Annotated in this window: 39 protein-coding genes and 2 riboswitches (1 of these 41 running past the window's edge); of the genes, 27 read left to right on the top strand and 12 right to left on the bottom strand. The window is 46.7% G+C overall.

Annotated features, from left to right (window positions below):
* Positions 1–347 precede the first annotated feature (347 nt).
* Positions 348–593, bottom strand: coding sequence for a hypothetical protein (locus AC58PQ_RS22795; protein WP_497245629.1), 246 nt, complete (start codon positions 591–593; stop codon positions 348–350).
* A 322-nt stretch (positions 594–915) separates the two neighbouring features.
* Between AC58PQ_RS22795 and AC58PQ_RS22790 the strand changes: the two genes are divergently transcribed.
* On the top strand, positions 916–1,317 hold the full coding sequence (locus AC58PQ_RS22790; RefSeq protein WP_497245627.1) for a hypothetical protein: 402 nt from the start codon (positions 916–918) through the stop codon (positions 1,315–1,317).
* A 543-nt stretch (positions 1,318–1,860) separates the two neighbouring features.
* Here the strand turns inward: AC58PQ_RS22790 and AC58PQ_RS22785 are convergent.
* From AC58PQ_RS22785 to AC58PQ_RS22755, 7 genes are all read right to left on the bottom strand, one after another.
* Positions 1,861–2,988 carry an IS110 family RNA-guided transposase gene (locus tag AC58PQ_RS22785; protein WP_497245625.1) on the bottom strand — a complete coding sequence of 376 codons (1,128 nt, stop codon included), beginning with the start codon at positions 2,986–2,988 and terminating at the stop codon, positions 1,861–1,863.
* 245 nt (positions 2,989–3,233) lie between these two features.
* Positions 3,234–3,551 carry a dehydrogenase gene (locus AC58PQ_RS22780; protein WP_477592908.1) on the bottom strand — a complete coding sequence of 106 codons (318 nt, stop codon included), beginning with the start codon at positions 3,549–3,551 and terminating at the stop codon, positions 3,234–3,236.
* A 71-nt stretch (positions 3,552–3,622) separates the two neighbouring features.
* Positions 3,623–5,830, bottom strand: coding sequence for an MMPL family transporter (locus AC58PQ_RS22775; protein ID WP_497245623.1), 2,208 nt, complete (start codon positions 5,828–5,830; stop codon positions 3,623–3,625).
* A gap of 79 nt (positions 5,831–5,909) precedes the next feature.
* Positions 5,910–7,289 (bottom strand): sensor histidine kinase, encoded by a 1,380-nt coding sequence (locus tag AC58PQ_RS22770; protein WP_497245621.1) that lies wholly within the window; start codon positions 7,287–7,289, stop codon positions 5,910–5,912.
* Positions 7,286–7,966, bottom strand: a complete 681-nt coding sequence (locus AC58PQ_RS22765; protein ID WP_497245619.1) for a response regulator transcription factor — start codon at positions 7,964–7,966, stop codon at positions 7,286–7,288. Before AC58PQ_RS22765 ends, AC58PQ_RS22770 begins: the two co-directional genes overlap by 4 nt.
* Positions 7,967–8,116: 150 nt before the next feature.
* Positions 8,117–8,563 (bottom strand): cupredoxin domain-containing protein, encoded by a 447-nt coding sequence (locus AC58PQ_RS22760; protein WP_497245617.1) that lies wholly within the window; start codon positions 8,561–8,563, stop codon positions 8,117–8,119.
* Positions 8,564–8,645: 82 nt separating this feature from the next.
* Positions 8,646–9,125 carry an HPP family protein gene (locus tag AC58PQ_RS22755; protein WP_497245615.1) on the bottom strand — a complete coding sequence of 160 codons (480 nt, stop codon included), beginning with the start codon at positions 9,123–9,125 and terminating at the stop codon, positions 8,646–8,648.
* Positions 9,126–9,242: 117 nt separating this feature from the next.
* Between AC58PQ_RS22755 and AC58PQ_RS22750 the strand changes: the two genes are divergently transcribed.
* The 12 genes from AC58PQ_RS22750 to AC58PQ_RS22695 all read left to right on the top strand — a co-directional run bounded on the left by AC58PQ_RS22750 (position 9,243) and on the right by AC58PQ_RS22695 (position 26,760).
* A complete protein-coding gene (locus tag AC58PQ_RS22750; protein WP_497245613.1) occupies positions 9,243–10,142 on the top strand; it encodes a LysR family transcriptional regulator in 900 nt (299 codons plus the stop codon).
* A 2-nt stretch (positions 10,143–10,144) separates the two neighbouring features.
* On the top strand, positions 10,145–10,957 hold the full coding sequence (locus AC58PQ_RS22745) for an acyltransferase domain-containing protein (RefSeq protein WP_497245611.1): 813 nt from the start codon (positions 10,145–10,147) through the stop codon (positions 10,955–10,957).
* 85 nt (positions 10,958–11,042) lie between these two features.
* On the top strand, positions 11,043–11,654 hold the full coding sequence (uptA, locus tag AC58PQ_RS22740) for an undecaprenyl phosphate transporter UptA (RefSeq protein ID WP_497245609.1): 612 nt from the start codon (positions 11,043–11,045) through the stop codon (positions 11,652–11,654).
* 76 nt (positions 11,655–11,730) lie between these two features.
* Positions 11,731–12,297 carry a thioredoxin family protein gene (locus AC58PQ_RS22735; RefSeq protein ID WP_497245607.1) on the top strand — a complete coding sequence of 189 codons (567 nt, stop codon included), beginning with the start codon at positions 11,731–11,733 and terminating at the stop codon, positions 12,295–12,297.
* Between the two features lie 17 nt (positions 12,298–12,314).
* On the top strand, positions 12,315–12,938 hold the full coding sequence (locus AC58PQ_RS22730) for an MBL fold metallo-hydrolase (RefSeq protein WP_497245605.1): 624 nt from the start codon (positions 12,315–12,317) through the stop codon (positions 12,936–12,938).
* A 238-nt stretch (positions 12,939–13,176) separates the two neighbouring features.
* Entirely contained in the window at positions 13,177–13,458 is a 282-nt protein-coding gene (locus AC58PQ_RS22725) for a hypothetical protein (RefSeq protein WP_497245603.1), read from the top strand.
* Between the two features lie 129 nt (positions 13,459–13,587).
* Positions 13,588–13,788: riboswitch (cobalamin riboswitch) on the top strand.
* Positions 13,789–13,959: 171 nt separating this feature from the next.
* Positions 13,960–21,111 (top strand): DUF4430 domain-containing protein, encoded by a 7,152-nt coding sequence (locus AC58PQ_RS22720; protein ID WP_497245601.1) that lies wholly within the window; start codon positions 13,960–13,962, stop codon positions 21,109–21,111.
* A 62-nt stretch (positions 21,112–21,173) separates the two neighbouring features.
* Positions 21,174–22,043 carry a DUF4430 domain-containing protein gene (locus AC58PQ_RS22715; protein ID WP_497245599.1) on the top strand — a complete coding sequence of 290 codons (870 nt, stop codon included), beginning with the start codon at positions 21,174–21,176 and terminating at the stop codon, positions 22,041–22,043.
* A complete protein-coding gene (locus tag AC58PQ_RS22710; protein ID WP_497245597.1) occupies positions 22,040–22,933 on the top strand; it encodes an energy-coupling factor transporter transmembrane component T in 894 nt (297 codons plus the stop codon). Before AC58PQ_RS22715 ends, AC58PQ_RS22710 begins: the two co-directional genes overlap by 4 nt.
* Positions 22,906–24,603, top strand: a complete 1,698-nt coding sequence (locus AC58PQ_RS22705; RefSeq protein WP_497245595.1) for an ABC transporter ATP-binding protein — start codon at positions 22,906–22,908, stop codon at positions 24,601–24,603. Before AC58PQ_RS22710 ends, AC58PQ_RS22705 begins: the two co-directional genes overlap by 28 nt.
* A complete protein-coding gene (locus AC58PQ_RS22700) occupies positions 24,570–25,304 on the top strand; it encodes an ECF transporter S component (protein ID WP_497245593.1) in 735 nt (244 codons plus the stop codon). The genes AC58PQ_RS22705 and AC58PQ_RS22700 overlap by 34 nt, the downstream gene beginning before the upstream one ends.
* A 301-nt stretch (positions 25,305–25,605) precedes the next feature.
* Positions 25,606–26,760 (top strand): Gfo/Idh/MocA family protein, encoded by a 1,155-nt coding sequence (locus AC58PQ_RS22695; RefSeq protein WP_497245591.1) that lies wholly within the window; start codon positions 25,606–25,608, stop codon positions 26,758–26,760.
* A gap of 131 nt (positions 26,761–26,891) precedes the next feature.
* Here AC58PQ_RS22695 and AC58PQ_RS22690 read toward each other — a convergent pair whose 3' ends face one another.
* A complete protein-coding gene (locus tag AC58PQ_RS22690) occupies positions 26,892–27,791 on the bottom strand; it encodes an AraC family transcriptional regulator (RefSeq protein WP_497245589.1) in 900 nt (299 codons plus the stop codon).
* A 225-nt stretch (positions 27,792–28,016) separates the two neighbouring features.
* Here AC58PQ_RS22690 and AC58PQ_RS22685 point away from each other — a divergent pair, with 225 nt between their 5' ends.
* The 4 genes from AC58PQ_RS22685 to AC58PQ_RS22670 are packed head-to-tail and all read left to right on the top strand — an operon-like array spanning position 28,017 to position 31,713.
* On the top strand, positions 28,017–28,745 hold the full coding sequence (locus tag AC58PQ_RS22685) for a (Fe-S)-binding protein (protein ID WP_497245587.1): 729 nt from the start codon (positions 28,017–28,019) through the stop codon (positions 28,743–28,745).
* Positions 28,742–30,259: a LutB/LldF family L-lactate oxidation iron-sulfur protein gene (locus AC58PQ_RS22680; RefSeq protein ID WP_497245585.1), complete on the top strand. Its 1,518-nt coding sequence runs from the start codon at positions 28,742–28,744 to the stop codon at positions 30,257–30,259. Before AC58PQ_RS22685 ends, AC58PQ_RS22680 begins: the two co-directional genes overlap by 4 nt.
* On the top strand, positions 30,252–30,992 hold the full coding sequence (locus AC58PQ_RS22675) for a LutC/YkgG family protein (protein ID WP_497245583.1): 741 nt from the start codon (positions 30,252–30,254) through the stop codon (positions 30,990–30,992). The genes AC58PQ_RS22680 and AC58PQ_RS22675 overlap by 8 nt, the downstream gene beginning before the upstream one ends.
* 13 nt (positions 30,993–31,005) lie before the next feature.
* Positions 31,006–31,713, top strand: a complete 708-nt coding sequence (locus AC58PQ_RS22670; protein ID WP_497245581.1) for a FadR/GntR family transcriptional regulator — start codon at positions 31,006–31,008, stop codon at positions 31,711–31,713.
* A 233-nt stretch (positions 31,714–31,946) separates the two neighbouring features.
* Here AC58PQ_RS22670 and AC58PQ_RS22665 read toward each other — a convergent pair whose 3' ends face one another.
* The 3 genes from AC58PQ_RS22665 to AC58PQ_RS22655 all read right to left on the bottom strand — a co-directional run bounded on the left by AC58PQ_RS22665 (position 31,947) and on the right by AC58PQ_RS22655 (position 35,673).
* Complete coding sequence (locus AC58PQ_RS22665; RefSeq protein ID WP_497245579.1) at positions 31,947–32,984, bottom strand: diguanylate cyclase domain-containing protein; 1,038 nt, start codon at positions 32,982–32,984, stop codon at positions 31,947–31,949.
* 71 nt (positions 32,985–33,055) lie between these two features.
* Positions 33,056–33,147: riboswitch (cyclic di-GMP riboswitch) on the bottom strand.
* A 481-nt stretch (positions 33,148–33,628) separates the two neighbouring features.
* On the bottom strand, positions 33,629–34,297 hold the full coding sequence (locus AC58PQ_RS22660; RefSeq protein WP_497245577.1) for a YwrJ family protein: 669 nt from the start codon (positions 34,295–34,297) through the stop codon (positions 33,629–33,631).
* A 35-nt stretch (positions 34,298–34,332) separates the two neighbouring features.
* Positions 34,333–35,673: an ArsB/NhaD family transporter gene (locus AC58PQ_RS22655; RefSeq protein WP_497245575.1), complete on the bottom strand. Its 1,341-nt coding sequence runs from the start codon at positions 35,671–35,673 to the stop codon at positions 34,333–34,335.
* Between the two features lie 232 nt (positions 35,674–35,905).
* On the opposite strand from AC58PQ_RS22655, the gene AC58PQ_RS22650 reads away from it, so the two are divergent.
* The 10 genes from AC58PQ_RS22650 to AC58PQ_RS22605 all read left to right on the top strand — a co-directional run.
* The gene (locus tag AC58PQ_RS22650) at positions 35,906–36,223 is read left to right on the top strand and encodes a sensor histidine kinase (RefSeq protein WP_497245639.1); all 318 of its coding nucleotides are present in this window, start codon (positions 35,906–35,908) and stop codon (positions 36,221–36,223) included.
* Between the two features lie 57 nt (positions 36,224–36,280).
* A complete protein-coding gene (locus tag AC58PQ_RS22645) occupies positions 36,281–37,060 on the top strand; it encodes a hypothetical protein (RefSeq protein WP_497245573.1) in 780 nt (259 codons plus the stop codon).
* Between the two features lie 177 nt (positions 37,061–37,237).
* Positions 37,238–38,206 (top strand): lysylphosphatidylglycerol synthase transmembrane domain-containing protein, encoded by a 969-nt coding sequence (locus AC58PQ_RS22640; RefSeq protein ID WP_497245571.1) that lies wholly within the window; start codon positions 37,238–37,240, stop codon positions 38,204–38,206.
* A gap of 1 nt (position 38,207) precedes the next feature.
* Entirely contained in the window at positions 38,208–39,668 is a 1,461-nt protein-coding gene (locus AC58PQ_RS22635; RefSeq protein ID WP_497245569.1) for an alkaline phosphatase family protein, read from the top strand.
* On the top strand, positions 39,661–40,410 hold the full coding sequence (locus tag AC58PQ_RS22630) for a glycosyltransferase family 2 protein (protein WP_497245567.1): 750 nt from the start codon (positions 39,661–39,663) through the stop codon (positions 40,408–40,410). Before AC58PQ_RS22635 ends, AC58PQ_RS22630 begins: the two co-directional genes overlap by 8 nt.
* The gene (locus AC58PQ_RS22625) at positions 40,407–41,936 is read left to right on the top strand and encodes a hypothetical protein (RefSeq protein ID WP_497245565.1); all 1,530 of its coding nucleotides are present in this window, start codon (positions 40,407–40,409) and stop codon (positions 41,934–41,936) included. Before AC58PQ_RS22630 ends, AC58PQ_RS22625 begins: the two co-directional genes overlap by 4 nt.
* Before the next feature lie 145 nt (positions 41,937–42,081).
* Positions 42,082–43,116, top strand: coding sequence for a hypothetical protein (locus AC58PQ_RS22620; protein ID WP_497245563.1), 1,035 nt, complete (start codon positions 42,082–42,084; stop codon positions 43,114–43,116).
* A gap of 47 nt (positions 43,117–43,163) precedes the next feature.
* Complete coding sequence (locus tag AC58PQ_RS22615) at positions 43,164–44,645, top strand: copper amine oxidase N-terminal domain-containing protein (protein ID WP_497245561.1); 1,482 nt, start codon at positions 43,164–43,166, stop codon at positions 44,643–44,645.
* A gap of 91 nt (positions 44,646–44,736) precedes the next feature.
* Positions 44,737–45,660, top strand: coding sequence for an FTR1 family iron permease (locus AC58PQ_RS22610; RefSeq protein ID WP_497245559.1), 924 nt, complete (start codon positions 44,737–44,739; stop codon positions 45,658–45,660).
* A gap of 49 nt (positions 45,661–45,709) precedes the next feature.
* Positions 45,710–46,345: the 5' portion of a Rossmann-fold NAD(P)-binding domain-containing protein gene (locus AC58PQ_RS22605; protein WP_497245557.1), read on the top strand. 132 nt of this gene lie beyond the right edge of the window; only the first 636 of its 768 coding nucleotides appear in the window; it begins with the start codon at positions 45,710–45,712; its stop codon lies off the right edge, out of view.

Below are 46,345 nucleotides of genomic sequence, written 5' to 3'. Positions count from 1 at the left end.
TGATCAAGTACATTTAGTTAGATGGACCGCGGAGTGCTGGGAAACTGGCACGCTCCGTGCGGAGCAGGGGAAAAGCTTGAGATCACTTCAAATGCTTACCTATTGCAAACCTTTAGTTTAAACACACAATACACAGACTGCTCTGCTCGTTACATCACATGACTTTCTCTACAAAATTGACCGTAGTTTCAGATATCTTTTTTGAAAACCAAAAGAGATGACAATTATGCCATCTCTGGAACCAATAAGTTGAGTCAACTTGATGGTCAAAGAAACTGTCAAAAGTGATTTTCCATCAAAGAGTGATTTCGTTACTAATATTTGGCGATGTTTAATATAGGTACCGTTCAGGCATCGCCAAATTTAATTGTATATTTAGTTCCGTTGTAGAGATCAATCTTAAACTCCTCTACAAATCTCCATTTGATGTTATCTAACCACTCCTCTAGCAATTCTTCTCTTTCTTCTTCATTCTCGGCTTCATCAAATGATAATTTTACTTCATCACCATTAAAATACTCCACTTTGATCTTCTCAATATCTTCGATATCAAGTAGAGACAATACATTTTCGACTAAGGAACGCTTTGACAAAATAAACACCTCCTAAAATATGGAATTAAATCTATATATTATATGTAAATTTTTAACATATTCTTATGCGTAGATAATAGTAGATTAGTGGATTTTTTTGATAGTTATTAAGAGATCATCGGAGATGACTTAACGGGTAATGATAGCTCAATTACAAAAAAAGACGGCAGCCGGTACTCGATCGGCTGCCGTTGTCCGTTGAACTAAAGGGCAGGTTAATACAGTAATAATGGCAACCTTTGTACTTACTAATTCGTCAATATATTGTCTGGTGAAGATAACGATAAGGTGGGTGGGTACAATTCAAAGAAGATGGTTCCTTATGGTGATAATAATTTTGGTGCTTGGAATCACGGGTTGTGGAAACAATGTTCTTAACGGAAAAGAGATCGTTAGCATTGAACTTGAATGTGCGGACTTATGCAAAACATTGAAAACACCACCATTTAGAGGGAATGCTTATACCTTTGACAATGTTGATGAACTACGGATATTCCAGCGAGCGATCGGTAAAGCGGTAAAAATGGAAGGTGAACTAAATTATGGTGTAATGTTCTTCATGCACCTTTCGTTCGAAGATGGAACCCAAAAGAAATTCGTGTTAAATGTTGCTGACGAAGATGGACGTACCGCCTTGCTCGTTGATACAGCGAATAGCGGGCAAGGCTACGAAATACCAAAAGATCAGGCAACAGAGCTAAGAAAGATTATTTATAAAGACTAAATGAAGGCACGATTTTGTTAAACTAACGGGACACGATAGTTAAACAAAGCAGCGGCAGTCTAGGACTTTGATATGAACGAAACCTGTCAAGCGACTCTGCTGCTCTCTAGTTTTTGGCGTAATTAAATAAGAGTCTGTCAAGTGGTTTTCTTGACAGATGCCCTATTCTTTCCATACTTTAAGGTTCCCCGGCATGTCATTTGCCGGGCCTGCTTACGGCGAGTAACGGGTGCAGGGAGTGTACTCCCTGCATTTCCCCTTTAGGGGACGGAAGGGGTGGATCATTCATTAGCTCGGAGGCAAAAACAATTCGCTGGTTGGCAATCTGATATTCGTGGATTCTCACACATTCTACATACGACTGAAGAGCATACCGCTAACTATTTACGTGCATTCGCCACTAAGAGTTGCACAAAAGTCCTACGCGGATTTTCTCTTCACCTTACCTGATTTGCCCCCGAGGTAATAAATGATCTCCCCCTATATCATCGCTCCCTTCAGAATGTAGTTCTTGCATGCTGATATCGAATAGTGTTATTTACTTCAAACTGCAACATTTTGTCTGTCCTTATCTATCTCCTTGGTAATTGCCCAAACAAATCCTGCAAGTTCTCTAGCTATGGCGACGGTGATGGCTCCTTTATGTTTTCCCTTCCGCATCAAGCTTTTGAATTTCTTGTGCAGACGATTTTGCGCTTCCCAGGCAATCCTTTGCACTTCTGGCGACAGACCGGTAATACGTTCTCTCATCTTTCTCTGAACGGCGGGGCTGTAACGGTAGCTCCAAGCTGATTCCACCAATACTCTCCGAAGATGAGCATTGCCTGCCTTTGTGATCTTGCCTTGCCAGCGGCTATCTCCTGAAGAACTTTCACTTGGAACAAGCCCACAATAACTCATGAAAGAAGCAACATGCGGGAATCGTGAAATCATGCAAATCTCTGATGCTAATGTCGTTGCGGTAAGGACTGCTACACCTCTTAATGCTTGTAGTGCTTGAATTAGTGGAGCTTTAATATTAATTTCTTCTTGTTTTTCAATCTCCTTTTCGTACCTTTTGATTCTCTCTTTGGTTTCCCAGATACTTTGTCGGTATTCTTGGTATACAACACGTTGACAATCGTCAGTGAACTTTAGGGTGTCGAGCCATGCTTCGTAAGCATGAGTCCAAGGACTAGAACCCTTTGGATCCGTAAGCTGGTTCCTAAGCAGAAACTTTCCTAACCTCTGTTTATGTCGGTTCAAATCTTCCTTGGCATCTTCTCTGGCACGAACTAAATCACGTAGAGCTTCATCTTCAGGTGTAGGGACATAGATGGAAGAAAGTTCTCCAGCTCGAAACAGTTGAGCTAACCGTAATGCATCTCTTTTGTCGGTCTTTACCCGATCCCCTGCACGTTTAGGTATGAGGGTAGGGGCTACGATAGTGCATGAAACGGTCATCTCCAGCAGCCAACGGTACAGTACATACCCAGTAGGTCCAGCTTCATAACACACTTCTAATACAATATCTTCTGTTTTACGCAGTTGTTCGATGAGCTTGCGGATCGCTTCTTTCGAATGTGGAATTACACCCCAATAGCGTGGCTCTTGCCTTCCTTCTTCAGCGATAGCCACGGCAATTTTTGATTTGGACACGTCAAAGCCAACGTATTTTTTGACATTACTCATAGTAGAAACCGACTCCTTCTAATTAATAGCTTTGATTGGGATGGCAATGGAAACTTGCTCTAAATCCATTGTTTCCGAATTAACCTACGTCGAAGCAGAAGAGGATGTCGGTTTCGTTCATTATAACTATTTTCCTTGAACACTAACCGGTGGGCCCGCGCGAAATAGGCTCGGAAAACGAGCCTAAGCTGTAGTCCCGCGCGAGATAGCCTCGGAAAACGAGCCTATCTCGCGCGATGCCCGCCCTACCCGCCAAACGCATCGCGAAACGCTTCTTTTAAGCTCTCTAGCTCCACGTTCCAAATGGGGGCGACCTCGGGCGCTACGTTTTCGCCAAACCAATCGGCGAGCAGTCGGCGGTTGCTGCCATTATCGACGATGAAGGGGAGACTCAGCATTACTTTTTTTACATAAATCGTCTCAGCTGACTTGATTTGCTCGGGGGTGAGCCATATTTTTAACCGCTTAATGGTCCGATATAACTCCTTATCGCAGGCTCTCCGAATGGCACGAGCGTTGGGGTATTGCTGTTTATGTCGTTCACTTTGCTTCTGGTACACCATGCTGGGATCGACGCTCCTCTCTCTGTTATGTGTATGCACAGAGAGGGCGGAGAGCGACTAGGGACAAGAACCTATGGCGCCCAAGTTCGTGGAGAATGCTTCGCCTTCGCCTCACGCGGTCCCAAATTGGTCATCAGCGCGGGAAGCAGCATACCACGAACGAGGAAAGTGTCGATGAGAATACCTGCCGCCATCGCAAACCCAAACAGCAGCAACTCCTGCAGCGGCTGCGTCATTAAGACGCAGAAGGTCGCCGCCAGCACGATGCCAGCGGAAGAGATGACGCCGCCAGTTAACGCCGCGCCGCGTTGAACGGCTACTCGCCAAGGATGGCTCATCGCTTCCTCTTGCACCCTAGAGACCAAAATAATGTTATAGTCCACGCCTAACGAGATGAGAAAAATAAAGGTGTACACAGGCAGACGGTAGCTGAAGGCATCGTGTCCAAATCCGAAATGGAACACACTCCATACAATGCCCATCGTTGCCGCGTAGGACAGGAGCATGGTGGCCATCATGGTGAGCGCCAATCGAAGGGAGCGGGCCTGCCAGACTAGCATAACGGTAATCAATAACGTAATGAGAGAGAAAATAACCAATGTATCACGCTTATTCATGGTTCGGACATCCAGCTGCTCCGCCGTTTGACCTGCGTAATGGATGGTGAACTGGCCAGGCTCGAAGCCACTCTGCTCAAGCATGGCATCGCTCTCCTTGCGTAAGCTGGAGATCACCTCAAGTGCAGCTTGATCATAGGGATTCATCTTCAGAATCAGCTGAAGCTTCAGCGTATGCTTAGGTAAATCGGCATTCTCGGCAGTTAACTGAGCTTGATTGATCCCTGGTGTAAGCGAACTAATTCCTTCATGCCCCCGGATAAGTCCGGTCAATGTGTTCATTTTGCCTATAAACGCCTCATCCCCAACGATTTCCTTCTTCGAGTCCAAAAGAACAGTGACTGGCGCTAATTGCCCCTCCGGGAATCTTGCTTCTAGAATTTCAAAGCCTTGTCTGGAAGAAATATCGCTAGGGAATGATTTCATGAGATTAAACGAATAGCGCATACCAAGCATCGAGAGCGCTGGTGTCATCAGCACAATAATGAGCACAAGGGCGGTTATCCGTGGCTTTATGGTAACGCGAGTACTGACCCAAGCCCAGAAGCCGCGAGGCTCTTCATTCACAAATGCCACGTCATCAGTACGTGGAATGAACGGCCAGAAAGCCCTCCTCCCAATCAAGGCAAATATAGCAGGAATTAACGTCAATCCACCGAGCAAAATGACCAACATCGCGATAGAAAAAACAGGCGCAAAGCTATGATAGGGCTTGAACACAGCTGTGAATAAGGTGAGCATGGCAATTAGTACGGTGCCGCCGCTGAAGAAAATCGGTTCAGCCACGTTGGAGAACGCCTTCGACATCGCATCGTACTTGGAATCCGTTGTCCGCAGGGCGGAACGATAGCGCGCGATGATAAATAAGCAGTAATCCGTCAACACAGCAAAAAGCAAGATCATCATGATGGAGAGGGATTGCTTCTCGACGAAAATCCAGCCCAATTTGCCTGCTAAAGCTAAGACGCGATCGACGACTACATACACCATGCCTGCGATAATCAAGGGTAATAAGGCCAACAGGGGGGATCGATAGATGACGATTAAAATGATGAGAATAATACCAAGTGTGGCGAGCATTAACACAAAATCGGCCTTCTTGAAGAGCATAATGGTATCGGATGAGATGCCCGCGGGACCTGTGATTTCAAGTTTCATCGTCCCCAAGCCTTGCTGCTCCGACGTATGACGAATCTGTTCAAGCGTATCGTAGACAGGCCCAGAGGCCAGATCCTTCTGGAGGGAGAGCGTTAACAAGAGCGTTGTCCGATCTGCGGAAAATAAGAGCTCTTGCTGCGCAGCGGGCATTTGATGGAAGGGTACAGAACGCGTGACGTATGGCGGTTTCTGATCGGAAGCCAACCACGCACTAATGTTAGTTATAGCACCACGTTCAGCATCTGTGATGGGTTGCTCGGAATGGAACACGAGGATGGCGGTTAAGCCGTCTTGGGAAGGGTATGCCTCTTGTAAAAGCTGTTCAGCTTCTTCAGACCGTGTATGGCCACTTCGGCTGCCTTCACCACCGCTTTGGGCAACCTCCTTAGAAGATGGCGCAAAAGCGCTTAATAGAATAATGGCAGCTAGCCAGCTAATGAGTACGATTTTGACACCTTTGGCACTGCTAACGAATTGAGCAAGACGTGTTAAAGCATGTTTCATGGCAGGTTCATTCCCCTCTCCTTAATCTACTTCAAATTGTAGGAGAGGAATATGAACGGACCATGAATGGGGGATTACATTACATTCGCGGCAGTCGAACAGTGAAAGTCGTTCCTTTGCCGAGCACACTCTGCACATGAATGGTGCCACCGTGCAGCTCGATGATTTTCCGCACAATCGATAAACCAAGGCCCGTGCCAGCACTGGCGCGGTTTCGGGACCGATCCGCTTTGTAGAAGCGGGTAAAAATATGAGGCAGCTCTGCTTCAGACATGCCAATCCCTGTATCGCGCACCACGACGGTGACTTCCGTCTCTGACGACTGAATCGCAAGGTGCAACGAGTCACGATTACGAGCATATTTGATGCCATTCGTAATGAGGTTAAGCCAAACCTGATGCATCAATTGGTGGTCGGCCGAGACGTCTGTTTCCGGTAGATCCAGCTCAATCGCCAGGTCTTTATCCGACCATTGCCACTCTGTGTGAATGAGAATTTGGCGGATTTGTTCATCCAACCGGTACACGGTGCGCTTAACTACATGACTCTCTTTATCTAATGAGGCTAGCGTTAGGAGCTGTTTACTGAGAGAGGACAATCGTTTGCTTTCGTCTAAAATGATATGAAGATAACGCGCTTTCTCCTCCTCGGAGGTTGTCTGATCCAGAATGGATTGGGCGAAGCCCTGAATCGAGGTTAACGGAGACTGAATTTCATGGGAGACATTGCCCACGAATTCTTGCCGCATAGCTTCTACTTGTTTGAGCGATTGCGCCATGTAGGTGAAATCTCGCGCAAGCTCCCCGATTTCATCCTGACGGGAAACGTCCATCGTCATTTCGTAGCTGCCGCCAACGATCCGTCGTGTGGCTTCTCGCAATCTTTTAACAGGCTTCACGATGAATTGGGAGAAAATAATGATAAGGACGATGCTGAAAAGGAAGGTCAGTCCGAGTAGAAAAGCCATCAGCACGCGAACGCCGCCGATCTGCTGCTCCAGATTAGGCCGAACAAATAAGGCATACGTTTCCCCCTGCACCTGAACAGGAACACCGATACTGTTGCGCAGGCTATTTTCAAAATAGCCGATCACCTTCAGAACATGACGCTCCTGCAGCATCCCACGGTACGTTTCTCCCGCGAGAACACGATGAATTTGTTCCGGGTCCAATTGCGTATGTTTATACGGTGTTCCATAGTAGGTCCCCGCCGTCTGCTCATTCACGACATAAAGCTGGAACCCCATATTGGCAATATGGGTGAAATACGTGGCAGGCTCTACATCGGGCATTTCCTCATAAAGAGCTCGGATTTCCGTTGTGATTTTCCAGACTTGTTCCTCGTTCTGATCCCTTAATTTCGTAAGATAATACCAATTCGAAAGAAAGAGTGCGAGCACGGAGCTGATCATCGCGATGAGAATAAACGTAACCACGATGCGAAAGTATAATGTTTTCACCCTTCCGTCACCTCAAGCTTGTAACCAAGTCCTCTCACGGTCGTAATCATAAAGTCATTCGTTTTCTCATAAAAACGCTCCCGCAGTCGCTTAATATGAACATCGATGGTTCGGCTGTCACCCTCATAATCCGTGCCCCACAGCATTTGAATCAGTTGCTCACGCGTGAAAATGCGTCCCGGATGACTCGCCAATTGGGCAAGCAGCTGAAATTCTTTGAGCGGCAGCAGCAGTGTTTCACCTGCGATCGTGACTTCATAGCTTTTGCGATTGATGACAGTGTGACCTAGTGTAATCATCTCCGAGGAAACCAACTGGTATCGCCGCAGTAACGCGCGCGTTCGGAAGAGTAGTTCCTTCGGCTCGAACGGCTTGACCACGTAATCATCGGTGCCTGAGGCAAAGCCTCGCTCTTTATCTTCAATTTCACCTTTGGCTGTCACAAGAAGAACAGGAATATCGTAGTGTTCGCGGATTTCCGCGCATAGCTCCAGACCGTCACGCAGCGGCATCATGACATCAACAACGGCGAGATGGATTTGTTCCGTTTCCAGCAGTCTCGAAGCTTGTTCACCATCACTTGCTTCAAAGACGGCATACCCTTCTTTGGAAAAGAGGAAGCGCATCAGTTCGCGAATATGGGCATCGTCATCGGCGACGAGTATATGTGTTTTCACAGGGGAAGCACCTTCTTCATTGGGAATCAATTGAGCTTGGCCTCAGTGTAAACGAAAAAAAACCTTAATGCTACTTCTGATATCGAGCCGCCTAATTATGACGCTTCGAGGTAGCAGAAGGAAGACTTAAGGTTTCGCTTGGACTAGAAACTAATGCACATTAATATAGCCGATCATCGGCCCGCTATGCGCCATATCCGTATGTGTCATGCAGATGAGGCGATAGGTGCCGGCTTGATTCGCTGTAAAATGTAGGATGGTTTCTTTGCCTTTTTTGATCTCACCGCTGATATTGAGTCCCTCTATGAGAAAGGGGTGACTCTCGCCGTTGACGCCATAGATGCTGAGCTTAATATGTTCGCCTTTCCTTACGTCAACGGAGCCGGGGTCCCATCGATAGGCTTCGATGGTTTTGCCATCCGCGGTAGTGGATTTGAACTCCCCAACAACCATATGAATGGTGCGTTCTGCCGTGGGCTCGGCAAAGGTTGGCAAGATGCTTGCTCGATTGACATACAGCCATCCAATGAGAAGGAGTAGAAGTGCGGCTGCTAGCTGAATGACATGCTTGCGTTTGACAATCCATACTCGGGACATAGGGTCCGCCTCCTGTACAAGGGTCTTGTACATCTTATGCGGGGGCTTGTCAGTGCATGAATCAGGATTTGCACAGGCGGGGTCACCACCACTTCGTGGGGTACTGGGCTCGGGTTGCCCGGTGATACCCCCAGGCAACAAGCACGATCAGTGCTGCGCCGAGCAGCACCGGCGTGAGCAGGAAGCTCCAGCTGGCGCCGGTGAGCATCACGAGCAGCGGGTCGGCGCCAGCAGGCGGATGCAGCGTGCGCGTCAGCTGCATGAGCGTGATCGCGGCGCCGACCGCGAGGGCGAGGCTCCACGCGTGCACGCCGAACGCGGTGAGGGCGCAGAGCCCGACGAGCGTGCTCAGCACGTGGCCGCCGATGAGGCTGCGGGGCTGGGCGAGCGGGCTCTGCGGGAGTGCGAAGGCGATGACGCAGGAGGCGCCGAAGGGGGCCATCAGCAGCGAGGTGCGGGCGAGGTCGCCGAGCAAGCTGCACAGCAGGATGGCGATGAAGCCGCCGATGCCGGGGATGAGCTTGATGAACAAAGGGGAGAGCGGTCGAAGACGAGTGAACATGGGGTGTGCCTCTTTTCATTGTGATATCCCTGATGGTATCATGAGTTTATATATTTGAATAACGAATGATTTCGATACTTAATATTTGATATTACGATGGGTTGGGGGCGGGATCGTATGTTGGAACAGCTGGATGGTCGAAGCATGAAAACCTTCGTTACGGTGATGGAGGAAAAGAGCTTCAGCAAAGCTGCGCTTAAGCTTGGCTATGTGCAGTCCACCGTCACGATGCATATTCTTCAGCTGGAGCAAACCTTGGGACAGTCTCTCTTTACACGGCTACCGCGCGGGGTCGAATTGACAGCAGCTGGCAGAGAAGTTGCGCCCTATGCGTATCGCTTCCTGCAGTTGGGCGAATCTTTGCAGGAGAAACTAACGGGCCTGCAAGAGCCCAAAGGCGTGGTGCGCCTGCGTGCGCTGGAATCGTTCTGTGTACCGCATCTACCGAAGATGCTGCCTACGCTGTTTGCGCAATTTCCGCAGATCCAGCTACAGCTGGAAACGGGCTTTCAACGCGACATTATCCAGGAGGTATCGGCGTACCGCGTGGATTTAGGCATTGTGCCGCGGGATCCTAAGGTGCGAAATCTTGCTTTTATCCCGTTGCTAGCGGATGAATTGGTGTGGGTAGGCGCTCCGGCACTGGTGGAGAGGATCGAGGGGGCTGGCTGGGAGGCCATTGCCCAAACGCAGGTTATCGGCTTTGGCAGCCGCTGCATTTATCAGTCAATGGCCTCGCAAGTACTGGCCGACAAAGGGCTCGCTACTTTTACCGAAATGGCCTTCGATAGCACGGAAATGCTCAAACAGACGATGATGTGCGGCATGGGACTTTCCTTGCTGCCTGCCACCTCCGTGGAGAAGGAGCTGGAAACGGGCAAGCTGCTCCGCGTGGCTACGGAAAAATCGATCCCGTTGGAACACGGGTTGATTCACCGCTCTGGCAAAGAGCTCAGCGCACCTGTGGAAGCGTGCAAGGCGCATATTGTGGCGTATTTCAATGATGGGGAGGGTTAGCGTTGAATCTTCAACAATTTTGCGAGGGTATTGGGCTTGCTGCTGAAGCTCAGCAGCTCGTGTATGAGCGAGTTATGGCCCAGCAGGAATATCAGGCGTATAAGGAGCATTTTTATAAAGACAATGCTGCGTTTTTAAGTGACGTGAAGGAACAGGAAGACGATCGGCAGCTGCTTCTCTATCTCTTCATTCGATTTGCTGTTGATGCCCATGAGGCGTATGGTGTCCGAGGGATTGATGATGCGATTTATTTTAACACCTTTTCCGATATTCAGATCTGGTGCTTAGCTTGTAAGCAGAATCACGGTGAATATGGGATCGAACAATTCAATTGGCTGAAAGAGCATGTACAATTGCGCTTATTTCGATTGGGCAGATTGCAATTCCAACCTTATGCGCTAGATCGTGAGGTTATCGTAGAGGGGCACATCATAGAGCAAAATCGTATAGTACTGAATGTCCACATTCCCGCGGGAGAGCCGTTACGTCCTGGGGACGTGGAGGAATCCTTTGGGCGGGCTATAAGCTTTTTTAGAGGCATCGCTCCCGTGTTTATATGTCAATCTTGGCTGCTCTATCCTCCGTTACATGAGATCCTAGAGGAGGGCTCGAATATTCTTCATTTTCAAAAACAATTCGAAATTTACTATGTGGACGATGAATCCAGACAAGCGGAGGAACGGATTTTCACACGGTTAAGTGAAGATCCAAACGAATATGCCGAAGGATCGTCCTTGCAGCGAAGCGCCAAAGCTTATTTGCTTGAGGGTCATAAGCTAGGAAGCGGGTACGGCATCCGAATAGCTTCACAATAGTAGAGCAAGAGAGCTCGTCTATGTTACTATGAGTAGGAATAGAAAAACGTATGGTCTTGAAAGTGAAGCGAAGAGAGGGCTAAGTATGAGTGAGTTAATTCATAGTTTTTTAGCGAATGTTTTAGAGTATTTGGAAGGCTTGGGATACTGGGGGATTTTCCTTGGACTTATGTTAGAGGTCATTCCGAACGAATTGCTTTTAGCCTATGCAGGGTATCTCGTATCCAAAGATCAAATTAACTTCGTAGGGGCCATGCTTTGCGCGGTCGTCGGGGGGACTTTGGCACAAATCGTGTTATATTGGATTGGGCGTTACGGTGGCAGGCCTTTTCTGGAGAAGTATGGCAAATATTTGCTGATCAGCAAGCATCATATCGATGTAGCGGAAAGCTGGTTTAACCGGTATGGCACGGGTATGATTTTCACAGCGAGATTTATTCCGATTGTGCGTCATGCGATCTCATTGCCAGGCGGAATGGCGAAAATGCCTTTGGGCAAATTCACCCTGTACACGGGGCTTGCCTTAGTTCCTTATTCGTTTCTGTATATCTATTTAGGCATGAAATTAAAGGATAAATGGGAGACGATTGGCGAGTACGCAGGGCCTTATATTAAACCATTGATTATCGCTGCGATCGTGCTAACGATTGTGTATGCGGGCTATCAATTTTATCTCAAAAGAAAAACGAAAAAGTAACAAGGTCGATTTGGCGGTTTCGCTCGCTTTTGTTACAATGAATGAGAATATGGATGATCTTGGGAGGATGAAATCAATGAGTACGAATCTTGCTAGTAAGCTGCGCACGGGTTTGAAACCGAAACAATTTATCGAGGCTATGGAGAAAAATAAAGAGCAATTCCTAGCGTATTACGATGGTTTCGCATGGGACAATGAAGAGGATAAGGAATATTTCGAATCCCTTAATAATCGCGACGATCTTCGTTGTTTGATTGTTGCTGCTGACTGGTGTGGAGACGTTGTTCGCAACGTGCCTGTTGTTTTCAAGGCTTTGGAAGACAGCGGCGTTCCGACGGAAGTTCTGATTATCGAGCAAAATTATGATGTGATCGACCAGTTCCTAACTGGCGGCGGCCGTGCGATTCCGATCGTTATCTTCACAGATACAGGCGGTTTCGTGCTTGGACAATGGGGACCTCGTCCGAAAAATGTACAAGCGGTGATGACGCAGTTCAAGAAAGAAAATCCAGATCGCGAAGCGGCTGATTATAACGAAAAAATTCAAGTAGCCAGAGCCGAAATGGGCCGCCAATATGGTGAAGGTAACGGATATCATGCTGTTATTGTGAAGGAACTTCGTTCATTAATCGAGTCGTTCTAAGTGAGGGTGGCATCACGATGATTAACATTCAATCCTTTGTCTTGGGTCCGGTTCAGACGAACGCTTATCTGCTCTCGAATCCAGAGACGAATCAAGGTATTATTATCGATCCGGGTATGAATCCGAAATCGCTGATCAAAAAAATCGCCGATATGGATATCGTTGCGATTCTGCTGACTCACGCGCATTTCGATCACATCGGCGGCGTTGACGAGATTCGTAAGCTCAAAGGTTGTCCGGTGTATATTCACGATCTGGAAGCTGATTGGCTGACGAATCCGAAGAAAAACGGTTCTGCACGCTGGCCAGATCTTGGCGCTCCGATTGTTACGGATCCAGCGGAATTCGCGCTGGATGAAGGACAAACGCTTGAGTTCCTGGGTATCCAACTCAAGGTGTTCCACACGCCAGGCCATTCGCCAGGCAGCGTGAGCTTCTTGTATGACAAACACCTGTTCAGCGGTGATGTATTGTTTAAACTATCGGTTGGTCGTACCGACCTACTCGGTGGAGATAACAATACCCTGCTGGATTCCATTCAGGATAAACTATTCCTGCTGGATGACGATGTCAACGTCTATTCGGGGCACGGCGCGAAAACCACGATCGGCTTCGAACGTGAGAATAATCCATACGTGTAACGTGAATAGGACTGCTCCCAATGAGGGGGCAGTTCTTTTTTTGTACCGCGCATATGCTCGTTCGCCCATGACACCCACCCAATTTATTGCGTAACTGGGTATTTACCGTGTGCAACGTAGGTGGTTCCCCATAGACTGATGTTGTAAGCTATTCACCCAACTTCAACAATAACCTTCCGTTTAAACCGTAAGCTCGTGAAAGTTCCCAGTAGGGAAAATACGAAGGAGGTGCTCACTCATGGAATATGTAAAAGTTCCGAATTACCCAATGCAACCAATGCCGATGCCAACTCCGATGCCAATGCCAATGCCGACTCCACTTCCAGCTCCAGCTCCTATCATGCAGCAACCAGCACACAATATCCACCTGCACGCGTCGTACCAACAAACCGAATTTGTTTTCCCGAAACCAGTCCACACGCAAGCAGTCGCTTGTCCTCCGAAAAATAATTCGGCCGCTAGTATTCTCGTGCTTTTCATTTTGCTAGTCATCATTACGAGCAGCATTTGTAAATATTAATTGACGGATCGCACGGGTAAAAAAGGAAGGTAATCCCAGCAGGGCCTAGGGTCTTGATGGGGTTGCCTTTTTTGTTTTAAGTAGACAAAACTAGTAAAAGGGGTTAACATAAGTTTTGCTTTGATAATTTCATATGTTCTAAATAAGGGTGTAAGCATACTTTACAGATGCTTGCTTAAAAGGGAAGTTCGGTAAGAAGCCGACGCGGTCCCACCACTGTACTTGCAGAGTAACTCTTTCATATGCCACTGTCTTGTTTTACGAGATTGGGAAGGCGAAGAGAAGCGATGACGCATGAGCCAGGAGACCTGCCTTTATTTATTGGATGTTTCTAATTCCTTGGGGGTAGGGATTAGTTACAAAGAGTATGCTGCTCACATAAAGCTTATTTGTGGTGTGTAGTATGTATTTCATGATTAAAGTCGAAGTCACCCTAGTAGTTAAGGGTGGCTTTTTTTGTACCCCTTTTAGCAATTTAATAAGGGAAAGAGGAATGGAAGAATGATTCATCGTTATGCACCAAAATCGTTTATTGCACTTGTCATGGCTTTTATGCTTCTATTTTCTTCGCTTGGCCTCTTTTTTGGACCGAGTAATCAAGCGCTTGCTACTACAAGTACTGGGCCTAGTTCAATCCGTGAATGGCTTCCAGCGCCTGGTCAATTTACCAATGAGCCAGCATGGGGTGGAACGGGCGAAATTAATTCCAAGTGGACGAATACCCCCGCCAATTCACCAGGTGTTTCACTTGGCGCATTCGGAGGAAGTATTATTTATAAATTCGATGATCCCATTCTGAACAGTCCGAAAAATCCTTATGGCGTGGATTTCACTGTGTTTGGGAATGCGTTTGCTGGAAATGAAGAGCCAGCGGGAGTAGCGGTTGCACAAGACGATGGGAGTGGTAACCCTGGCCCGTGGTATTACATTGCAGGGTCAGAGCACTATGAAGATAGCACAATTTGGGATTACCAGGTTACCTATACCAATCCTGAACCCGATTTTACTACCGCAAATGGTGTAAATGTACCTTGGGTCGATAATAAAAATGGTAGTGGAAACGTAAAAATAAACAGTTTCCATAAACACGCTTATTATCCAATTCCAGCTAATTATTCGCTTGCACCTGCTAATTTTAACAATCAATCCTATACGTATTCTGGTGTGAAAATTAACGTAAGAAAGAACGTGTTTGGCTATCCAGACACGCATGCGAATGGCAGCGCCCCTTATGATGTGCCGGCAAATCCTTACTTAACCTCACCGGTTAAAGGTGATCCGATTGATATTAGTTGGGCGGTTGACAGCGAAGGCAAGCCAGTAAGCTTGAACAATGTGAGTTTCGTAAAGGTTTATAATGCGGTCCAAATGGATGGCGGTGCCGTAGGAGAAATTGGTCCGGAAATTACTTCTTTACAGAAGGTTTCCCCAGATAATTCGGTTAATGAATCAACTGACTTATCTAGCATCGTATTGTCGGGAGTTGGTGGCGATGCGTCAGTTACTAAGCAAATCACTGTAACTTCAGGAGTATATAGCTATAACGATATCCTAATTAATACCGATAAAATAAAAATTACAGCAAATGGTTCTTCTTCGAATATCTTCGTTAATAATAAAAGCGGATTCGCTGGTACACAAATCGATAAAGAAATCACATTAAGTGATACAAAAGCTAAAATCGTTAGAGTGATCGCACAAGATGGAAATAATACACCGAAAATATACTATTTGAGTATTAAAAAAGGTATTGAACCAACAGTTCCTCAACCGTTACATGCTTCTATTGTTGTTAGCGGAATAAGCTCCATAGCAAATAAGATTGTCATTCTGGCAAAAACAGATACAACTGTTGAGGCAGGGAAATCCGCTGCGTATGCGATTGAAAAGGTATTGAAGGAAAATGATATTCAAGTTAAAAATGAAACGGGCAATTACATCACGAGTATTGGCGATCTGACTTCAGGAGACGGTGGTACTTTAAGCGGCTGGATGTATTTGGTTAATGGGCAATTTGCTGACGTAGGTATCGCTAATTATATTCTACGAAGCAATGATGTAATTACGCTTGTATATACAGATGATTACAATAAGGATATTACTTCTATTGCCGATAAAACGACGTTAGATGCAAAAATTACTGAAATTAACGCCTTGCAACAAGGGAATTATACAGATAATAGCTGGCAAGCGCTGCAAAGTAGCCTAACATTCGCTAAGGCTGTTTCGGCGAATAGCAGCGCTATTCAATATCATGCTGACAGTGCGCTAGCTGGTTTAACTACAGCCTTTCAAAACCTAGTTAGTAAACCCATTCCACAACAAATAACGGTCTCTTTCACATTAAAAGGTAAAAGTGCAGCTGCGGGTAAAAACATTACATTACCCAAAACGACGATAGCTGTCGAGAGCGGTAAGACGGCTGCATTTGTCATTGAGAAAGCATTAGATGAGGCACAAATTTCATATGTAAATGAAAATGGTGCTTATATTTCAAGCGTTGGTGGTCTAGCTGCCTTTGATGGTGGACCAAACAGCGGTTGGCTGTACGCAGTTGATGGCGTTGACCCTGATGTAGGTATTGCTAGTTATATACTAACGCAAGATGCTGATATCGTGCTTCGCTATACCGACGATTATTTACTAGAGGGCCCAATTGGACATGTAACGGTTGCTGTAGAGAAGTTTACGTTGGGGCAAGGTTATTATAGAGAACCTGCTATCGTACCTTTTTATCAAGGTGACAATGCAGCTGCAATACTTACACGTGTGTTGGGCGCTGGAAACTATAGAATTTATGGTAGCGTAGAGGATTCCTTTTATCTGGCTAAGGTTAAGGATGCTACGAGCAATGTTCATGTACCACAATACATTCTAGATAAAATTGAAGCTGAAGCTACTCTATTAGGTTCGAAGGACGAAGAACATTGGCTTGGGGAATTCGATTACACGTCCATGTCAGGTTGGATGTATGCTGTTAATAATGAATTTCCTAATGTTGGCATGTCGCAGTATACCCCACAAGATGGTGATGTGATGCGAACCCAATTCACCGTTCATGGGTACGGTGGTGATCTTGGAGGAGAATGGGGATATATTCAAACGGCGAATAAGGATAGACTTACAATCAAAATCGCTGAAATGAATAGTGATCCTAATAAAGATGCGCTTCTAGCGCAAGCTGGAGTCAAATCAGCTTATGATCATGCTTATACCGTGCTTGCTAACATGGAAAGTACGCAATCTAGCGTGGATAGCTCGCTAGCTGATTTGAACAATTCACTGGCACCAGACACAGAGAAACCTGTTATTACAGTTAGTGGGTTAACGAATAACCAGGAAGTATCTCAATCTAACTTAAGTTTCAGCTTGGAAGTGTCCGACAATACCCCAGGAGTCCTAACACCGGAAGTAAAACTTAACGGAGCTGTCGTCTCCAAAGTGGATGGACAGTATAACCTTGTTCTTAACATAGGAGCAAACACGGTTACAATATCAGTAACTGATGTATCTGGGAATACGACGGTACAAACGTACTCTGTCATTTATGAGGTTAGTACGGATATTACCCCAGAAAGTCAATTAAACAAGAATTTGGCGTATATCCTAAGCACAGTCGCTCAGCCAAAGTTCGGAACTAACGGTGGAGAATGGTCTGTCCTTTCCTTAGCAAGGGCTAAACATGAAGTACCTAAGGGGTATTATCAAGGGTATTACAACAATGTAGTAAATAGAGTAAAAGAATTAATGGTTAAGTATAATGGTGTGCTTGACACAAATAAAGGAACTGAGCATGCAAGAGCCATTCTTGGACTTACTTCTATTGGAAAAGACCCAAGGAACGTGGGGGGCTATAATCTTACAACGGCACTCTCGGATTATGATTATGTTAGTAAACAAGGGTTGAATGGCCCTATCTTCGCCCTTCTTGCATTGGATACAAGGAATTATGAAATTCCTACAGTGACAGCTGGGAAAAAACAAGTAACTAGAGATAACCTGATTGATTATATTTTGAATCAAGAAGTGAAAAAAGGAACGAATGATGCTGGTGGCTGGTCATTAGTGGGAACCAGCAGTGCAGAGGTTGATATTACAGCGATGGCACTGCAAGCTCTTGCGCCCTATTATCAGACCAGAGCTGATGTGAAAAGTGCCGGAGACCGAGCCGTTGCTTGGTTGGCGAAGACACAAGATAACTATGGAGGTTATGGTAAAAGCAGCGAGAGCATTTCGCAAGTTATTACTGCGTTATCGACATTAGGTATCAATTCGAATACGGACGAAAGATTTATTAAACATGGTAAATCAGCGCTAGATGCTTTACTTTCCTTCGCTGTAGCCGATGGTGGATTTCAACATGTGAAATCAGGCACCGGACCTGGCGTCAATGACCCCATGGCTACGGATCAGGGAACTTACGCGCTTGTTGCTTATGAGCGATTCGTGAATGGAAGCAAATCTCTGTACGATATGACAGATGTATCCGAAGATACAACTCCTGGACAGATTGAAATCACGTTACCAAGCGGAAATCAGCCTGATATTGTGATTCCATCCGATAATAAAGACTACATCATTCCTATCAAGAATACGGATGAGAATAAAGAAATATCGATTACAATTCCGAGTAATAACAACGCTAAGATTCAAGTAAGCTTGCCTACGAATACCAACTTGCCAAGAATTGAGACAGTCAAAGGGAATGTCTCCATGGTCATTCCTAAAGGTGTGCAAATCACCAGCGGTGATTCTTCAGCACTGGAACTGATTACATCGAATAATGTCGCGGATGATGGATTAAGAAGTAAAGTAGACTCTCTTATACCTTCAGGGAAACAGCTTGATTCAGTTGACCAAGCTATCACACTTGGCGGTAGTAATCGAATCGAGCTTGATCAATTTATCACGCTAACCTTTAAGGATATGAAAGGTAAGCAAGCGGCCTATATTCAAAATGGCGTCATTCAAGTCATTCAAAGATTCGTTAGTGATGCAGAAGGCGTCATCAGTGGAAATCTTGAATATGCTTACGACAACGGGAATGATCTGATTGTTAAGACGAAGCATTTTACCGATTTTATCGCATTTACTTCGAGTGTGATTCAGACTCCAGGAGGCGGGACTACTCCACTGCCTACACCACGCGTCACTCTGTCGGTGGATAAACAAACGATTAACAAAGGCGATGTTATTCCTGCATCAAGTGTAGCGTTGAAGACAGGGGATACAGCATGGAGTGTGCTAAAGAGAGAACTCGATAGTCGTGGAATTAGCTACGACACAGAATGGTTTGTGGAATTTAATAGTATCTATGTAAAGTCCATTGCTGGTGATGGCGAATTTGATAATGGTTTTACTGGCAGCGGGTGGATGTACAATGTAAACGGCACATACGCGAATTACGGAGCAAGTTCATATATCCTTAAGGATGGTGATTCCGTCAAATGGCGTTATACGACCAATCTTGGGGAAGATCTAGGGCAAAAAGTACCGAAAGACCCAATCATTAATCCTAACGATAAAAAACCAATTATCGATGTTCCATCAAATATTACACAAGATTACGCTGTGAACATCACGAAAGAACTAAAAGACAAAGAACAGATCACGATTAATATCCCTAATGTGACCTCGAAGATTATCCTTAACCTAGAAGATGTGAAAGACAATATTCCAATGATTACTGCGGTTAAAGGTGATGTCACCGTTTCGATCGAGAAGGGGACAGTACTGAAATCGGGGAATTCTAGTATCGAACTCCTCACTGCCTTAGATACATCGGATACAACACTTCAAAATTTGGTGAAAAGCGGCCTAAGCAGTGATATCGCGAAGCAACTGAAGCTTATTCACGCATTTGCGATGGGGAACGCGAATCAATCGGTGCTATTCGATAGACCGTTAACCTTTGTAGTTAAAGGGGCAAAAGGGCAGCAAGCTGGATTTATCGAAGGGAATACGTTCACGCCAATTGAGATATATGAGTCAGAAGCTAATGGGATCGAGGCAACAAAGGGTAAAGAAAAGATTACCTACGCATATGTAAACGGTAATGATTTGGTTATTAAAACGAATCATTTCACGAATTTTGTTTCCTATTCGGTTAACGATGAAACGGTTACGAATTTTGACTTAAACAAGCTGTACACAGACGCCAACACAATCTCAGCTTGGGCCATCGACGCGATCAGCGAGGCCTCGCAGAAAGCTTTTGTCAGCGGCAGCTATGGAACATTTAACCCACAAGCTTTGATCACAAGAGCTGAATTCACGAAGATGCTAGTGGGAGCTCTGGGGCTAAATACGAATGTCGAGAAAGCGATAAGCTTCAAAGACGTTACACAGGATGATTGGTTCTACCCTTACGTGAATGCAGCTTACAAAGCCGGGTTCATCGCAGGGCACAGCAACGATCAATTCCTTCCCAATGAGAAGCTGACTCGTGAGCAAATGGCGGTCATTATGGTCAAAGCACTAGGTCTTCCATCTGCCGGACAGCCGGCTGCTATTGAGGATTTGGAGCAAGTCTCGGATTGGGCCAAAGCAGATGTACAGACAGTTATTGCACATGGGCTGATGTCAGGGTGGGATAACCGTTTCTATCCGAGTGATGAAGTAACGAGAGAAATGGCGACGGTTGTTGCCATGAGAGCTTATCACGATAAAAATGAGGCAGGGCAGGGAGCGTTGCAGCCGGATGTCGGCAGGAAGGCTGTTGTTGAGAAGCAAATCAACAAAACTGCGACATTCCTGCAGCAAACGATAACGAATCCCGTGATTTCTTCGATCGGTGGAGATTGGACAATAGTAGGACTGGCGCGCTCCAGCGTTCCAGTTCCTGATGCTTATTATGCGAAGTATTACGCGAATGTGGAAAAGATTTTGAAGGAAAAGTCAGGCAAGCTGCACGCGGTCAAATATACAGAATATGATCGCGTTATATTAGCGCTAACTTCCATAGGCAGAAATGTGGATGAGGTAGCAGGCTACAACTTGAGACAGTGGCTCGCGGATTATAATGCCCTGATCAAACAAGGGATTAATGGCCCCATCTTTGCGCTGATCGCGCTGGATAGCAAAGCCTATGACATTCCACTTGTTAATGGCATTAAGAAACAGACGACAAGAGAGCTGTTGATCGATTTTATTTTGAACAGGGAAATAGCAGGCGGTGGTTGGGCTTTAGGTGAGAGTGCGACCGAGTCGGACCCGGACATTACGGCGATGGCAATCCAAGGATTGACCCCGTATTACCAAACGAACAAGAACGTGCATGACGCGGTGGACCGCGCACTTGCTTGGTTGTCCAAGATCCAAACCGCAGATGGCGGGTATGCTAGCCTAGCATCTACGAATTCCGAAAGCATTGTTCAGGTCATCGTAGCGCTGACGGGTCTTGGTATTAATCCGCATACGGATGCAAGATTTATCAAAAATGGCACTTCGGCTCTCGATAGTTTGCTAAGCTTCGCTGATCAAGATGGTGGATTTTATCACGTGAAATCAGGTGGTATCGATGATGGCGGTGGCAAGCCAGGCGAAGTGGATCCGATGGCAACCGATCAAGCACTGTATGCGCTAGTTGCTTATGACCGATTGCTCAAAGGACTTAATCGCTTATATGACATGACAGATGTGCAAACGAAATAGGAAGTGATGAGCAGGGGCATACATATGCCCTTGTTTTATTCATTAAGGATGTGAATAATCGCATGTCGATGAAAAAGTGGCTGGTTGCGATTGGGATTGTTGGGGTTCTAGCATTTGCGTTTTTCTGGGGTGGGAATAGTCCGAAACCATCGGTAGTGCCCGAGTCAAGCAGCTCCGTAGCTCAAGTAACTCCACTTGCAGCACCAACGGTTGCCCCGCAGGAAACAGCGTCTACGCAACCGGTTCAAGATGAGGTTAAGTCTTCAGAAGCCGACATTGCAAAGGCGGACAAGCCAACTAGTGAAGTAGATAAAAAGCCTGAACCTGCTGAGTCTAAACCAACAGAGGTTGTGCAGAAGCCAGCGGTTGAAACGCCTAGTCCTGTACCGTCCGTTCAACCGGCAACACCAACGCCTGAACCAACCAAGGATAAATTTCAAACCGAGCCCGTGCCTGAAGGCAAACCGAAGCCAGTCGAGTGGCAGGATGTCACGATCAATAAGAAAAAGACGTTAACGGCTACGTTATCGGTGACATGCAAGACCATTTTGACCCATATGAGCAGCTTCAATAAGGATAAGCTTGAGGTGCTGCCTGCTGATGGGGTTATTTATAAGGCGCAAACGGTGACTTTTTACGAGGGAGAATCGGTATTTGATGTGCTGCTGAGGGAGATGAAGAAGAACAAAATTCATATGGAATTCGCCATGACACCGATTTATAACAGCAATTATATCGAAGGCATCAACAATCTTTATGAGTTTGACTGCGGAGAATTAAGCGGATGGATGTATAAGGTAAATGGATGGTTTCCCAATTATGGAGCGAGTCGGTTTCTTTTAAAAGAGGGCGATGTCATCGACTGGGTCTATACCTGTGATTTAGGGCGCGATGTGGGCGGAGATCAGGGTGCGGCAGGAGGCAGAAAATGAGGCGAGATTCGTTCTCCACGTTTCATCCTATTGTGAATTTTGTGTATTTCGTGGCTATGATCGTAGGCAGCATGGTGTTCATGCACCCATTTTTTCAAGGAATAGCACTCATCAGTGCTACGGTCTATGTCATCCTGCTAAAGGGGAAAAAAGCCGCCAAATTCAACGGGCTTTATCTGATTCCGCTGCTCGTTCTGATGGCTGTGATGAACCCTGTTTTCAATCATGCGGGTGTGACGATTCTGTTCTATCTACCTAATGGCAATCCAATTACGCTCGAATCCATGCTGTATGGGATAGCCGCCGCTTGTATGTACGTTACGGTTATCGTGTGGTTTTCCTGCTACAACGCTGTGATGACCTCGGATAAATTCATTTATTTGTTTGGCAAAATGATGCCCGCGCTGTCGCTCATTCTCTCGATGGTGCTCCGTTTTGTACCGAGGTATTTAACACAGTTAAAGATCATTTCCAATGCGCAGCGCTGCATCGGGAGGGATGCTTCGCAGGGCAATATCGTGAACAGGGCGCGCAACGGGATTCGTATCCTTTCGATCATGACGACATGGTCGCTAGAAAATGCGATTGAAACCGCCGACTCCATGAAATCGAGGGGATACGGCTTGCCGGGCCGCACCAGCTTCTCGCTCTTCCGATTCGATCAGCGAGATGCGTGGGTAAGTGTGAGTATGGCTGGGCTCATCCTCATTGTGGGAGCAGGCGCTTGGATGGGGGAGAATACGATTCGTTATTTTCCATCGATTCATGTTCATGACATCACGCCATTTAGTGTGGCTGTGTATGTGGCTTATGCCACGCTATGCTTGCTGCCTGTGTGCATTCAGATTGTGGAGGGAATCAAATGGAAGTTTACCACATCAAGGATTTAAGTTTTGCCTTTCCTTTGCAAGAGAAAGAAGCACTGTCTACGATTCAGCTTACGATTCAGAGTGGGGAGTTCGTCACCATTTGCGGTAAATCAGGGTGTGGGAAGAGTACACTGCTTCGTCATCTGAAAAGCGTACTTACGCCGCATGGCCATAGTAGCGGGGAGGTGCGTTTTCAAGGGCATGCGTTGAAAGAAGTGGATCCCCGCACGCAAGCATCAGAGATCGGCTTCGTTCTGCAAAGTCCCGATAATCAGATCGTGACGGATAAAGTGTGGCATGAGCTGGCTTTTGGGCTGGAGAGCCTGGGTTATGATCAGCCGACGATACGGCTGCGGGTGGCAGAGATGGCCAGCTTTTTCGGAATCCAGACGTGGTTCCACAAGCGTGTGACGGAGCTTTCGGGCGGTCAGAAGCAGCTGCTTAATTTGGCCTCGATCATGGCTATGCATCCTTCGGTGCTTATTCTGGATGAGCCCACGTCCCAGCTGGATCCGATTGCTGCTGCTGATTTCTTGGAGACGATTAGCAAAATCAATCGTGAACTGGGGACGACGATTATTATGACGGAGCATCGGCTGGAAGAGGTGCTGCCGATTTCGGATCGGCTCATTGTGTTGGATCAAGGCCGGGTCATTGCTGACGATACACCTCCAAAGGTGGGCGAAAGGCTGCGCGCGATTGGGCATCCGATGTTCACGTCGATGCCGACTCCGATGCAAATTTATGCGGGTGTCGATCAGGGCGGACGGACCTGTCCGGTTACTGTGAAAGAGGGGCGGCAGTGGCTTAGTGCCTACATGGCAGATAAGACGGTTACTCCGCTATCTGATGCTGCACAGGTTATCAGCCCATCTCGGCATAAGGGTCCGCTAGCGATTCAATTCAAAGATGTCTGGTTCCGGCATGAACGAAATGGGCCAGATACGATTAAAGATCTCTCCTTCGAGGTTCGAGAAGGCCAGTTTTACTGCCTCGTCGGCGGCAATGGGACAGGCAAAACGACCACACTATCCCTCATTGGCGGCATCCTGCAGCCGTATCGGGGGAAGGTGCTCATTGGCGGCCATAATCCCGTGAAAATGACTGCAAAGCAGCTTTTCGTCAATCGTTTAGGTGTCCTGCCGCAAAATCCAGCAACCTTATTCGTGAAAAAAACGGTGGAGTTGGATTTGTACGAAATACTCACAGATACGTCGTTCACACAGGAAGAAAAGCGGCTCAAAGTGGACGCTGTAGTCCAATTCGCCGAGTTAGAGCCCCTACTCGCGATGCATCCTTATGATCTCAGCGGCGGTGAACAGCAGCGGGCGGCGTTGGCGAAAGTACTTCTTCTGGAGCCGAAGATTTTGCTACTCGATGAGCCGACGAAGGGGCTGGATGGCTTTTTCAAAGAGAAGCTGGGAGCATTTCTGAGAAAGCTGCATAGCGAAGGCGTAACCATCGTCATGGTTTCGCATGACATTGAATTTTGCGCGAAGTATGGCGAGGACTGCGCGATGTTCTTCGATGGCAGCATCATTACGACGAAGCCAGCGCACACGTTTTTCGCTGGGAACAGCTTCTATACGACGGCAGCGAATCGGATGGCGCGCCATATTTGGCGAGAGGCCGTAACAATAGAAGGTGTGGTGAAGCTATGCAAGAGAAGCACGCAGTTAGTAGGCGTTTGAGTCGGCGAACTGTCTTCGCAGCCCTGCTCATCCTCATCGTGATTCCTGCAACCATACTGCTGGGGATCTTTGTACTCGATGATCGTAAGTATTACTTTATTAGCTTACTGATCGTGTTATATACGATGATTCCATTCGCGATGGTGTTTGAGAATCGCAAGCCGCAGGCGAGAGAGTTGATTGTCATTGCCGTGTTGGCCGCGATTGCGGTAGCGGGGCGTGGGGCCTTCTTCATGCTGCCACAGTTCAAGCCAGTGGTTGCGATCGTGATTATTGCCGGCGTGTGCTTTGGTGCAGAGGCAGGCTTTCTGGTTGGCGCGACCGCAGGCTTCGTGTCTAATTTCTTCTTTGGGCAAGGGCCGTGGACGCCGTGGCAGATGTTTTGTTTTGGCCTGATAGGGTTCGTGGCGGGCATCCTCTTCAAAAAAGGACTTCTCAAGAAGACGAAGCTTTCGTTGTGTGTTTTTGGCGGATTAGCCACGCTGCTCATCTACGGCGGTATTATTAATCTAGGTTCGCTGTTAATGGTTACGCCAAGTTTTTCCTGGGAAGCATTGATAGCCATTTACATCTCGGGCTTCTGGTTTGATCTCGTGCATGCAATAGCGACGGTTTTTTTCCTCTTCGTGATCTCGGGTCCGATGATAGAGAAGTTGGAGCGGATCAAGATGAAATATGGCATGATGGATGTCCCAGAATAGAAAACGACTCCACAGATGATCGAATTGGGTACAGAATTAGAGGGAGGGTCCTTGCGATGTGCAAGGACTTTTTGCGTTATGTGGCAGAGATAGTGCGCGTTGATCCTTTCTATGGACACTATCCCCTTGGCTCAGTTTAGCGGGCAGCATTCTGAGTTGATGGGATAGTGCGCATAGAACCAGCGTCCTGACATCGTTCAACCAAACCGCAAAGTAACGGTATTTTTGCACAAAATAGTGTCACTTTTGTAACCGTATTCTTGGTATGCTTGGAGCAATAAATGGCAGGGAGCTGAAGTGGATGCTGAAGGTAGCAATTATTGGTGCTGGCGCGATCTCAAAGGCGCATATTGAAGCGTATTTACAATTTCCGGAGCGTTGTAAGATTGTCGCGATTAGTGATATTTATGAGGATAAAGCGCAGGAGCGTATAGATCAGTTTGAGCTGAAGGATGCGAGGGCTGTGAAGGATTACAAAGAATTGCTGCAGGAGGACATTGACCTTGTTTCCATCTGTACGCCACCGTACACACACGCTTCTCTGACGGTTGAGTTTCTAGAGGCTGGATCGCATGTGATGGTTGAGAAGCCGATGGCTTCCTCGCTCGAGGAATGCGATCTGATGAATGCGGCTGCGCAGCGGACAGGAAAGCTACTCTCAGTGGTAGCACAGAATCGCTTCAAAACGCCGATGATGAAAATGAAATCGGTGCTGGAAAGCGGCCTCATGGGCAAAATCGTCCACGTCCAAGTCGACTCCTTCTGGTGGCGCGGTCACTGCTACTATGACCTGTGGTGGCGCGGCACGTGGGAAAAGGAAGGCGGCGGGCCAACGCTGAACCATGCGGTGCATCATATCGATGCTTTGCTCTGGATGATGGGCAGCCCGACGGAAGTGCAAGCGTTCATGAGCAACGTGTCGCACGATAACGCAGAGGTCGAAGACCTCTCGATCGGGATGCTGCGCTTCGCGAACGGATCTCTAGGGCAAATCACGAGCTCGGTTGTGCATCATGGCGAGGAGCAGCAGTTGATTTTCCAAGGGGCGAAGGCACGCGTATCTGCGCCATGGAAGGTGAAGGCGTCGAATTCGACGTCGAACGGTTTTCCAGAGCCGAACACGGCGCTGGAGGATGAGATGCAAGCTTTTTATGACACGCTGCCAGAAGTGATCTATGAAGGGCATGTCGGACAAATCGACAATGTATTAACAGCTATTGAAACTGGCGCCCCTGTTCTCATTGATGGGATTAGCGGTCGTCAAACATTGGAGCTGATCACGGGCATTTACAAATCAGCGAGCACAGGCGAGCTTGTGAAATTCCCGCTAGGCGCGGAGGATGCCTTCTATACGAGAACCGGCGTGCAAGCGAATGCGACCCATTTCTACGAGAAGAACACGTCGATCGAAAATTTTGCGCCACAAACGATTACAACGGGAAGCACGTTCAAATAAAAATAGGCTGGGCAGTTGATTGAACAAGGCGCGATCGGTCGCGTCCTGCGGCTTATTGGATTAGGGCTGCATCGGATTAGATTGTCGAGTAGACCGGATTGGTTTTTTGAGAAGGAGCGATGCGATCATGATTACGACAGCTGAGTAAGGGAAGCCTCATGCTGCTTCTGCAATTGCTTGCGATATTGGTGCGGCGTAATGCCGATGTGGCTTTTGAACATTTTGCAAAAGTAAGAGCAATTCGTCACACCAATCGCCTCGCCAATGCGAGCGACCGCCTGATCTGTTGACGTAAGCAGCTTCACGGCCTGCTGCAACCGCCGAGCGGTCACATAGTCGGAAATGCTAGTGCCTGTGCACTCGGTAAACAGATGAGACAAGTGGTAGGGGGATAGATGCAGCTCAGCTGACATCAGCTCCAAACGCACAGGTTCGGTGTAGTGTTCCTCCAACCAGATGAGAATACGTTCGGCTTGATGGGTTTTGCGCGTAGGGCCAGAGCGAATCTGACCTTCGCGCTGCTCCCACAGTGGCATAAAGCTTCGGAAAAAAGAGATGAGAAAGAGGGAATATTCCTCTAGCTCGTCTTTTTTATTTAAAGAAGGCAGCTTCGTTTCTAAGCTTTGGAATAGGGAATGAAACTGATCCGCCTCACCTAGTCCATGGAGACAAGGGGCATGCAGCGCGCTGGTATGGATATGCTTGAAAAAAGCCAACAATCGCGGCCAATGCGCGAAATAGGCTTCGTATACGGATGGTTCGAATTGAACGACCGTACGCACGAATGGCGTTTCGGGGTCCATCTGAATGTGATGCAGCTGATAAGGCTGAAACACGCATAGCATGCCCGGGGTTATTTCGTAGCTTTTCTGATCAACGATCAGTGTCCCGCGGCCCTCATGAACGACTAGGATTTCAATGCCTTGATGGGCGTGGAACGTACCCTGATATTTGTCCGATCCAATGGTTTTACGCTGATAGGCAAAATAGAGCGGGATCTCATTCAAACCGATATGTTGAACATAGGACATCAGGGTCACTTCCTTTCAAGCGTGTTGGGTAACAGGCGTTCCTTTCAGCCAAAGTATACAAGAGTAAGGTCTGAATCGGCAAGGCTATACGATCCCGATTGTTACCACTCAGTGGACATTCCATAAAAAGTAATCCATATGCCCCCTTCTCAAGACAAGGGGGTTTATGTTACACTCAACTTGTCTGACAACCTGATAAGTTTACGAAAGAAAGTGGGGCTTCTCATGAAGGTTTCCTTATTTATTACGTGTTTAAGTGATGCATTATATCCTAAGGTAGGCGAAGCGATAGCACGTCTGCTCGGGCATTACGGTGTTCTGTTGGAATTGCCAACGGTTCAAACCTGCTGCGGCCAGCCTGCTTATAATAGCGGCTACTGGGATGAGGCGCGAGCGACAGCGAAGACGATTCTTACCGCTTTTGAAGATAGTGATTTTGTGATTTCGCCTTCGGGCTCTTGCACGTATATGATTCATCACTACGCGAATCTATTTAAGGATGAGCCGGAATGGTTGGAGAAAGCCACGCAGCTTCAGAACAAAACGTACGAATTTACACAGTTCCTTGTAAGTGTCCTGAATATCACGGATATGGGTGCTGTTTTTCCACATAAAGTGACGTATCATCCGTCCTGTCACGGAAGCAGGCTGCTCGGCGTCAAGGCAGAGCCGCTTGCTCTTTTGCAAAACGTCAAAGATCTGGAGCTGGTACCGCTGCCTTTTGCCGATGATTGCTGTGGATTTGGCGGGACGTTTTCGGTGAAAATGGCCGATATCTCTGGTGCGATGGTGCAGGAGAAAGTGGATCATGTGAAGGAAACTGAGGCAGAAGTGCTGGTCGGACTGGACTTAGCTTGCTTGATGAATATTGCGGGCAATTTGCGCTATCGAAACGAGCCGGTGAGAGTTATGCATCTAGCTGAGCTGTTATATGAAGGGGTGAAGCGCGCATGAGTCATGCGACGGGGAAGTCATCAACGGTTAAGGAACGGGCAGATCTGGCGTTAAATGATGAGTTTCTACGCAAAGCGGTTAAGTTTACGACGGAGCGCTTGCGCGGCGGTAAGCTGAAGGCTGCGGCCGATCACGGTAACTGGGACGATTGGCGTGAACGCGGCAGACAGATTCGCCTGCATACGATCGCGCATTTGGATTATTACTTAACGACGTTTGCGAATAATGCGAGAGCGAATGGGGTTCATGTGCATTTTGCAGATACGGATGTTGAAGCTGTACAGATCTCACTTCAGATTGCGGCCGCGAAACAAGCTAAAACCGTCGTCAAATCCAAGTCGATGGTGACCGAGGAGCTGCATTTGAACAAGGCGCTGGCCTCGATTGGTGTTGAAGCGATTGAGACGGATCTAGGAGAGTACATCATTCAGCTAGCGGACGAAACGCCATCTCACATCATCATTCCTGCTATTCATAAAAATAGATATCAAATCGCCGACCTCCTATCGAAGGATGCGGGCGAGACATTGGCCCCAGATACGACGATACTGGCTGGCTATGTGCGTAAGAAATTAAGAGAGAAATTCCTAGAAGCGGATATTGGGATGACGGGCTGCAATTTTGCCATTGCGGAGAGCGGATCGATGGTCTTGTTCGAAAATGAAGGCAACGCCCGCATGGTCACGACGGTGCCCAAGACGCAAATCACGCTCATGGGAATGGAGCGTATTATCCCTACGTGGGCGGATCTTGAGGTCATGGCGACCTTGCTCCCACGTTCGGCAACAGGGCAAAAGCTGACCGTATACATGTCAGGCATCACAGGTCCGCGCAGAGACGTAGATGCGGATGGTCCGGAAGAGATGCACATCATCATCGTGGACAACGGTCGCTCGCAGCAGCTTGGTGATCCTGAGTTTCAAGAGCTGCTCAACTGTATCCGTTGCGGCGCGTGTCTGAACGCTTGCCCGGTGTACCGCCATATCGGCGGCCACGCCTATGGCGGCACGTACAGCGGACCAATCGGCGCGGTGCTCACACCTGCGCTCAAGAAAAACGTGGCGGAATGGGACGACATCGCCAACGCATCAAGTCTTTGCGGGGCCTGCTATGAGGCCTGCCCGGTGAAGATTCCGCTGCACGACATGCTCGTGTCACTGCGCAGACGCAAGGTCGAGGCGGGCCATGGTGACAAGATCGAGGCTGCGGGTATGAAAGGTTTTGCTGCGGTGATGGGGAACTCGAAGCGTTTGGGCGTCGTGCTCAAGTTGGGCAGAATCGGTCAAAAGCTGGTCGTTCGCGACGGTGGCATCCGACTGAAAGTAGGGCCGCTTAAAGGGTGGAACTCCTATCGGGTAACGCCAAGCCTGCCGAAAGCATCCTTCCGTGATGGCTGGAAAACACTCGAGCAAGAGATTCGTCATGGACTAACAGAGGCCGATCCGGCTATCCAAGCAAGGATGGCGGACGCATTGGCAGCACGGGGCAAAAAGGGAGGACATCATCATGGCTAAACGAGACATTACGCCAGAATGGCAGGAAAAGTTAGCTGAGCTGGATCAGAAGGCCATAGCTGAGCAAGAACGTTTCATTCAAGGCATCGCCCAGAAGCTGGGGCGTGCACGGGTAACCGAGAAGCCTGCGCATCCTTTCCAAGGGGCATCGGATAGCTGGAAAGCTTTTAACTGGTCCCCCGAGGAGCGCATCGAGAACTTCACGACGAACTTCCATGCCGCAGGCGGGTACGTTGTCAGAGTACCTTCGATGGAGGCGGCGAAAGCAACCATCCAAGAACTCGTGGGCACGTTAAGCGTGAAGCGTGTTATCCACCAGGATCAAGCGGAGCTGCATGCGCTGGAGCTAGCCGATGCTCTCCCAGAAGTCGACCTCGCGATATGGAATACTGATGAGGATACCAACTGGAAAGCCAGCGCAGCGAATGCTGATCTGGGTATTGTCCTAGCAGATCATGCGGCGGCTTACACGGGATCACTAACTGTGCTATCATCGAAAGAAAAGGGCAGATCGGTGAGCCTGCTTCCCACGGCTTTGATCGTCCTGCTGCCGATTGAACGATTGCGAACGAGACTAGGCGAAATACTCGCCCCACTCGATCAGATAGCAAGGAAAGACCTGCCGGCCGGTATCCATTTCATCTCGGGTCCGAGCCGTTCGGCGGACATTGAGAACGATTTGACGATCGGTGTTCATGGCCCAGGGATTGTGCACGTGCTACTTATCGGATAGAAGAGGTACTCATATGGAAGTTATGAAGCTGCAGAAACAGAATCACTATGATGAGATCGCCCAGCAGATCAAAGAGATGATTCTGCAGGGACAGTTGAAGATGGGGGATAAGCTTCCTTCTACGAAGGAGCTGTCCGAGCGCTTCGGCGTCGGGCGTTCCACGATGAGGGAAGCGCTAAGCGCCTTGAAAGCGATGGGTCTCATTGAGATTCGGCAGGGCGGTGCGTGTCGTGTCATACGGCAAGCACCTGCCGAGGTTTCCCTGCCAGAATGGACGTCGCTTCGCATGAATCGAACGACGCTCCTGGAGCTCATGGAAGTGAGACAATCGCTAGAGATTTCAATTGCATCGATTGCTGCGCGGAAAAGAACAGCTGAGGACTTAGCGCAGCTGCAGCGCATCATGCAAGACATGGAGAGCTCCGTAGGCAATGACGCTGAGGGTGAACGAACCGATCTTGCTTTCCATGAGCTGCTCGTTCTAGCGACACACAACGCCATTATGGTGCAGACGTGTGACTCGATCCGCAATGCGATGGAAATGATGATTCGCGACATCCGCCGTGCGGAGCTGTATGCGAATCAGGAAGTGGCTGTCCAGCTTTTGAAGGAACATAAAGTGATTTATGAAGCGATTCTAAACGGAGATCCCGTGCTGGCTTCTGAGGCGATGCGCGAGCATCTGGAGCATGTGGAGAGTATTTTGATCAAATATATTTGAATAACCAGAGGGCCTTCCCACTATGCGATAAGCTGAGGGGAAGGTTTTTTCTTTGAAATATAAAGATTTATTTGTTCGGCTCAATAAGTCGGCTATATTCCTCCGTGGACGCGTTCGTCCATAGAGGCAGCATAGGGAAGTGGTCTTGCGGGCGGAATTAGCCGAAAAAATGGACTAACCCGAGAGAAGCGGTGAAGGGGAACGTGGTGGACTCTTCCGAAGGCAGGGTGCAGCTAACCTTGCAAAGAGTGTTCAAAGACAATTCTCTGGGAACATTTCATTTGCATACCTGGTTGGAAAAATTGGTAATTGTTTCGACCCTGCTCTTTCGCTGCATACATGGCTTGGTCTGCATGATTAAGCAAAAGCTCCTGTGTATCTCCATCGTAAGGATATATGGAAATACCAATATTCGTAGACACATAGATGTCGCCAATTTCCATATGAAAAGGAATCTCCAGCAAGGCGATGATGTTCTGGGCTTGTTCCGTAATTTTTTGTTGATCACCTTGGGGAAGTAGGATGACAAATTCATCCCCACTCAACCGGGAGACGGATCCATGTATGGGTAAACAACTAGCAAGTAAAGCAGCGAATCTTTGAAGCGTGTGATCCCCAATCAAATGACCGAAAGAGTCATTAATCCATTTGAACCGATAAATATCCAAAAACATAACGCCTAAGGTCTCATTGTTTTGTTGAGCACGAGATAGAGCACGCTCAAAAAGCTCATTAAATTGATTGCGATTAGGCAATCCCGTTAAATGATCAAAGTACGCTAATTGATGCATCAGTTCTTCGGATTTCCTGATTTCGGTTAAGTCCCGCAGGCAGGCTGTATACATCTTATTTCTCCCATAAACCATATCCGTTATGATAATTTCGGCCGGAAATGTGCTGTGGTCCGCTCGGTAAGCCGTAATTTCGATGCGTTTGCCCACGATGGAATCCGACTTCTGATGCAGCAGTTGATATAAACTAGCAGCAGCTTGTCCATCCTGATCGATAGAAAATAGGAAATGGAATAAAGTACGTTTAAGCGCCTCTTCACGCTTGTATCCGAATATGGCTTCTGCTGCAGGATTACATTCAATAATCTTGCCCTCAGATGTAAACATGAGAATACAATCGATGGCTGATTCATAAATGGAAGCCCCAATAAGGAACCTCGAACGGATGGCTCTCGTTCTGAATGCGACGAGAAGACCTACTAGAAGACCGATCAGTGCACCGCAAACGGTTATAAGAACGGAGATACTTACAATTGGCAAATGAGAGCCCTCCTACGATTTTCACGAAATAAAAAAAGGATCATCCCGAATAAAGGATCATCCCCTTCATATCCGGCAACCTGTCAACCATAGCATCCCATTCGGAATGCGTTAGGCCATGGCTTTGCGTCTCATTGTTTCCAATGATTTGCCCTTTTCAATGCTGTTTCATTATTATAGTGTAGGTGAAATTCACCTGTATATAGCAATAAACGTTGTCTCATGTCGAACGTAAAAAAAGTTTTGTAATTGGGGCATATTCTTGCTTGAAGTTGAATAAAACCGGCTTAGGCACTGTGAAAAAGTGGCTAAGCCGGTTTTTGTCATTGGATTTTAAACGATGAAATCACGTTGTCATTCCCAGTAGTGGCTAAGTTGCTGTTATCGGCCGTTAACACAAAATTTATCAATCGAAAGCACAAAAATGATCATGTGAAAGCGTGTCCAATCTCTCTAGAATTAGCTTTACATTAGGATGGAAGCATGCTGCCAGAGGACTAATTTTTTCGTCTAGCTAAACACCCAAACATATTAGTCCATTGTCTCATAAAATGAGGTGTGCATAGTTGCATATTTCAACCTTTTTTCGAACGACCTTCCCCTAGAAGGTCGTTTTTTTATTTTGAAAAAATATCCTTCATCAATCATGGCGTATATACCGTTTTTAAATGCTGTAAATTCCAAATTACTTTATCTCCACTTGCGTTTATCAGCTCTATTGAACCACTATCCGCTTTGTAAAGTAAGCCTATTTTCTTCGTGTTATCTCCAAGATCAAAAACAACTAGGTTTCCCTCCAATTTTTTACATTGCCCTTCAAAAGTTCTGGATAAGGTAATGTTGAAAGGACTCAATGGAAGTGATTGACTATTAAGCGAATAAGGTGTGAGATGAGCGTGATAAGGAATTAACCATTTTAGGTGATTCATAGAGACAAACATAGTTTTATAGACCGGCGAGTAGAAGACGAAATAATCATTCATAATACTGGTTAAATAACCATGGATTGTTTTATTGCCAGTTACATAAATCTCTACAAATCGCCCTTTTGCATTATTTAATATCTTTCGAAATGAGAGGCTGTCCTCCTGATAATCGATTGGCGTTTCATCAGATAATTGCTCGGGTTCCGTACTAGACTCTGGATTCAGTCTTACATTCTGTACGTTGACTAAGGGGATATAATAGAACTGTTGATTATTGACCATGACCATGATATCCAACCCTAAATCAATTACTTTACCTTTACAAAAATTATTTCCTGAAATTTCAACGATCACTTGTTGACCAACAAAATGTTGTTGCACACGCATACGAATAACCTCCAGTTTTAATCATTTCAGTCGAATTAAAAAATCCAAGATACCCAAAATGCTAGAATCACTAAAGTGAAAATAACAGTGATTGGGATGACGGTAACAGTTACCTTCAAGTATTGGCCCCAGCTAAGTTTCACTTTTCCTTTTTTGATAATGTGCATCCACATGATGGTTGCAAGTGTTCCTATTGGTAAGATGAGGGAACCGATATCACTGCCAATTACACTAGCCAGATAAGAAATTTTTAAGGTAAGGGGATCAAGACCCATGTTCGTCAAGGTTAATGTTCCTACCATCAATGCAGGATGATTGTTGAATAAATTCGATAAAATAGTAAGCAGAATTCCCATCATTACACTTGCATGCACTAAACTACCAGAAACGAGAGGTTGCATAAGATGGATGAGCATCTGAGTTAATCCGATATTATTCAAACCATATATAATCACATACATACTGAAGGCGAACACGAGTATATACCAAGGCGTCTTTCTAATCATGTCTGTAGGTGCAATTTTCAAATAATACCAACGCCATCCCAGCAGGAGTGCAGAACCAATAACAGCCATTAATGGAACTGGAAAATGAATGAAAGAGGCAACAAATAGGCTTATACGTACGCTGAATACAAAAATCAAGATATTCCGCATGAACTTATTTTGATTCTCTCTCGGAATCGGTGATGCAATTTCTTTCAGCGGATGCGTTTGATTTAAGGGTATCAATTTAATTCCTGGTAGTTTTCGTGGTATTACGCGATAAAAACTGATATATAGAAGGAATGTAAGGAGGATCAGACCAAGTGAAGCAGGGACAAACATCATCGCTGTGTGCATATAGAGGTCCATATGAACAATTTTCAAGGCAATTAAATTTACAATATTGCTAACGCCAATAGGTGCGCTAGAAGCAGTTGCAATTAATGCGCCGGAGAGTAGGTAAGGAATTTTTTGGTGGTTTTTAAGGCCTAGTTGATGAAGCAGCATAAGTAAGATCGGCGTTGTAATTAATATACTGCCGTCGTTGTTTACAAAAAGGGTCATCAGAAAACAAAATAAGTTTGTGTACCAGAAAAGGCGTATGCCTGATCCTCTTGCTCGTTCTAGAAGTTTCTCAGCAGCCCAATTAAAAAAACCAAAACTTTCTAAAACAATTGCCATAACAATCGTTGCCATAATGGTTACGGCTGCTCCACCAATGGTTTCGGTTATTTTACCTAAATCAGATATTGTAACACTGCCGCTAAGAAGGACAAGTACGGCACCCACCGTTGCTGGAATAGCTTCATTTACATTAGGTCGAAAGATAATGAAAGTAATGGTGCATAGAAACGACAAAATGGTGATAGGAATCATAAATTCTTGCAGCATCTTAATTCAACCTCTTTTCGATAAAGTAAACTAAGATCTTAATTATCATGTCTGCTATCTCTCTAGTTCACTGTACGAACCACTTGTTGAGTTACGATTTTCTAGTTGTTTCTCCTTCCATGATAGTTGTCTTATAGTTTCATTAGCATAATATGTACAAATTACGTAGGGGGGACTAGTTGTTTATACTATTTCTTCACTTTTCCACTAATGATAGGGTTAAAATGACGCGATTCAGTACAACCGGGAAGGCGGCAAAGTTACCATCTCGTTGGAAGTGAGTCTGCAGAAGATATCCTTCACGGTTAGCGATACAGGTATTGGCATCGAAGAGGAGCATCTGCCGCGGATATTAGAACGCTTTTACCGGATGGATAAAGCACGGACTCGGCGGTCGGAGGGCAATGGCCTCGGGCTTGCGATCGCCAAACAAATTGTTGATGCGCACCGCGCAAAGATTGAAGTGTGGAGTGAGCCGCAGATCGGTACAACTTTTCGTGTAACTCTTCCGAATGTTTCAGATTCTTTTCAGAATGTTCCCGTATCTTAAACCTTGTAGCCTCCGGAATAAAAGGAAGGCAAACTCATAGAAGGAAGGAATTAACCGATGAAGAAAAATTGGAAACTTGCAGGCGCAGCGCTGCTAATCGCGATTGCTGTGCCGGTAACCGCATTTGCGGCGGACAATCTAAACGGCAAGTCGCTGGAGGACAAGAAGAAGGAAAGCTATGCAGTTGATCAAAAGACAAAGCCAGCTGGTAAACAAGGAGAGAGGCCAAATCCAGACAAAAACAAAGGGATTAACTTGGATTTGCAAACAATCGGTTCATCAAAGCTCGGTCTAGATCAAGCAGCCTTCGAACAAGCACAGAAAGACGGCAAGTCGCTCGCAGACATCGCCAAAGAAAAAGGCAAAGAACTTCAACCACTGATTGATGCGCTAACAAATGAAATTAGTGATATGATTCAGGCTAATCTGGGCCCTAAGGAGCTTACAGCTGAGCAGAAGGAGAATGTGAAAAAGAAGGCTGCTATGGAGGCAGAGCGCATTTTCACAATACCTCTCAACAAGGAGAGTGATAAGCAGCAGGGTAACGACTGGAATCTAGCAGCGGCTTTGAATTTGCTCGACATTGACAAAGCGACTTTCGCTGAGCAAGTCCAAGCAGGCAAATCATTCACAGACATTGCAAAGGATCACAGCGTATCCCGTCAGCAACTAATTGATGCATTGTTGTCCGATGTAAACAATAAAATCGCTGATGTAAAAACAAAAGGCGACATTACACAGGAACAAGCAGATCAGAAGAAGCTAGCTGTACTTAAGGAAGTTGAAGATTTCGTCGATCATACACAGACGATGTCTAAAAAACAAGAGAAGAAATAAGATGGGATGAAGCCTGCCGGAGACGGCGGCTATTCCGTGATAATGAGGTCAGCCATACTACTGGTTGGCCTATTTTTTGCATTATTTCATTGACGTAACGGTCTAAACCACCTATACTGACCATGATTCTCATTCTCAAATTATGCTAGAATTAAACCCAAAGAGGGTAGAACAGATATGTTAAAGAAGAAACAAGTTGTTCGTTTGATCGCGATCGTTCTGGTCGTTTGTTCCATTGTTTTAACATGGCAATGGTTTGATTCAAAAGAATGGCTCAGCGATGTAGAGCTGCTTTTCCATCAACCGAAGTGGCTGGTTTTCATGGTCATCATCTACCTAGCTTCCTTTCTCCTCAAAGCGGCAGCTTGGCGCATATATGCGGGACAAGAGGTTAAATTCGCGGTCTATTTTCACGCCATTAGCTACAGTTTGCTCGTGAACCATGTGCTTCCAATCAAGGTGGGCGATGGTGTTCGAACTGGCTTATTAATGAAAAATGGCGGGAAGTCATGGGAGGATGCACTCCATTCCGTAGCGGTTATGCGCCTGCTGGATATGCTTGTGCTTGCGGCCATTGGGGGCATAGGCATCATCCGGATGGGTTTGCCTTCTTCATGGATGTGGGTGACTCTGCTGACTTCTGGCACAGTGATTCTTGCAACTGCTCATTACTTGCCTTTAATAAGAAGAATCCCATTTATCGTCAAACACTCGGCTTATTTTCAGATGAAAATGCTTTCGATCAAAGGGCTCGTCATTCTGGGCTTAATCACGCTAAGCTGGGTGCTGGAAGCGGGGATTATCTTCGCTGTGGTCCAAATGATCGGTTTGCAGCTGGGCAGTATTTCACTCGTATGGGCTAATAGCATGACGATTGCAGGGCAAATTTTTCATATTACACCTGGGGGCATTGGTACCTACGAAAGTACGATGAGCGGCTCGCTGGCCTTACTAGGTGTAGATGGGAAAGATGCGTATAGAGCGGCGCTTTTGTCGCATACGTTTAAATTTCTTTTTGCCTATTCGTTAGGCGGCTATTCGCTGCTGCGGATGCCTTTACATTGGCGAGAAATGAAAGCTTGGATTAGCCGAGTTACCGGGCAGACCAAGTCACCATCACATAGCAAAGAACGGAAGGAAGATTAAAATGAAAAAAGCTTCATCCTTTGAAATCGTTGCAGCTCGCTGCTGGAACTTGTTAAATGAGGGAAAACCGTTTACACCGATCTTCGTTGTTGGGGTTTTCCTACTTTACCATATCGGCGTATGGTCCGATCCTAGTTTTTGGAGTGCGGCTGGTTTAGGGCTGCTCGTAACGCTTCCTATATTTGTGCTGTATTATTGCTTCGATTTCCCACTCTTTTTACGCAATTATTTATGGATGCCGCTGATTGCTGCACTTCTCATTTGGGAACGAAATGGTTTCTCGCTGTATTTGCTAGCATTAGGGTTGTTTTACTTCTTTACGATTTATTTCTGGGGCACGTTTTACTACCATTTGCGCATTGGTACGACATGGTGGAATTTCACACGCTTCTGGAAGCTTGTCCTGAAAAATAGTGACTCGACGAGCGGCAATGCGCAGGAGCAGATGCCTAAGTTTTTGCTGTTGCTGTTCGTATGGAGCCATTATTACCGGCAGTTTGAGGCTGGTGTTTCTGCTGATGTGGGAACAGGGCTGCTTTTTGCAGGCGGCTTGTTGATTTACGCATTCATTCTTCACCGCTACTTATTCGACTGGAAACCTGCTGAAATTCCTACCTACACACGAGATTCAAGCGCTGTACAAGCTGGCGGAGAAGCTTTGAATCAAAAGGTCATCGTTATCGTTGTAGACGGCATGCGCAAAGAACGTTTTGAGGAAGCAGACGCACCCTTTATGAAGAAACTGCGAGCAGAAGGTACCGAATATGCCCAAATGGAGACGGTATATCCGGCGCGTACGGTTGTGTGTTTCTCCTCGATGTTCACAGGTACATATCCACGCGAGCACGGCATTCGCTCCAATATGGTGTGGAGGCTGGGCATTCGGGTTGAGAGTATTTTCGATTCGCTGCGTAAAGTGGGGAAAAAAGGCCGTTTGCTGGGGATCGCACACTTAATCGACTCCATGGGAGACGACGTAGAGAGTGTGACTGCTGTCATGCACAACGATGTTGCGGATCGTAACATTATTGAACGGGCCAAGAAGATTATGGCGGAGCAAAATCCAGACTTACTCGTTGCCCAATTAATCGGGGTTGACCAAACAGGTCACAGCCGAGGTGTTCTCTATGATGATTACACGCAGAAAATTGCCGAAGCGGATCAATTAATTGAAGAGTTCGTCGGCTGGCTCGAAGAGCGCGGTATGATGGCGAATACAACACTAATCATCTGTGCGGATCACGGTCAGGCAGACGGCATTGGCGGACATGGGCATCTCGACGAAGGTGAGCGTTACGTGCCATTCTTCCTGCATGGTCCCACCATCGAAGCGGGTCGCCGCATTGATGAGAAGCATTCACTCGTATCCATGGCGCCGACGCTGGCTTACTTGCTAGGAGCACCCTTCCCAAGCCATAGTCGTGGACCTGTTCTAACGGAGGCTATCAAGCATCATGACTAAGAAAAAAATCATCGTTTTCATGCCTGCACATAATGAAGAAGACAATATCAGCGGAGTCATTGCCCGCGTTCCGAGAGACTTCCACCCACAGTATGAGGTGGAGGTGCTCGTGATCGACGATGGGTCCAAGGACCGCACCGTCCAAGTCGCGCGCGAAGCGGGGGCCGACCACATTGTGTCGTTCCCGCACAATCGCGGGCTCGGCGCAGCCGTTCGCGAAGGGCTGAAGCAATGCTGCCTGCTCGGCGGCGACATTGGCATCATGATCGATGCGGATAATGAGTATCCGCCGGAGCAAATCCCGGACGTCCTTGCGCCCATCATACTCGGGCGCGCCGACTATACCTTTGGCTCACGCTTCAAAGGCCAAATTCAAGGGATGAAGCTGCATCGCCGCTTAGGCAACTATACCTTTACGCTGCTGCAGGCGATCTTGCTGCGCAGATGGATTTACGACGGCCAGTCGGGGATGCGCGGATTCTCGCGCGATGCGATGGAGAATGCCGTCATTATTCATGACTACAACTATGCCCAGGTGCTCACGATTAATCTGGTTCGCCAGGGCTACCGGTTAGAGGAGATTCCGATCTCGTACCAAGTTCGGACCAAAGGCCAATCCTTCATCAAGTTCAGACAGTATGTGTCTTCCGTGCTTCCGGCGATTTATAAAGAAATGAGACGTCCCGTCTCCAAAAAGCGCCAAGTCACTCTCCAGATGCATCGAGATGAAGCGAGCATATGACACGTAATGCGGTGTTATTGGCTCTGTTCGCAGCTGCGGTTATTGCCGGTGTGACCTGCCTTAGTCTGCTATACGCGAGCCCCTATGTGCGCACGTGGGACGAGGTAGACTTTACGCTGGCTCTGCATCGGTATGATTTACTCGCCATGCAGCCTCATTTTCCTGGATATCCCTACTTTATTCTGGGTGGTTGGTTTATTAACCAATGGATGAATAATGCTGTAATGGCTTTATCCGTTTTCAACACCCTAGCGGCTATAAGCTCCGCGATTCCTATGTATTTATTAGCACATCGACTGACGGGCAGCGGGATCAAAAGTCTTTTACTGCCCGCACTCGTATTAAGCAGCCCCTACATTTGGCTGATGTCCTCGCGTCCGATGTCGGAATGCGCAGGCATGGCCTTGCTGTGGTGGTTTCTTTGGAGTATCCGCTTTGCGATGGATCGCCCGAGTTCAGCGCTTCGCCATGGATTAGCGCTGCTTATGTTCAGCTTTTTAATGGGCACACGCCTGTCTTTCTTTCCCTTCGGTTTAGCCTTAGTTCCGCTTTGGTATTCCTTATGGAAGCAGGGGGCGATAGGTTGGAGGAGGTGGCTTCGAATAGGAGGCTCAGCTCTGGCTGCGGGGCTGTTTCAGTTGATTTGGGTAGCTGGCTTGGTGCTTTCCGAAGGCAACGTAGCTGGCTTTTGGAAGCTATCCTTAGCATTCGTAGAAGGCCATTTCTCTGAATGGGGAGGTGGTGTGATCTCAATGCCAATGCCGATAGGAGAACGAATCATCCAGCTCATCGGGCATAATTTACTAGGTTCAGCCCTTTTTGGCGGTTCTATTATCATTGGTGTGTGTTTTGCCGTTATGTATGTACTTACTTTGGTGGTTCGGAGATTTGCCGCAGTTCCTATGGAGCTTAATAAAAAGAACAAGCACTATCTAATCTGGCTGGCAGGTTGTGCTGCCTTTTATACCGTATGGGCGTTAATGGGTCAAAATATTGAAAAACCACGTCATATCGTTCCTGTCGTTGCGCCAATCTTGATTTTCTTATTTGTTTATATGATACGAATCGCAGAAGCTGTGAAGGCATCGGATCCTAAGACACGGTTGCTAAAAATAGCGCCGAATCTCATGTATCTTCTCCTCATAGGCTTCATAGCTGTACAAGTTGTCTATGGCTCTCAGCTCTTGAAAAGGCAAGCGGTAGACGAACCGGCAGTCTATCAGTTGCATGACTATCTAAGCAGCTTGCAGGAGCCCCTCATCCTGTTTACATGGGAAGAAACGAGAGTACTTCAGTACTTGCAGGCTGATTATGAACATGAACGCATTTATACGTATGGGTACTTTCAAGCATTGGCGAGTGCTAATTCGGAACGCCGAGTCTTCCTGACGGATCACGTCGTCCAAGGCTTTGCTTCGCAAGGCAAATTGGTGGAGGAGCATCTGAAGAAGGTTGCTGAGTTTACATCGGATCCACTGTTTGACCCCGCGTATGGACACGTCATTGTATATGAGTGGATTCGGTAGTTATCCTTGCAATCAATATGTAGAAAATGTGAACAAATTGTAATATAGCTAAGATTACCTTGTTAAATAATGGTTGACAGTTCATCGGACAATGATTATCATTATCAATGACATTGAGAATCAAATTCATAGCAGGGGTGAAGATATGAAACGATGGCTACTAGCCGGATTGACGATTGTTCTCGCGGCATTATTAATCCTGCCGACTTCCGCGCTGGCCTATTCTTACGGTGATGCGAATACCGAAGATGTCGCTGAAACCTTTAAACTGGTGCAAGCCAGTATTGGGGATGGGGCGAATGATTGGGGATCAGCTGAAGCTGCCTATACAGAGAGAAGAGCAGAAATCGTATCGCATTTTGGTGAAGAAGTAGGCACCACGTTAGATGCTAATTTCCAGGCTAAAGACAATAAATTAGTCATTGCTAATTTCAAAGCTATCCTCGTCATGAACTTGGATCGTCGATTCACGTATGCTGGGCAGGGAATCGATGATTATGCGGGGGCAAAGCTTCTATTGGCTAAAGCCAAGGCGACCTACGATACCCTAGAGCCCTACATGGGGACAGGTAAAGCGGAGATCGACAAGGCATTTGATGCTGCTCTCGACGCACTGGGTAATCCAGGGTTGTTCGGAGTTGGGAAGAAGCCAGTGCAGCCAACTGTGTTTAAGGAGAAGGTCGATTTTATCTATGGTAAGGTAAAGCCGCTATTTCCTTATAAAGCTTTCACTGCACCAGCGGCTACAAGTGCGCCGACGCCGGTTGCTAAACCGGAAGAGACGCCAAAGACAGAACCAGTTGTGAAGGCAGAGGTTAGCCCTAAGCAAGAACAACCTGCTGTATCGAAAGATACCAAGCCGGCAGAAACGAAGGCGCCTGATACAGCTGCAGCTGTGGAGACGAAGGCACCTGAGCCGTCTGCATCCGCATCGGCAAGTCCATCACCGACACCGACTGCTGAAGCCGCTAAGCCTACAGCAACAGTAGAAGCGCCTGCTAAAGCAACAGAGGCAGCAAGTGCAACTGCGAAGCCTGAGCCAGTGAAAGAAGCATCTGGACATGCAGCGATGCAGCGCACAGATAAAACGAATCCATGGGTCAGCGTTGCTGTCATCGGTGGGGTTATCGTTTTACTTGGCGGGGCCGTATGGTTTGCACGCAAACGAAAGTGGATTTAACCGTAAGGTCAACCAATAAATTGAGAAGAATAGAGGAGAAACTTATCATGCGTAAATTTTTAACTGTAGTACTAAGTGCATCAATCGCTTTATCTAGTGTTGTTACTGTATCATCCGTTGCTTTTGCAGAAAGCAAATTTCAAATCACTGAGGATCAATCAATCTCAGCTAAATTGCAATCATTCACAGATATTAAGGCGCTTTTCACAGACAAAACCGATCTTGCAAATGTTAAGAAATTATACGTAGATAAATTCCAATCCGATGTAAAACGCCTAGATGCGAACATCAAAGCCGATGATCCTAAAATGGATGCTACTATCTTGCTTACTTTGGATGCTGCCATTAAAGGTGACTTGCCAGTTGGACCAGCGAAAGAAGCAATCGACAAGGGCTTGCAATGGTATTTCTTCTTCGCGCTGCGTGATCTGATGAGCAATCAAGTACGTCCTGCTTTGACGAAAGGTGACGTTGCTGGAGCAACAGCAGCATTCGATAAAGTGGTTCAAATCTATGAAGGCGCACTTCAACCTAACGTTGTAAAACGTGATACGAAGTTTAGCTTGAACATGGTTGCACTTTTGAAAACAACGATTGAGCTAATCCAAAAAGATATCAAAGATAACAACTTGAATGACTTCAACTTCCACCGTCAAATCCTTGACAAAACTTTGATCAAAAACTATGCGCTCGCAGCGTATACATACGCAGGAAATGTTGGTTTGGCAGCACTAGCTGACCAATCAAAAGCGATCACAGAAGGCTACTTCCTCTTCATGCCTGTTTACACATACCTTAAAGGTGGAAGCCCAGCTGACGCTGACTTCGTCAAAAATGCATTCGCTTCAGGCGATGCTAGCAAAATCAAACAAGTTGAAGTCGGCGATGCCCTTCAACGCACAATGATCGGTAAAGTATCCGAATACCTTAACCAAGTTATTGTTAAACAAGAAGCTAACGATCTGCAAGGCGCTCGTGGATATGTGGCTGAAGGTACGATGTTCCTTGCTAGCCAAGAAGTTTTCTTAGGTAAAGAGAAGTATGCGGCTGCAAGTGTTGCAGCTACGAAATTAACTGAAGCTGTTGATAAGTCCGATGTTGCTGCTACGAAAGCTTCTATTTTTGAAATCGTAAAATTCCTCGTTGACAAAGATGGTTCCAGCTTAAAAGTTGGCGACAAAGGTTATACAGTAAATGGCGCTGTTTACGCAGCTGAGAATGCTCCGTTCATCAATCAAGAAAGCGGTCGTACGTTAGTACCGGTTCGTGTTATTGCTCAAGCGATTCAAGCTGAAGTTGAATGGGTTGAAGCTACGAAAACTATTGTTATTACGAAAGCAGGCAAGAAAACAGAAATCGTGGCAGGTTCCGATCAAGTTGTGGAAAATGGAAAAGTGAATGAGAAGGTCAAATTGGATCAGCCGGTTGTTCTTCAAAACGGCAGCTCCTTCATTCCATTGCGTGCAGTAGCTGAGTTGTTCAGTTATGGCGTATTCTACCAAAACGGTGACATCATTATCCTTCGTTAATCATTTCGTTTATATGGGAGACACTTGTGCTGCATAAGCGCAAGTGTCTTTCAATGTTCAGATATGTAAGGTAGAGAATAGGGGGCAGATCATGGATTTACAGGCATTTCTCATTACGTTTCGCGAAGCGCTGGAAGCCATTCTCATTGTTGGTGTTATTCTTACCTATTTAACTCGGATCGATGCGATCCACTGGCATAAATGGGTATGGGTTGGCGTGTTTTTTGCTTTAATCGTTAGCTACGGCTTAGCGCTTGCTTTCCAGGTGCTGCTAACCGGATTTGCTAGTATGGGTAGTCAGAATTATTTGAAAATCGGGATTATGCTCGTTTCTTCCGGTCTACTAACACATATGATTATGTTCATGGGCAAGCAAAGCAGTGAGCTGCAAGGCAAGGTTCAGAGCAAGGTTGCTCATATTTTGACCATTGGCGGCGCCATTAATATGGTTGTTCATTCCTTCCTCGTTGTCGTGCGTGAAGGGGTAGAGACGGTATTCTTCTTCGCAGCCATTACAGGCGGCAACATTCAGAAGGCACTCGAAAGCTGGGGCGCGCTATTCGGGCTTATTTTAGCGGTAGTGGTAGGACTTCTCTTTTTTAAAGGTACGAAGAAAATTCGTCTGGGTACGTTTTTCCGCATAACCGCTGTGTTTCTGATGATGATATCCGCGGGACTGTTTGTTCAGGCCATTGGCATTATGCAGGATTTAGGGATTATGGGCAGTTTATATCGCACAGCAGGTCACCAGATTGGTGAGATCTACAATATTACAGCTTTGATGCCGGAGCATCCCATTGATGGTGTACAATATCTCCGTGATTATGGGAAAGAGCCGCTGATTAACGGCCAAGTAGGTATTTTCTTCAAAGCCTTCCTGGGGTATACGCAGAATCCTTCATTGGAAGAATTCGTTGGTTACTGGGGATATTACTTCGTAGTATTCATCCTTCTGGCTGTTCAGAAGAAGCGTCAGGCACAGGAACAGATCCAAGAAGAGAAAGTGGCAGCTTAACATATGTAGAATTGGTTATGAATGGATTTTCAACATGAGGAGCAGGATAATGATGAAGATTGGCATTGTTGGATATGGCCATGTGGGCAAAGCAATTCATGCTTTATTCCCAAAGGCTGCTGTATATGATGCACCTCTTCAGATGGGCAGTCAAGATGAGGTGAATGCATGTGATATGGTATTCGTCTGTGTTCCGACTCCATCGCTGCCTAGTGGGAAATGCGATACCTCCATTGTGGAAGAAGTTATTGGTTGGCTGACGGCGAAAGTGCTTGTCATTCGTTCGACGATTCCCGTTGGCTTCACTGATGCTATGAAGGAACGAACAGGGAAGAGGATCGTGTTCCAACCCGAATATTACGGGGAAACTGTGGATCATCACTTTGCGGATCTGCGTCATCGGACATGGCTCACTTTAGGCGGTGCTTCTGCAGATGCTAGCCTTGTCATACGTGCGTATCAACAAGTGTATAACGCTGAAGTGAGGATTAGGCTGACAGATGCCCGTACAGCCGAAATGGCGAAGTACATGGAGAATTGTTTCCTTGCTATGAAAGTGTCGTTTTGCAATGAATTCTATGATATTGCTGGCGCTCACGGCATTGATTATAATGAGCTGCGCGAAGTTTGGCTGGAGGACCCTCGAATTGGGCGAAGTCATACGTTTGTCTATGAGGATAACCGC

Source organism: Paenibacillus sp. J22P143 (genome assembly GCF_059692035.1).
This window is presented reverse-complemented; position numbering and strand designations above follow the sequence as displayed.

Excerpts from the sequence above, each read along its gene's own strand:
- AC58PQ_RS22790 (WP_497245627.1), top strand. The coding sequence starts at position 916 with ATGGTGATAATAATTTTGGTGCTTGGAATCACGGGTTGTGGAAACAAT.
- AC58PQ_RS22785 (WP_497245625.1), bottom strand. The coding sequence starts at position 2,988 with ATGAGTAATGTCAAAAAATACGTTGGCTTTGACGTGTCCAAATCAAAA.
- AC58PQ_RS22780 (WP_477592908.1), bottom strand. The coding sequence starts at position 3,551 with ATGGTGTACCAGAAGCAAAGTGAACGACATAAACAGCAATACCCCAAC.
- AC58PQ_RS22775 (WP_497245623.1), bottom strand. The coding sequence starts at position 5,830 with ATGAAACATGCTTTAACACGTCTTGCTCAATTCGTTAGCAGTGCCAAA.
- AC58PQ_RS22760 (WP_497245617.1), bottom strand. The coding sequence starts at position 8,563 with ATGTCCCGAGTATGGATTGTCAAACGCAAGCATGTCATTCAGCTAGCA.
- AC58PQ_RS22755 (WP_497245615.1), bottom strand. The coding sequence starts at position 9,125 with ATGTTCACTCGTCTTCGACCGCTCTCCCCTTTGTTCATCAAGCTCATC.
- AC58PQ_RS22750 (WP_497245613.1), top strand. The coding sequence starts at position 9,243 with ATGTTGGAACAGCTGGATGGTCGAAGCATGAAAACCTTCGTTACGGTG.
- uptA (WP_497245609.1), top strand. The coding sequence starts at position 11,043 with ATGAGTGAGTTAATTCATAGTTTTTTAGCGAATGTTTTAGAGTATTTG.
- AC58PQ_RS22735 (WP_497245607.1), top strand. The coding sequence starts at position 11,731 with ATGAGTACGAATCTTGCTAGTAAGCTGCGCACGGGTTTGAAACCGAAA.
- AC58PQ_RS22730 (WP_497245605.1), top strand. The coding sequence starts at position 12,315 with ATGATTAACATTCAATCCTTTGTCTTGGGTCCGGTTCAGACGAACGCT.
- AC58PQ_RS22725 (WP_497245603.1), top strand. The coding sequence starts at position 13,177 with ATGGAATATGTAAAAGTTCCGAATTACCCAATGCAACCAATGCCGATG.
- AC58PQ_RS22720 (WP_497245601.1), top strand. The coding sequence starts at position 13,960 with ATGATTCATCGTTATGCACCAAAATCGTTTATTGCACTTGTCATGGCT.
- AC58PQ_RS22715 (WP_497245599.1), top strand. The coding sequence starts at position 21,174 with ATGTCGATGAAAAAGTGGCTGGTTGCGATTGGGATTGTTGGGGTTCTA.
- AC58PQ_RS22710 (WP_497245597.1), top strand. The coding sequence starts at position 22,040 with ATGAGGCGAGATTCGTTCTCCACGTTTCATCCTATTGTGAATTTTGTG.
- AC58PQ_RS22705 (WP_497245595.1), top strand. The coding sequence starts at position 22,906 with ATGGAAGTTTACCACATCAAGGATTTAAGTTTTGCCTTTCCTTTGCAA.
- AC58PQ_RS22700 (WP_497245593.1), top strand. The coding sequence starts at position 24,570 with ATGCAAGAGAAGCACGCAGTTAGTAGGCGTTTGAGTCGGCGAACTGTC.
- AC58PQ_RS22695 (WP_497245591.1), top strand. The coding sequence starts at position 25,606 with ATGCTGAAGGTAGCAATTATTGGTGCTGGCGCGATCTCAAAGGCGCAT.
- AC58PQ_RS22690 (WP_497245589.1), bottom strand. The coding sequence starts at position 27,791 with ATGTCCTATGTTCAACATATCGGTTTGAATGAGATCCCGCTCTATTTT.
- AC58PQ_RS22685 (WP_497245587.1), top strand. The coding sequence starts at position 28,017 with ATGAAGGTTTCCTTATTTATTACGTGTTTAAGTGATGCATTATATCCT.
- AC58PQ_RS22680 (WP_497245585.1), top strand. The coding sequence starts at position 28,742 with ATGAGTCATGCGACGGGGAAGTCATCAACGGTTAAGGAACGGGCAGAT.
- AC58PQ_RS22675 (WP_497245583.1), top strand. The coding sequence starts at position 30,252 with ATGGCTAAACGAGACATTACGCCAGAATGGCAGGAAAAGTTAGCTGAG.
- AC58PQ_RS22670 (WP_497245581.1), top strand. The coding sequence starts at position 31,006 with ATGGAAGTTATGAAGCTGCAGAAACAGAATCACTATGATGAGATCGCC.
- AC58PQ_RS22660 (WP_497245577.1), bottom strand. The coding sequence starts at position 34,297 with ATGCGTGTGCAACAACATTTTGTTGGTCAACAAGTGATCGTTGAAATT.
- AC58PQ_RS22655 (WP_497245575.1), bottom strand. The coding sequence starts at position 35,673 with ATGCTGCAAGAATTTATGATTCCTATCACCATTTTGTCGTTTCTATGC.
- AC58PQ_RS22645 (WP_497245573.1), top strand. The coding sequence starts at position 36,281 with ATGAAGAAAAATTGGAAACTTGCAGGCGCAGCGCTGCTAATCGCGATT.
- AC58PQ_RS22640 (WP_497245571.1), top strand. The coding sequence starts at position 37,238 with ATGTTAAAGAAGAAACAAGTTGTTCGTTTGATCGCGATCGTTCTGGTC.
- AC58PQ_RS22635 (WP_497245569.1), top strand. The coding sequence starts at position 38,208 with ATGAAAAAAGCTTCATCCTTTGAAATCGTTGCAGCTCGCTGCTGGAAC.
- AC58PQ_RS22630 (WP_497245567.1), top strand. The coding sequence starts at position 39,661 with ATGACTAAGAAAAAAATCATCGTTTTCATGCCTGCACATAATGAAGAA.
- AC58PQ_RS22625 (WP_497245565.1), top strand. The coding sequence starts at position 40,407 with ATGACACGTAATGCGGTGTTATTGGCTCTGTTCGCAGCTGCGGTTATT.
- AC58PQ_RS22620 (WP_497245563.1), top strand. The coding sequence starts at position 42,082 with ATGAAACGATGGCTACTAGCCGGATTGACGATTGTTCTCGCGGCATTA.
- AC58PQ_RS22615 (WP_497245561.1), top strand. The coding sequence starts at position 43,164 with ATGCGTAAATTTTTAACTGTAGTACTAAGTGCATCAATCGCTTTATCT.
- AC58PQ_RS22610 (WP_497245559.1), top strand. The coding sequence starts at position 44,737 with ATGGATTTACAGGCATTTCTCATTACGTTTCGCGAAGCGCTGGAAGCC.